Source organism: Halomonas sp. 72 (assembly GCF_052379785.1).
GTDB classification, from domain to species: Bacteria; Pseudomonadota; Gammaproteobacteria; order Pseudomonadales; family Halomonadaceae; genus Vreelandella; species Vreelandella citrativorans.
In genome coordinates this window covers 171,021-227,959 of record NZ_JBQSYY010000005.1, presented here as the reverse complement: position 1 = coordinate 227,959, position 56,939 = coordinate 171,021, and the positions used below count along the sequence as shown (strand labels likewise).

Sequence of the window (56,939 nt, the reverse complement as noted above, 5' to 3'; positions counted from 1 at the left end):
TGGGCCAAAGTGACGGGCGTAAATTGGGGTCGAAGGAAATGCTAGCGCCGTTTTCGCGTGCCTGATGCATCAAGTGGCGGGTTAATTCCAGGGCGCTTTTAGAAAGCGCGGGAGTAATACCGGTAGCATGCAGATGGGCGAGCGACTGAAAATTGATGGAAGCGGCATCTTCAACGCTTAAGTGACTGGCGGCACTGCCGCGCCTAAAGTACTCAACCCGTGGGTCGGCACCGTTTTCTGCGCGCTCCTTGAACATCAGCCCGGTGGGGTGGTGTTCATCAAGCTGAATATACCGGTCGTCAACTCCTTCAGCTTTTAAAGACTGCTGAATAAACCTGCCCTGGCTGTCGGTACCCACTCGGCTCAACCAGCCAACGTGAAAACCCAGGCGCGAAAGGCCAATGGCGACGTTATTGTCGGCGCCTGCTAAACGGCGATGAAAGCTTTCGACTTCTGCTAGATCACCCGGTGTATTCGCCACCAGCATGGCCATGGCTTCGCCAAAAGTCAGTATCCGTGGGGAGGAGAATGTTGTATTTGCCATCAGGATATTCTCTTTTTAAGGGTGTTAAGGATTTGGCTAAAGCGTTGTACTGCCGCGGATCTGTAAACGCGGCGCATGGCGGTAGCGTACGGGTGATGCCTGCGCTGAGCCGTTAAGCTGGTTGAGCAGGCAACTGACGGCAGCATGGCCGATATCATCGGTAGGCTGGGCCAGGGTGGTGATGCCTGGCGTTATCAGCTCACACCAATCCAGTTCGTCAATTCCCATTAAACCGGTAGGGCCCAAGGGGATGCCCAGCTGTTGAAAACTGCGTGTCATAGCGAGCGTGACGTTACCGTTAGCGCATAAAACAGCGCCTGGTGATGAGGCAGTGTGCTGGTTAAAGTTGGCTAACGTTTCAATGTGAGGTGCTGCATTGTCCAGTATTAGCGTCTGACTTTTGATCCCTAAGCTCTCTGCTTGCTGGTTAAAGCGCTGTAGCCGTTCCTGGCGGGTACTGGCATGTGCAGGCGACTCACTGACATAGAGAAGGGAGCGATACCCTTGTTGCACGAGATGATTCAGTGCCATATCAATCGCTAGCGCGTTATCAAGCCCGATCACATCAACGTCAAGTTGGTGAACTTCGCGGTCAAGTAGCACGAGGGGGACACCGCTATGCATGAGTGCCTGTAACTGCGCTTCAGGCTGCCCGGTAGCATTAATCATCAAGCCCTCTACCTGATACGACGTCAACAGGCGCAGGTGCTGCTGTTCTCGTTCTGGGTCGTTATCGGTATTGCAAACGATTAATGAATAACCGTTAGCCCGAGCCGCTTGCTCTATGCCGTGGACAACTGCCACTGAAAACGGATTGCGGATATCGGCCACCAGTACGCCCAGTAGGCGCGAGCCGCCTCCCTTGAGACCGCGTGCCATTAAATTGGGCTGGTAGCCCAGCGTCGCGGCGGCGTTGGCAATGCGGGTTTGAAGGCTGGGGGTTAGCCGTTCGCGCTCCGGGCCGAAAAAGCGCGATACGCTGGTTTTAGACGTGCCCGCCAGTTTAGCGACTTCAATAAGTGTGGCGCGCACAGAGGCAGGGGGCATGTTGGCTATCCATTAAACAGTAAAATGGGAACGTTCCCAATTGACTCCAACATAGTGAGTTTTGGAGTTAAAGGCAATACGCCTTAAGGCTCAGTGGAGGGGGGGAGCGAAAACATATAGTTAAGAAAAATTAAGTGGACGCCCTCTGCTAGGCTGTAGAGAAAAGCATAATAGGCGAACGTAATGCAGTCTCACGAGTACCAACAATATGATGCCACCGGCCTTGCCGAACTGATCCGCCGCCGGGAGGTGAGTCGCGCAGACGTTCTGGAGGCTGCCTTTAAGGCGATTGAAGCGTTAAATCCTGCCCTGAAAGCGGTCGTTAGAACGCGATTCGAGAAAGCCCGGCGTGAGAGTGAGGAGATCGCCGATGACGCGCTCTTTGGTGGAGTGCCCACCTTAAGTAAAGATCTGTTGATGGGGTTGGCCGGTGAACCCTTGGCCTCCGGATGTACTGCGTTAACTCAGTGGCGCTCTAAAGAGGATTCGCCGATTATCCAGCGCTCAAAAGCGGCGGGCTTGATCGTTATTGGGCAAACAGCCACGCCTGAATTGGGATTGATGGGAATTACCGAGCCTAAAGCCTTTCCGCACCCTGTTAATCCGTGGCGGAAGGGGTATTCACCCGGTGGCTCCAGCGGCGGTGCAGCCGTGGCAGTCGCTAGCGGAATTGTGCCGTTGGCGTTGGCCGGGGACGGTGGTGGCTCCATCCGTATTCCTGCCAGCTACTGTGGGCTTTTTGGCTTTAAACCTACGCGTGGGCGGATGCCGCTTGACCCAAGCCATGGGGAAGTGTGGCAGGGGGCGGTCATTGAGCATGCGTTGACGCGCAGTGTACGAGATAGTGCGGCGCTGTTGGAGAAGGTGAACGGTATGGCACCTTCCGGCCCGTACCCGGTGCGCGCTGAAACCGGCTTCGTAACGGCATTAGCGTCCTCGCCTAAGCGATTACGTATTGCGGTATCGCTGGGCGAGCCTTTAAGCCGCGGCTTGGGCACGCAGTTAAACTTGGAAGTAAAGACAGCGGTTAATAAAGCCGCTGCTGCGCTAACGGAAATGGGCCATGAGGTGGAGTGGTGCGATCCGCCGGTGGATGGTGAAGCCCTGGCAGATAGCTACTTAACACTTTACCTTGGCCACTTGGCAGCGGACCTTCGCTGGATTAGCCAGCAAACCGGTGTGCCCACTCATCGCTTGGCGATTGAACCCTCTACACGTGCCATCGGCCGATTAGGAAGCAAACTATTAGCACAGGATTACGAGCTGGCGAAACGCCATTGGCACGTTGCCGCTGAACAGATGAGCCGTTTTCATCAACGCTTTGATGCGCTGGTGATGCCGGTCACCGCAGATACCGCCCCTGAAATTGGCGAGCTCTATCCATCCGCGACACGTGAACGCTTAATGTCTGTGCTGGCCATTCCTGGGGCATCATCGCTGGCGCTAAAGGCAGGCTTGTTAAAGAGGCTGGCGGTGGATGCCCTTGGCCGCACGCCGTTCACCCAATTAGCCAATCTGACCGGCCAGCCCGCCATGTCAGTGCCTTTGCATATGGCCGTCAATGGTCTACCGGTAGGCGTGCAAATAGTCGGGCGGTTTGGTGAAGATAAACAGCTCTTACAGCTAGCTGCGGCATTGGAACGGCACGATGCCTGGCAGCATCAATTACCGCTGCAAGCGTTCCGCTCTTAGGCAGGGTAAACTACGCGGCTTTACTATGCCGCTTGGCCTTATGCATGCATCCAACCTATGAATTAAACGACGCTGGAGACCGCTACTTTGACGGTCTGGTCGACAAGTTTTCACGCTCGCTTTACCAGGCGCCTCGCGGCGAGCTGCGCTTGGCGATGCTGGATTACTTGCTGCCGCAAATGCTTGAACTAACTCAGCAGCCCGTACTGGATGTCGGCGGCGGGTTAGGTCAGCAGGCGGCGTGGTTTGCCGAACGCCAGCACCCGGTCACCATGGCCGAGCCCTCGCTGGATATGCTTACGTATGCCAAGCATTGGCACAGTGAAGCTAAACGGCTGCCTGGCGAGGCGATGGCCTACGTGCATGCCCCGCTTCAGGATTTACGCCAGCAAGCGCCGGGCCCTTGGCCATTGATTACCTGCCATGCGGTGCTTGAGTGGTTGGGTGACCCGCGCTCAGCGATGGCTAGCCTGGCAAGCCTGCTCGCGCCCGGCGGGCAGTTGAGCCTGATGGTGTTTAACCGCGATGCGCTGCGCTTTTCCAACGCGGTGAAAGGCAATCTGGAAAAGGCGCTAAGTGATCGTTTGGAAGGCATGGGCAAGCGGCAGCGCTTAACGCCTATTTCGCCGGTCACCCATGCTGAGGTAGTTGAGTGGGGAGCGGAAAACAGTCTTGAAGTGGCAAGCGTTGCGGGTATCCGTGTGTTTCAGGATTACCTACGCCTGCCACCCGCCAGCGACAAAGAGCGTGAAACGCTGCTGGCGCTCGAAAAGAAGTATTGCCAACAAGACCCGCACTGGCGGCTGGGTCGTTATTTACTCTACACGTTGATTAAACCGGAGACTTCCCAATGAGTGCCCAATCACCTGCCTGCCAGCTGCTGGAACGTCAACAGGATGACTACACGGCACTTATGGTCGTAGCGCCACCGGTTGATGCCTGGTTAATCGCGCAATCCGCAGGCGTTATCAGTGGGGATCTTGGTGTGCTAAGCGAGTGGCAAGCTGCCGATAAGGGAGCGTTTAGCCCCTTCGCGCTGCCTGAAAATGCCGTTACCCACGGCGAGATAGTGTTGTTCTGGCCTAAAGCGCATCAGCTAGGCATTTGGTGGCTTGAGTGGCTATGCAGCGTGCTACCCATGGGCACGGCCATTGAGATTGTCGGTGAGCACAGTGGTGGCGTGAAACGTGTGCCTAACGTACTCGCAGAGCGGGGGATGATTTGTGACAAGCGCGATAACGCGCGGCGCTGTTCACTCTTTGCCACACGCACCATCGCGCTTGAGAATACCCTGGAAGACGCTTGGCAGCGCTTTGATGCTTTGGGCTTAACGCTGGTTAGCCATCCCGGCGTTTTTGGTCATGGCAAGGTAGATGAAGGCACGCTGCTACTATTGGACAGTCTGGAAAAAGAGCTGCCTAAAGCGCCTCAACGTATTCTCGATATGGGCTGTGGCGATGGCATTATTAGCGCCTGGCTTGCCAAGCGGGGTCATGCGGTAACCGCCGTGGATGTCAGCGCTTTTGCTGTAGAGGCAACGCATCGCACGCTAGAGGCTAATCAGGTTAATGGGCACGCTTTGCAAAGCGATGTGTATAGCGCATTGGAAAGCGAAACCTACGATTTTATTATTAGTAACCCGCCGTTTCATCAAGAGCGAGACGTAAGCTACGGGCCCAGCCAACGCTTGATTCGCCAAGCGCCTAAGCATCTTGCTAACCGTGGGCGTCTCATCATCGTCGCCAATGTGTTCTTGCCTTATCCGGACCTTCTCACCGAGGCTTTTGGCAGCTTTGAAACGCTTGCTGATAATCGGCGGTTTCGGGTCTACCGTAGCCAGCGTAGCTGACACTATTTCCTCACACTAACCATATTCAACTACCGACGCATCCCCATTTCACGGCTATGATGCTGATAGGCATTGGGCACTTTAATGAACGTTGTGCGAGGTAGCGACGATGGTTAAAAGCAGTAGAAGCATCGTGATATTGGGAAGTGCAGTTGTGCTAGGTGGATTGCTGGCGCTGGGGTTGGTAGGAGGTGGCAGCTATATCAAGCAGGCGGCCGACGTGTGGCAGCAGTCTTCGCGCAATGTCACCGTGCGTGGTTTGGCCGAGCGCGAGGTGGCGGCCGACTTGGTGCTATGGCCGTTTAACTACAGCGTGAGCGCTAATAGCTTAAGCGACCTGGAGCAGCAGCTTTCCAATAATGACCAGGCGATTCGTCGCTTTTTGGAGTCTCAGGGATTTGAACCCGGGCATATCAGCACAACACCCCCCAGAATTACCGACCAGTTTAGTAATCTCTATGGCGGGCAGCGCCCTGATGAGCGTTACCGCGCTGAGGCCACGTTACTGCTGCGTTCGCCAGATGTAGAGGGCGTGATGCAGGCGATGCCAGGGACCTCGTCGCTGGTACGTCAAGGGGTTTTGCTCTCGCCAAGTTACGAGTACCAAACCGAGTTTCTATTTACCGGCCTGGAGGCGATCAAGCCTGAGATGATTGCCGAGGCGACGGCTGACGCGCGTAATGCCGCCCAGCAGTTTGCTGAAGACTCCGGGAGTCAGGTAGGGCAGATCCGCCAGGCAACCCAAGGCTACTTCTCGATTGATGATTTGGACAGCTACACCCCGCATATCAAGCGTGTCCGAGTGGTGACGACTATCGACTATGCCTTAAAAGATTAGGAAACGTCATGCACTAAAGCGAGGCATAGCGGATCGCAGTAACGGTGTAGAACACCTTCCCATTCGGAGTAAGCACTTCTACATCGTCATCGACCCCTTTGCCGAGAAGTGCCTTGGCCATGGGCGCATCAATACTGATCCAGCGCTTTTGGGTATCGATTTCGTCGTGTCCTACAATCCGTATGCTAAGCGCTTCGCCATCTTCATCCTCCAGCTCGACAAATGCCCCAAAAAATATCTTGTTGGTGTCTGCGGGTAGTCGATCAACCACCTGCAGCTCATCCAGACGTAGGGTCAAATAGCGAATCCGCGCAATCACACGGTTCAGCTCTTTCTTGTTGTAAGTGTAATCAGCGTTTTCACTACGGTCGCCAAGCGCAGCGGCTTCGCCTACTTTTGTTGAGAGTGCGGGGCGTTTGACTCTGGATAAGTGATCCAAAATTCCGCGTAAACGCGCGGCGCCCTCGGCGGTAATCAAATTGCTTTTGGGCGCCTGGCGCGGATCTTTTGCCGGATCGCGCCAGCGGGTCATGTTACGACCTTTCATTAAGGGACTCTCATCTAGTTAAAGATAGCGCTGGTTAAAGACGACTGTAGGGTAAAGAGAAAGTAAACAAAAGCACAGCGACATCACTCGCGGCTAGCGAATCAATCAAACGTTCGTTACATTGTGAGAATAGGCTGATTAGCGCTTAACAACGCAGCGTCTATATGTCGATATAAAAACAACTCAGGAGATAATAATGCGCACACGACCGTTTTCTCGTTTGATAATGACCGCAGCGCTTGGCAGCACGCTAATGCTGTTACCCTTAACGGCTTTGGCCTATGAAAACGAACTGTTCTCCTTGAAGAACCGTTGGGAACATACGGTGAGCGACTTGCCAGCTAACCAGCGTGAAGGCACGTTGGACGTTTTGTCCAATGAAGTCACGACGTTGGCCAGCGAAAACCCGGATCAGCCGGAGCTTCTGATTTGGCAGGGCATTATTCTGGCTTCTTATGCGCGTGAACGTGGTGGTTTAGGCGCGTTGGGTATTGCTGGTGATGCACGTGATGCGCTTGAACAGGCCATTGCGCTTGATCCGCAAGGAGGAAACGGTTCTGCCTACGTCACACTGGGCGCACTTTACGACAACGTACCTGGGCGCCCAATTAGCTTTGGAAGCAGTGAAAAAGCTCAGCAAATGTTTCAGCGTGCCGTTGAGATTCGCCCTGAAGGTATCGACGTCAACTACTATTACGCCGCGTTCCTGCTTGATGAAGGGGACACCGCCGCTGCCCGCGAGCACGCTGAACGCGCGGTGAACGGTACTCCACGAGCGCAGCGTGAACTCTCCGATGAAGCGTTACGCCGCGATGCCCAAGCCATGCTAAACCGTCTGTAACCCCGCCCAGGCCAGGTTGGCATTCCCGGTAGCAAGCATTGATAATGGGGTAATTGTGATTACTGGGAGTGCCGCATGGCATTCAATGCTAAAACTTCATCATTAGAAACACCGCCTTTTGGCCGTGACGATATAGAGCTGATTGAGCGTAAAACGCTTCATCAGGGCTTTTTTCGCTTGGAAGCCATGGAACTACGCCACCGGCTTTTTGAAGGTGGTTGGAGCAAGCCCATGCATCGCGAAGTGCACCACCGTCGCGATGCGGTAGGCGTATTGCTTTACGACCCTGCACGGGATGCGCTTGTGCTGGTGGAGCAGTTTCGTGCTGGCGCTTTCGATGATCCCGTTTCGCCCTGGAAGCTAGAGCTGGTTGCAGGGTTGGTTGAACAAGATGAATCACTCGAAGAGGTTGCCCGGCGCGAAGCGCTGGAAGAGTCGGGCTGCGTGGTAGGCCCGTTAACGCTAATGCATACGTACTACCCAAGCCCTGGCGCGTGCAACGAACGCGTAACGCTTTTTTGTGGGCTGGTTGATACTCAAGGTATGGGCGGTATTCATGGCCTTGATGAGGAGCATGAAGATATTCGTGTTCACGTGGTGTCTTTTCCGACCGCGTGGGAACTCTTGATACAGGGAAGACTCGACAACGCCATGTGTTTGATTGGATTGCACTGGCTAGCTGGTCAGCGTGCTTCGTTGCGCGCGGCATCCCAACGAGCGCTCACGTAAAGTGAAAACCACGAGGAGTGTTCATGGCAAGAACAGCCTATGTCACCGATTTAAAGTCGCTCCAGGGGGAGTGCAGCGCCAACTACCTGCGGTTATTACGCCTGGTGGGCGATATGGAGAGTGGCCAGCGCCGAGAGATCGCCTTAAGCAGTGACGAGCAGTACTTTGGCGATTTGCAGCTTACCGTATTGGAACATGCCCCTTACACCACCATGGTGGCGGTCACTCAAAGCGGTCCGTTGGATTCAGTTATGGACGGCCCGCGCATGCGCGTGCACCTTTACCATGACGTGCGTATGGCGGAGGTGACGGATTTTCAGCGTCAGCGCCACTTTAGTGGCCGCTATCGATATCCTAATGCGCAGATGCATCAGCCTGATGAAAAGCTCCAGTTAAACCGCTTTTTAGGCGAATGGTTAGCGCATGGACTAGCCCATGGTCATACTTGCGATTTACCGGAGATGCGCTAATGCGCCTTGTACAGATTACCGATGCTCACTTGCATGCTGATGTTACTACACGTTCGCGTGCGGGGGTTCCTTGGCTGCATTTTCAACGTGTTCTCGCGGCGGCAGCGGCTGAACGTCCGGACGTTATCGTTGTGACGGGAGACATCAGTCAGGATGAAACAGCGGCTTCCTATGCACTGGCCAAGGAGGCGTTGGCTGACCTTCCTTGCCCGTGGTTTTGGCTCCCGGGCAATCACGACCAGGTAGCATTCATGTGCGCCGAGCATCCGCTGCTTGACGAGGTAGATTTGCAGCAGTGGCGTCTGCTGCTGCTCAATACCCAAGTGCCGGGCCAACCCTTCGGCGAGCTGGGCAGCGAACAGTTGATGGCATTAACGACACGTTTGGAAGAGGATGACCGCCCCACGCTGATTGCCATGCACCATCCACCGGTGGATGTTGGCGCTGACTGGATGGATGCTATCGGCCTACAAGATCGTGAAGCGTTTTGGCAGGTTTTAAGCGCTTATCCTCAGGTGAAAGTCGTGCTGTTTGGTCACGCTCACCAAGCGTATGCGCAGCACATTGAAACAGCGGCAGGTTCAGTGAGTGTTTACGGCTGCCCAGCCATGTCTGATCAGTTTATGCCGGGCGCTGATGAATTTACGATTGATGAAGCCTCACGGCCTGGTTATCGAGTGATAAACCTTAGCGGTGAGCAGTGGGATACCTGGGTCGAGCGCGTTGACGTATAGCGATATCATGTTTTTTATGTTCGTTAGGCGATAAAAGAATAAAAAGATAGTTATTAATTCTTTTGGGTTATTATTGACTCGGCGTTACTCTATCCACAATCGAACGTATAACGTTTTAATTCAGCGTGTACTGCAAGCTTATAAAAATTGGCTTGTTTTGTGAGGTAGCAGACCATGACTCAGTTCTCCCCGCTCTCTTCGACGCCCCGGCGTGAGGTGCCCAGCGCACTTAGCGCCGCGCGTCTCACTCATTTAAAACAGCTTGAAGCCGAGTCCATCCATATCATTCGTGAAGTGGCGGCTGAGTTCAGTAACCCGGTCATGATGTATTCGATCGGCAAAGACTCTTCGGTGATGCTGCACCTGGCGCGGAAGGCATTTTATCCCGGTACCCCGCCGTTTCCACTGATGCACGTGGATACCACTTGGAAATTCCGGGAAATGATCGAGTTTCGTGATCGCATGGCTTCCGAGGCGGGTATGAAACTGATCGTGCATACCAACGAAGAGGGGCGGGAGGCGAATATCAACCCGTTCGAGCATGGCAGCGCCAAATATACCGATATCATGAAGACCCAAGCGCTCAAGCAGGCGCTGGACAAGCATGGTTTTGATGCTGCGTTTGGCGGTGCCCGGCGCGATGAAGAGGCCTCTCGGGCCAAGGAGCGGGTCTACTCCTTCCGTGACAAATACCACCGTTGGGATCCCAAAAACCAGCGTCCTGAGCTCTGGAACATGTATAACGCCAGGGTCAACAAGGGTGAGTCGATTCGCGTGTTCCCGCTTTCCAACTGGACGGAGCTGGATATCTGGCAGTACATCTATCTGGAGTCTATCCCGATTGTGCCACTGTACTTCGCAGCCAAGCGCCCAGTGGTTGAGCGCGACGGCATGCAGGTGATGGTAGACGACGATCGTTTGCCGCTAGCGCCAGGTGAAGTGCCTGAAGAGAAGTCGGTGCGTTTCAGAACGCTTGGGTGCTACCCGCTAACCGGCGCAGTGGAGTCCGAAGCGGCAACGCTGCCGGAAATTATTCAGGAAATGCTGCTGACCCGCACCAGTGAGCGCAGTGGTCGCGCCATTGATCGCGACCAAGTGGGTTCGATGGAGAAGAAAAAGCGCGAGGGGTACTTCTAATGTCTCATCAATCTAACTTAATCGCTGACAACATCGAGCAGTACCTGCACGAGCATGAAAACAAGGACCTGCTGCGTTTTATTACCTGCGGCAGTGTCGACGACGGTAAATCGACCCTGATTGGTCGCTTGCTGCACGACTCCAAAATGATCTTTGAGGATCAACTAGCAGCGATTACTCAAGCGTCCAAAACCAGCGGTACCACGGGTGATACGGTTGACTTGGCGCTATTGGTAGACGGTCTGCAGTCCGAGCGTGAGCAGGGCATTACTATTGATGTCGCCTATCGGTTCTTCTCGACGGATAAGCGCAAATTTATCATTGCCGATACGCCAGGCCATGAGCAGTACACACGTAATATGGCCACCGGCGCTTCTACGGCAAGCCTTGCGATTATCCTTATCGACGCTCGCTATGGCGTGCAAACCCAAACGCGTCGGCATAGCTTTATTGCTGACTTGTTGGGTATTCAGCACTTGGTCATTGCTGTCAACAAAATGGATTTAGTGGGCTTTTCTGAGCAGCGCTTTGAGGAAATCAAGGCAGAGTACCGTGCGTTTGCAACGAATTTGCAGGTGGACGATATCCAGTTTGTGCCCATGTCGGCGCTCAACGGCGATAACGTCGTTAACCGTAGCGAGCACACGCCATGGTATCGCGGCGAGACGCTGATCGAACTACTCGAAAATACTGAAATCAGCCAAGACGACAACCTGACGGATTTGCGTTTGCCCGTACAGTATGTCAATCGGCCGAACCTGGATTTTCGTGGTTACTGCGGGACGCTGGCCGCCGGGATCTTACGCCCCGGTCAAGCGGTAAAAGCGCTGCCTTCGGGTAAAACCTCTACCGTGGCGAGAGTTGTCACTTTTGAGGGTGATTTAAGCGAAGCCTATCCAGGCCAAGCGATTACCGTGACGCTTGAAGACGAGATCGATATTTCTCGTGGCGACTGGCTAGTCAGTGCCGATGCGGATGTGCCGCTTTCCAACCGGTTTACTGCGGATGTGGTCTGGATGCATGAAGACCCACTAACCCTGGGTAAGCTTTACGACTTTAAACTCGCTACCCGTGATCTTTCCGGGCAGGTCAGCGCTATTGACTATCAAATTGATGTTAATACGCTTGAGAAGCACACAGCGCAGGCGTTAAACCTCAATGCGATTGCCCGCTGTGATATCGAGCTTACCGCCACCGTACCCATCGATAATTATCGGGTTAGCCCTAAAACGGGAAGCTTTATTATTGTCGATCGGCTGACCAACGTAACGGTGGGAGCGGGAATGATTCGTGAAGCGGGTTCAGCCGGTGTTGCTGAAGCCCCCACCACGGACTGGTCAGCGTTTGAGAAAGACCTTAATGCGCTGGTACGCAAGCACTTTCCGCACTGGGAAGCCAACGATATTAGTCAATTGCTCAAACGCTAAATCATTTTTTATCAATAGACTTGACCAATAGTCTTTATCAACAGGTTAGCCCGCTTAGATTAAGCGGGCTTTTTTATATCTACTTAAATCAAGCATCTCTAATTTAGCGGTCGGTTCGCTTGACGCTCTCCCAGGATACGCCACACTGATAAAGCGTTTTCCACGCACGCCTCATCACGAAAAGGAGAGCATGATGAACCAAACACTAAAGGGTAAACGCGTCGCTATTGTGGCGGCCGATGGCTTTGAGGAGTCTGAGCTGAGTTCACCGCGTGACGCACTCAAAAATGCCGGTGTTGATGTTGATATCGTGACACCTGAAGGCAACGATATTCGTGCCTGGGCAGAAACTAATTGGGGTGATACATATTCGGCTGATAAAGCGCTAGCAGATGTCAATGAATCTGATTATCACGCCTTGGTACTGCCTGGCGGCTTGTTCAACCCCGATGAGCTGCGCATGAACGAGGACGCGCTTAGCTTCGTAAAAGAATTCTTCCAAGCGGGTAAGCCGGTAGCCGCTATCTGTCATGCGCCATGGATCCTCATTAATGCAGGCGTTGTGGATAGCCGCAAGATGACCTCGGTGGCAAGCGTTGCCCAGGATTTACGTAACGCCGGTGCCAACTGGGTAGATGAAGCGGTGGTATGCGATAACGCCTTGGTCACTAGCCGTACCCCCAAAGACCTAGAGGCGTTCAATGCCAAGCTCCTTGAAGAGCTGCAAGAAGGACGCCACTCAGGTCAACACGCCTAATGTCATGGTTGAGCCCGTGGGCAAGCTTTGTTAAAAGGCTTGTCCACACGGTTGCAAAACCGATGAAGCGAGACCGTGGCCGCGGGGGAATGGTCGTTCATCCTTATCGTGGTTACGGTTCGTCCAGTGAAGTGTTTTTGATGGGGCGGGTGTTCCGCCAAGCCGCTCTTGGCCGCGCAATTCCACGCCGAGGGATGCTGCGCGACACAGCTGATGTAGCGCGCCGCATTTTTCGACGGGGCTTGGCCGGTGCCCAAGTTGATATTCGTATCGGTGAAAACGAACTGTCCCTGACAACTGACCGCGACGGTTATTTTGATGCGCACCTTCCGATTACCCATTCGCTACCTATCGATGTGTCTTGGCATCGAGCGGATATTAGGGTGCATGCGGAAAACCAGTCGCCTGTACGTACTAACGTTGAGGTATACGTACCGCCACCGGAAACCGACTTGCTGATTATTAGCGATATTGATGACACGGTCATGTTTACCGGCGTTGCCGAAAAGCTAAAGATGCTCTATCGCTTGTTTGTGCGTAAACCGCATCGGCGTACGGCGTTTCCAGGCGTTGCCTCGCTTTATCAGGCGCTGCACCGGGGCGAAAGTGAGAAGGCCGAACGGCCCATTTTGTATGTATCCCGCGGGCCATGGGCTATTTACGAAATGCTCGAAACGTTCTTTCAGCTTAACCGGATTCCGGTAGGGCCGATCCTGTTTCTACGCGAGTGGGGAATTTCGCTGCGTCACCCCTGGCCGCGCCGCGCCGAAGCTCACAAGCGCCTGTTAATTGATCGAATGTTGACGCTGTTTGATGAGCTACCGTGCATCCTGATTGGCGATAGCGGACAGCATGACCCGGAAGTGTATGCCGAGATCGTGAAAGCCTATCCTGGGCGCATCAAGGCGATTTATATCCGCCGCGTGGATAAAGACCCTGAGCGCGAAAAGGCCATTCAACGGCTTCGCGATGAGCTGGTCAATTCCGAGTGCGACCTGGTGCTCGCCCCCGACAGTGTATTAATTGCTGAGCACGCCCACGCCAATGGGGATATTTCAGCGCGGGGCCTGGAAGCGGTCGAGCGCGATGTAAAAGCGCATCGCGAAGAAGAGCGCCGTGAAGCGCAAGGGGAAGTCTAGCCTCAACACTGTTGTTGCTAGCCCGACCATGATAAAACGAACCCTTTCCCTGTTTTCTCCTAGTGAGTGCTAAGTCATCATGGTCGTTCTACTCATCGTGCTGTTACTCGCGGTTTTTATACTGCCCAATGTATGGGCAAAGTGGGTGCTAAAGCGCCATATGCGAGGACGTAATGACTACCCTGGCACCGGCGCTGAGCTTGCCGAGCATTTGCTACGGCGTCTGGGGATTAAAGACGTTCCCGTTGAGCGTACCGAATTCGGCGATCATTACGACCCAGAGACGCGCTGTGTGCGCCTTTCGCCTGACCATTATGATGGCTGCTCGTTAACGGCGGTTACCGTTGCCGCTCATGAAGTAGGCCATGCGTTGCAGCACCACCAGGGCTATGCGCCACTGCTGGCACGCAGCCGCTTGGTAGGTGTTGCCCAAAAGGCAGAAAAAATGGGCGCGATTCTAATGATGGCCGCGCCGTTTTTATTCTTGTTGACGCGCGTGCCGGGCGGTTTGGCGTTAGTCATTGGCATGGCGGTGATCAGCTTTGGTACCGCCGCCCTGGTGCATCTGGTCACGCTGCCGGTGGAGTTTGATGCCAGCTTCAACCGCGCACTGCCGCTTTTAAAAGAGTACGTGCCACCCTACGACATGCCGGGCGCTCGGCATGTGCTTACCGCTTGTGCGTTCACCTATGTTGCGGCTTCACTTGCCAGCATGCTCAACCTGGGCCGCTGGCTGGTGATCTTGCGCCGCTAAACGCTAACGACTAGCGCTCGCTTAAAGCACTGTTTTTACAGCCTATTCCGGCTTATTGGCAATAATCACCGCACGACGTGGTGCCGGGTAGCCTTCAAGGGTGCGGGTACGATCATTGGGGTCTAAAAAGTCGGCCAAGGATTGATAGGTCATCCACTCGGTGGAGCGCTGCTCGTCCAGGGTTGTGACTGCCTCGTCGACCACGCGAATATTGGTAAAGCCGCAACGGCTAAGCCAGTGGCAAAGCGCCTTAGAAGAGGGCAGGAAGTAGACGTTGGGCATCGCAGCGTAGCGCTCGCCGGGAACAAACACCGTTTGCTCGTCGCCTTCCACCACCAGCGTTTCCAGTACCAGCTCGCCACCCGGCGCCAGCGCGGCTTTCAGCTGCTGAAGATGTTCAAGTGGCGAAGGACGGTGATAAAGCACGCCCATTGAAAACACCGTATCAAAAAAGCCGAGGTTTTCCGGTACATCCTCGATTCCGACCGGTAGAAACTGAGTGCGCCCACCGTCTGCGTCGCCCACAAAGTGGCGCACTGCTTGGAACTGCCAGTAAAAGCGTGGTGAAGGGTCAATCACCAGCACGAATGCAGCCCCGGCGCCCGTCATCCGCCAGGCGTGATAGCCGCTGCCGCCGCCTACATCCAACACCTTGCGGTATTTCAGGGGCGCTAAATGAGGTGCTACGCGCTGCCATTTCCAATCAGAGCGCCATTCGGTGTCGATATGAATGCCGCCCAGCTGAAAAGGTCCTTTGCGCCACGGAGCCAGCTTACGCAGTAGATTAAAGCATTGGCGTTGCTGGCTATCGCTGAGCGCAAGCTCTACCGTTAGCGTATCGCTGCCCAGTTGAACGTGGCGCTCGGCCGGTAAGGCTGGCAGTTTGGCAACGGCTTTTTCCCAAGCGGGCAGGTCGCCATGGCGTTGGCGGTCAAGCCCTCTGGCCAGCTGCTCGGGTAATTTAGCCAGCCAGGTCGTTAAGCCCTGGTCTAAAAACGCCTGATAAAGTGTGCGGTGGTCATCAGGGAGTTCCACTTAACTCTCCTTAAACGCAATGACAGAGGCAAAGTTCAAGTATTGAAACCACGTTACCGTACGTGGGAAGCCTGCCTGCTGTAAGCGCTGATGCAGCGCATCCAGCGTATCGGGCACCAACACGTTTTCAAGCGCGGTGCGCTTTTGGCTGATTTCCATGTCGCTGTAACCGTTGGCGCGTTTGAAGTCATGATAGCGCTCAACTCGCCAGGCATTATCCCGCTCATCGACGTCAACGGTTTTTTCCGATAAAACCAGCACACCGCCAGGCTCGAGCGCGTCAAACAACCGCCTTAACAGGGCATCCCGGTCAGCCGGTGGCAAAAACTGCAGCGTAAAGTTAAGAATGATCATGCCGGATGGCGCATACTCGAGCGTGCGAATGTCAGCTTCTTCCACGCTCATGGCATGTTCAGGGCACTCTTCGGTGAAGGTCTGGCGAGCACGCGATACCATCGCTGGTGATAAATCGACGCCGGTATAGCGAAACGCGTCAGGGGTGAGTGCGCCTGCAAGCGCCAAGCCTGAGGCGCCGAGCGAGCAGCCCAGGTCATACACGTGCCCGCCATGACGAAGATGACGCTGGGCAATCAGGCTCAGCATGCCCAGGATTTGGCCGTAGCCTGGTATAGAGCGACGGACCATGTCGGGAAAACAAGCCACTACCTGTTCATCGAACGAGAAGCGCGCCACTCGATCAAGGGGTGTCGAAAAGATAGCGTCACGGTAAGATGCATTACTCATTGGCAAGCCGGGAATCATCAAAAGGGGGGAGTAGTTTACGCGCCCTGATTTGACCAGAACAGACCCGAGCTGCATGGTTCGACGCCACAGGAGACGGCAAATGGCCTCAGCATCACGCGCCACCCCCGATAAACTGCCCGCGTGGCAGACATTAAAACAGCATGCCGATGAACTCAAAGGCGTCCATTTAAAAACGCTATTTGGCTCGGAGAGCAGCCGATGGGCGCATTTTACCCGCCATGAGGCAGGTCTGACGCTGGATCTTTCCAAGCAGCGCTGGGACGACGATACGCTTGAGCATCTATTAGCGCTGGCGCACGATGCGGGTGTGCCCAGCGCTATTGATGCTTTATTAAGTGGTAAGCGGGTTAACGTTAGTGAGAACCGCCCAGCCTTGCACACAGCGCTGCGTTTACCGGCCGAGGCAACGCTGAACGTTGAAGGGGAAGATATTGTCGCCGGGGTGCAGGAAAGCCTGGCGCAAATGGAGCGCCTGGTGTGCCGTTTGCACGCCGGGCAGTGGCGAGGAGCCACGGGCAAGCCCATTCGCCATGTGGTGAATTTGGGCGTCGGTGGCTCGGATTTAGGGCCGTTGATGGTGACCCATGCACTGGCCGATTATCGGCCTGAGAATATTCATCCCGTTGAGGTACATTTTGCCTCGACAATGGACGGCTCGCAGCTGGCCGATTATTTAGGGCGTCTAAATCCGGAAACGACCCTCTTTGTGCTCTCCTCCAAGTCGTTTACCACCATTGATACTCTTTCCAACGCCAATACGGCCAGAGACTGGCTGTTGGGCCGTTTAACTCAGCATAGCGATTTTGTCAGTGCTCCACCGGTAAGCGCTGAACTTATTGTGCGCCAGCACTTTATTGGTGTGTCGGCCAGCCCCGAGAAAATGAGCGAGTGGGGCATTGCGCCCGACCACCAGCTTAAATTCTGGGAGTGGGTAGGCGGGCGCTATTCGCTATGGGGCACGATTGGTTTGCCGATTGCTCTGGTCGTAGGCATGACGCATTTTCGCGAGCTGCTGACCGGTGCCCACGCCATGGATAGCCACTTCAGTGAAGCGCCCATGGAAGATAACCTGCCGGTTCTGCTGGCCTTGGCCGGTATCTGGAACGTTAATTTTCTGGATATCCGCGCCCACTCAATCCTGCCTTACGATGGCCGGTTGGAATATTTTGCTGCCTACCTTGAACAGCTGGAAATGGAGTCCAACGGCAAGTCGGTTACCCGCCAAGGCCAGGCGGTCAATTATTCGACCTGCCCGGTACTGTGGGGGCAGCTGGGCCCCAATGCTCAGCACGCGTTTTATCAGCTGCTTCACCAGGGCACTCAGTCGGTGGTGTGTGACTTTATCGCTCCGCTCAAGCGTTATGATGAGGTAGAAGACCCGGATACTCGCCGCCATCTCAAAGCGCAGCACCGGCTAGCGCTTGCCAACTGCTTTGCCCAGTCCCGCGTTCTGATGCTCGGCGATGACGCGCTGGACGATGATGGCCCCCGTCCAGAGCACAAACGCTATCGCGGCAATCAACCATCGACCACGGTGCTGCTGGATAAACTAACGCCCGCTACGCTGGGGGCTTTGATTGCCCTTTATGAGCATAAGGTGTTTGTTCAAGCCGTTATCTGGGATATCAATCCGTTCGATCAGTGGGGGGTGGAGCTTGGCAAAAAAATTGCCACGGATACCCAAGGCATCATCGATGGGCAGGGCGACATTACCCGCATGGATGCCTCTAGCCGCGGCTTGATTGAAGCGTTTTGGGCTGCCGAGCAGGATGGATAACTGCCTCGGGCGTCTATGAAAAAGCGTGCTCCCAGTTTTCCTGCCATGTATTAGATATGGCTGGATATACAGCTTTTTGCTATTCTAGCGATCTTTGTCGGCCGCCTGTACAAGTTACAGGAGGCTGCCAGCTTTACCCTTCAGGAACCGACGTTACATGACCCAGTTTGATGCCTCTCAGTACGGCGCGAGTTCTATCGAAGTCCTGTCAGGGCTCGAGCCGGTACGTAAGCGTCCCGGTATGTACACCGATACCTCACGGCCCAATCACCTGGCCCAGGAAGTGATTGATAACAGCGTCGACGAAGCGCTGGCCGGCCACGCCTCTTTTATTCGTGTCACGTTGCACAGCGATGGGGGCATCGAGGTTCAGGATGACGGCCGAGGTATGCCGATTGATCTTCACCCCGAGCACGGCGTTTCAGGGGTGGAGCTGATTCTTACCAAACTGCACTCAGGCGGTAAGTTCTCCTCTTCAAGCTATCGGTTTTCTGGTGGCCTTCACGGCGTTGGCGTCTCGGTCGTTAACGCGCTTTCACGGCGCCTGGAAGTAGAAGTGACCCGTGACGGTGCGCGCCATGCGATTGCCTTTGAGCACGGCGAAAAAGTCGAAAACCTGCATGAAATCGGCAAGGCGGCTAAACGTGCTACTGGAACCCTGGTGCGTTTTTGGCCTGATGAAAGCTATTTCGACAGCCCCAAACTGGCCGTTTCAAAGCTTAAACATCTACTGCGCGCCAAAGCGGTGCTCTGCCCAGGGCTTGCCGTTACCCTGATTGAGACAGACGGAACGACGACAGAGTGGGCCTACGCTGATGGTCTGCGCGACTATTTGGCCGAAGCCACCGATGGCTATGACGTACTGCCTGGTGAACCGTTTGTCGGCCACTTCAGTGACGACGAGCACGGTGTGGATTGGGCCATTCAATGGCTACCGGAAGGCGGTGAGTCGCTGTTGGAAAGTTACGTTAACCTGATTCCCACGCCGCAAGGCGGCACTCACGTTAACGGTTTTCGATCAGGACTGCTGGATGCACTACGCGAGTTTTGTGAATATCGCAGCCTGCTGCCGCGCGGTATCAAGCTCACCGCTGAGGATCTTTGGGAGCGCGCCTCTTTCGTGCTCTCGGTGAAAATGCTCGACCCCCAGTTTGCCGGGCAAACCAAAGAGCGGCTGTCATCACGCACCATCGCAGGATTTGTCTCCGGCGTGGTGAAGGATGCCTTCTCGTTGTGGCTTAATCATCATATTGATCAAGCCGAGCAGTTGGCGGAGCTGGTGATCAGTGCCGCTCAGCATCGCCAGAAAAAGGCCAAGAAGGTCGCCCGTAAAAAGGTCACATCAGGCCCGGCGCTTCCCGGCAAGCTTGCTGACTGCTCCGGGCAGGACCCGTCACTTAGCGAGCTGTTCCTGGTCGAGGGCGACTCGGCCGGGGGCAGCGCGAAGCAGGCGCGTAACCGCGACACTCAAGCAATCCTGCCCCTGCGCGGCAAGATTCTGAATACCTGGGAAGTTGAGACGCACGATATTTATGGCTCTCAAGAGGTTCATGATATTGCGGTCGCGATTGGTGCCGACCCGGGTAGCGCCGACCTTGAAAAGCTGCGCTACCACAAGATCTGTATTCTTGCCGATGCCGACTCCGACGGCCTGCACATTGCCACGCTGCTGTGCGCGCTGTTTGTACGCCATTTTCCGGCGCTGGTGGATGCCGGCCATGTGTTTGTCGCCATGCCGCCCCTTTACCGCATCGATTTAGGTAAAGAGGTGCACTACGCCCTCGATGAGAGCGAAAAAGCCGCCGTGCTCAAGCAACTGGCGAAAAAACGCGGCATGCCCAATGTTCAGCGATTCAAAGGCCTGGGCGAAATGAGTCCTTTACAGCTGCGCGAAACCACCATGGCGGTCGAAACCCGTCGCCTAGTGCAACTCACCCTGGAAGAGGGCGATGGCACGATGGAAATGATGGATATGCTGCTCGCCAAGAAGCGCGCCAGCGACCGCAAGAAATGGCTGGAAGATTACGGCAACCTCGCAGATATTGAGGTATAACCCCCGATGACCATGGATATTCAGGTAGCGGAAGGCGACGTCGAACGCCTCTCCTTGCGCGACTATACCGAAAAAGCGTACCTCGACTACTCGATGTACGTCATCTTGGACCGTGCGCTGCCCAACATTGGCGACGGCATGAAGCCCGTGCAGCGGCGGATTATTTACGCCATGCGCGAATTGGCGCTGCACGCCAATGCCAAGTACAAAAAATCAGCGCGTACCGTGGGCGACGTGCTGGGTAAATTCCACCCTCACGGCGACAGCGCCTGTTACGAAGCCATGGTGCTGATGGCCCAGCCGTTCAGCTATCGCTACCCGCTGGTGGATGGCCAAGGCAACTGGGGCAGTCCGGATGACCCCAAATCGTTTGCCGCCATGCGCTACACCGAGGCCAAGCTCTCCAAGTTTGCCGAAGTGCTGTTGGGCGAACTGGGCCAGGGCACGGTCGACTGGGCACCCAACTTTGACGGCACCATGCAGGAGCCTCTTGTGCTGCCTGCCAAGTTGCCTCATGTACTGCTCAATGGCGGTACCGGGATTGCCGTGGGCATGGCCACCGATATTCCGCCCCATAATGTTAGCGAAGTGGTCGAGGCTACCTGCCATCTGTTGCGCAACCCTGAGGCGACCACAACTGACGTGATGGCGTTTGTACCTGCGCCTGATTTTCCAACGGATGCGGAAATCATCACGCCCCAAGCCGACCTGCGTAAGCTTTATGAGACAGGCCGAGGTTCGGTAAAACTGCGCGCGCGCTATACCCGCGAAGACGCCAATATCGTGATTACCGCCGTGCCGTACCAGGTCAGCGGTGCCAAGGTACTTGAGCAGATTGCCGCACAGATGCAGGCGAAAAAGCTCCCCATGGTGGCCGATCTTCGTGATGAATCAACTCATGAAGAGCCCACGCGCCTAGTGATTGAACCGCGCTCCAGCCGCGTGGATGTCGAGTCGCTGATGGCCCACCTGTTTGCCACCACGGACCTGGAAAAGAACGTGCGGGTAAATATGAACGTGATCGGCCTGGACGGCCGCCCGCGGGTCATGCCCCTAACGGATATGCTGGGCGAGTGGCTACGCTTTCGCCGCACCACGGTGCGCCGCCGGTTGGAGCACCGCCTGGGCAAGGTTGAAGATCGCCTGCACATTTTGGAAGGCTTGCTGACGGCCTATCTGGATCTTGACGAAGTGATCCGAATTATTCGTGAGGAAGATGACCCGAAAGCCTCGCTAATCGCCACTTTTAGTCTCTCGGAACGCCAGGCGGAAGCGATTCTCGAACTGCGCCTGCGTCACCTTGCCAAGCTCGAAGAGATGAAAATTCGTGGCGAGCAGGACGAGCTGGAAAAAGAGCGTAAGTACCTTACGGGCTTGCTGGGCAGTGAAGCAAAACTAACCACGCTGATCGAAAAAGAGATTCGTGCGGCGGGCAAAGAGCACGGCGACGAGCGCCGCTCACCGTTGATTGAGCGCAGTGAAGCCAAGGCGCTTTCGGAAGTTGAGCTGCTGGGGGCTGATCCGGTCACCGTAGTGCTGTCTGATAAAGGCTGGATTCGCGCTGCCAAAGGGCACGATATTGATCCGGAAGGACTGTCCTATAAAGCCGGTGATAGCTTTCATCTGGCCGCTCGGGGCAAGACTAATCAGCCGCTGGTGCTGCTGGACGACACGGGACGCGCTTATACCCTGGCCGCCCATAACTTGCCCAGTGCGCGGGGCCAGGGTGAACCGGTGACCGGCCGCGCTAATGTCTCGGCAGGGGCACAAATGGCCGGGTTAATGCTTGCCCCACCCGAACGGCGCTTTGTATTGGCAAGCGACGGTGGTTATGGATTTATGGCCCGCTTGGACGCGCTTACCGGTAAAAATAAAGCCGGCAAAGCGGTACTCAGCGTACCCAAAGGCTGTAGCGTGATGGCGCCCATCGAAGTGCCTGACGGTGAAGAGCTGTGGGTGGCGTCGGTGTCTAGCGAAGGCCGATTACTGCTGTTCCCGCTTGAGCAGTTGCCTGAAATGACCAAAGGTAAAGGCAACAAAATGCTCGATATTCCCGGCCCGAGAGCCGCCCGACGTGAGGAGTTTGTACGTGACGTTACCGTTCTCTCGGCAAGCGACGCACTGCTGGTTCACGCCGGTAAGCGCAAGCTGACCTTGAAAGCGGATGATTTAGCGTATTATCGCGGCGAAAGAGGGCGACGAGGCAGCAAGCTGCCACGCGGCTTCCAAAAAGTTGATCGGTTAGAGGCGGGAGAGTAACTCATGACAAAACGTTGTTTAATTCGTGCAACCGGTATGGCGCGCTCCGGTCAGCTAGAGGGATTTGGGAAAGCGTTGGCCCGCACGAATGCCCAGCTTTTGGATATTAATCAAAGCGTGACGTTTGGCATGCTCTCTCTGGAAGCCCTTGTGGGGCTTGAACACGATAATGCCTTGGAGGCGATGCTCAGCGAGGCGGGCGATGCGCTAGGATTGGATGTGCAGGTGATTACGGTTAACGCCGACGATTATCGGCGCTGGAGCAACGAAGCAAGTCAGCCTCGGCTTATTTTGACGCTGCTGGCGCCGCATTTGCCGGCAGGCATATTGGCTGAAGTCGGCATTTTAACGGCAGAGTTTGGGTTAACGGTTGAGCTGATTCATCGGCTTTCTGGGCGTGAATCGCTGGATGGTAGCGCGCCTTCCGGCGGTGCCTGCGTTGAGTGCTGGTTACGTGGCGACGAGGCGAATATCGAAGCGCTGCGCGAAAAGGCGTTGGCACTAGGAGGCGAACATGGCGTGGATATCGCCATTCAGGAAGACTCAATCTGGCGGCGCCATCGCCGCCTTGTGTGCTTCGATATGGATTCCACGCTGATCAAAGCTGAAGTGATTGATGAGCTGGCCCGGCACCACGGGGTGGGTGATGAGGTTGCCGAGGTGACCGAGCGGGCCATGCGTGGCGAGCTGGATTTTCAGGAGAGCTTTCGCGAACGCATGAGCAAGCTGAAAGGCCTGGATGAGTCGGTGTTGATCAAGATTGCCGAAGAGCTGCCGTTAATGGATGGTGTAGAGCGTTTGATGGCTAATTTAAAGCGCTTCGGTTACCGCACTGTGATTCTATCCGGGGGCTTTACCTATTTTGCCCTCCATTTACAGGAAAAACTCGGCTTTGATGAGATTCATGCTAATGAGCTGGTGATCGAGAACGGTAAAGTCACTGGTGAAGTGACGTTGCCGATTGTTGATGCTGAGCGCAAGGCAGAGCTTTTGGAGCAGATTGCGCTGCGCGAAGGCTTTACGTTGGAGCAGACCATTGCGGTAGGCGATGGCGCCAATGACCTGAAAATGCTGGCTAAAGCGGGATTGGGTATCGCGTTTCGAGCCAAGCCGTTAGTGCGCGCTCAAGCGCGTCAGGCGATCTCGACACTGGGTATTGATGCCGTGCTGTATCTGATTGGTTATCGCCAAACGGATCTAATGGATTAAGTGTTTTTCGGCCAGCTATTGAGTCGGTGCGTAATGTACCGACTCAATAGTACGCACTCTATAAACCCGACAACTACTGGGTGGTAGATAGTGCGATGCCCTGATATTCGTGGCTCAGGTGCTCAAGCCTTTCTACCTCGCTCTTGCTAAGTTCAGGCGAATCCCATAACGGGTTGCCTTGGGCATCTTGAAGGCCTTTGACGGTTACCGTGAGCGATACATCGCTGGGTATTTGTGTGTTTCCCCACGCGCTAAAACGATTAGGTGCCAAGCGCCACGTGGCCGTTTCACCTGCTTCAAGACCGCCCGCAATCACATAGTAAAACGTTTCATCAATCCAGGGCGCGGACCGATCAGCGCTGGTCACAACACCTCTTAAAAATACTTGCGAGACGGCCTGCTCCGTATGATTGGTCACCTCAATATCCAGCGCCGGTTCTGGCGTGCCGTATGGGCTTTGGCTTATATAATAGCGTGCGTTATCAATGCTAAAGCGTTCCCGTTGTTCTCGGTCTTTATCTGCCCGCGCTTGCTTTTCAGTCAACCGGGAAAGGGTAGAGAGCGCCTGCTGACGCTCTCTGGCTCGCCTCTCACGTAGAATATCGTCGGCGCGTTTAATTACCTGGTCGCCCGTTAGACCATGCATGCGAACGTTGGCCGATTCAGCGATCTCGGCTGCATTCATTCGTTTAGGGCTAAGTAAGGCCATGCTGCCAAAGTTTGGCATCGCCATGATAGCGAGCGCTTTATCAAACTCATCACGCTTATAAGCAGGCATCGCCTCACGTACATTCTCAATTGAGACAACCGCAGCCGGCATGGAGCTGGTATCTATTTTGGGGTCTGAGCAACCGGCTAACACACAAAGCGATAGCGTAATGGCAGACAGCCGTAGGAGGCTCCACATACATTCACCTCATTATGGTCAAAAACGCTGTGGAGCTTACCGGAAAGCGCTAACGACCACTACTATCTCTGTCATTGTTAAGCACTTTATTTATCGGTTGTGGGCTGTGAAAATTTAGGAAGCCGTGGCCGTGTAGAGACTGTTTTCTCACTACAGGGCCATGGCCGGACGGCTAACCGTGGCCTTTGTCGGGATGGGGGACGGGTTTATCACCGACTTCCTCTGAGCGAAGCTCTATCGGTTTGCCCTGCGTTTTTTGGGCATGCCTCAAACGCAAGTGCAGGCCGGTTTTGGCAAGCAAATGGGCGCTGACAGGGGCGGTAATAAACAGAAATAGCGTGATGAGCAGCTCCTGAATATCAATGTGACCATCGACGCTCCAAAAATAACCCATTGAGGCAATCAGCATGCAGCCAATACCCAGCGTAGTGGCCTTGGTAGGGCCATGCAGGCGCATATAAAAATCGCGCAGGTGAGCCATCCCCAGTGAGCCGATAAATACGAACACGCCGCCGGTGATAAGCATTAAGGAGATAAGTGCTTCTACAAAGAGCGACATGGCGACGCCTCCGGGTGATACGAGACAGAAAGTGCGTTCATTCGATAATGTCTCCGCGCAGAATGTATTTGCACACGGCCACGGTGCTGATAAAGCCCAGCATGGCAATCAGCAGCGCCGACTCGAAATAGGTTTTGCTGTTAAGCCATAGCCCCAGCAGAACAATCAGTGCGATGGAGTTAACGTACATGGTATCCAGCGCCAGTACGCGGTCCGGGAGGTCTGGCCCCACGGTAAGCCTAAAGAGATTCATCAGCAGCGCCATGACGACAAGCGCTAGGGTAATGTACAAAGCAATGCTTAGCATTCGTAAATCTCCTTGAGAGGGCGCTCATACCGCTCGCGGATCTGCCTGATCAGTTCCTCTTCATCATCAACATCCAGAGCATGGATTAATAGCGATTGACCGTCGAGGCGCAGGTTGGCTGATACCGTGCCAGGCGTCAGGCTAATGGTGCTGGCCAGCAGCGTAATGGTGAAGCGCTCCTCCAGCATTAAAGGGTATTCAATAAAATGTGGCGTTAGCCTGCGCCAAGGGTTGGCCACTAGATAAGCCACCTCAAAATTGGCGACGACGATATCCTTTAAAACCCTCAAGATAAACCGCAGCAGCACCCAGGGCTTTTTGATGCGTAGAGTCGTGTCCCAGAACCGATAGGTCACCAGTGGGATGATAATGGCCAGTATGCCGCCCAGTACGATTTGCCCGGGGGCGTAACTGCGTGCAAGCAGCAGCCAGACGCCTAGTAATAATAGCGATAAAACTGGCGTCGGCAGCCAGGAGCGCGGGGTAATCATGGGGCATCTCCTGCATCAAGTAGCAGCGTGTCGATCAAGACTTGTGGCTGTGATAGCTGCTCGGCCGTTGCCTGGGTGTAGCTGCTGATGGGCCCTGCAAACAGGGTCATTAAGGGGGCCGCGCTTAGCAGCCAGATGACGGCAAACCATTGGCGGCGTGGCAACGCATTGCCGCCTAAACTACCGCGATAGCTACGCCAGAAGATCGTGGAGCCTGCGCGTGACAGAGCGATCAAGGCTGCCAAACTCACCAGCAGTAGAGTAGGCCATAGCCATAATCGCTGAGCACCTTCAGCGGCGTTGAGCACCAGTGCTTTCCCCAAGGCGCCGGAAAGTGGCGGAACGCCCACAACGGCGACAGCACCTACAAGAAACAGTAGCGCTAACGCCTTGCCTTGGGTCATGGGGCGGCTTTTCACCAGCCGAGTCCCTGCCTTGCCGCGCTGTAATCCGATCATTTCAGCCAGCAGGAATAAACCACCCGTAATCAAGGAGGTATGAACCAAATAGTAAAGAAGCGCTGAAGTCGCTTGCTCTGTTCGCATGCCCACACCGACCAAAAGCGTGCCCACCGACAGCAGCACCAGGTAAGCGACCAGTAGTTTCAGATCTCGGGCAGCCATAATGCCTACCCCAGCGGCAACGAGCGTTGCCAAGCCGAGCCACCATACCCATGGCTGCTCCAGTGCGGTCAGTGCGCCCGCGCTTTCGCCAAAAATCAGCAGATAAACGCGCAGGATGGCGTAGATACCGACCTTGGTCATAATGGCAAAGAGAGCCGCCACCGGGGCGGGCGCCGCGGAATAAGCGCGCGGTAGCCAGAAATAGAGCGGCAAAATGGCGGCTTTCAAGCCAAATACCACCAATAACATTAACGCGCCGGCAGTCACCAAGCCTTGGCGTTCAGCAGGCAGTTCGGCTACGCGCAGCGCCATATCCGCCATGTTAAGCGTTCCCGTAGCGCCATAAAGCGTACCTACCGCTATCAGGAACAGTGAAGAGCCTGCCAGGTTGAGTACCACGTAATGCACGCTCGCCTGGATGCGTGCTTTGCCGCCACCGTGTAGCAGCAGCGCGTAAGAGGCGAGAAGCAGCACTTCAAAAAAGACGAACAGATTGAACAAGTCGCCGGTTAGAAACGCGCCATTGATGCCCAGGAGTTGCCACTGAAAAAGGCCGTGAAAATTGCTGCCTTTTTCATCATCCCCTGCACAGGCAAATATCACGGCACCCACTGCAAGCAGGGCTGTGATCAACAGCATCAAGGCTGATAGGCGATCGAGCACCAGTACGATGCCGAAAGGCGCTTGCCAGTTGCCCAATGCGTAGTAAAGAATCTCGCCACGCATGGCTTGGCTAATCAGGCCTATCGCCACAGCCAGTAATAGAACGGTGGCCACAACGCTCACGATACGTTTGTAGCGAACCAATCCCTGGCGCTGGTAGAGCAGTATAATGCCGGCGACCAGCGGCAGGACGATAGGAAAAACAATCAGGTGTTGCATCATTCGCGGTCTTCCTTCTTACCGTCTACATGATCGTTGCCCACTTCACTGCGGGCGCGCATGGCGAGAATCACGACGAAAGCGGTCATTGCGAAGCCAATAACGATGGCGGTAAGCACTAACGCTTGAGGCAGCGGGTCGGCATAAACGCCTTCGCCATGAACAATGGCCGCACCGTCAGTGGTTAGCCCACCCATCGAAAATAAAAACAGGTTCACGGCGTAAGAAAGCAGCGTTAGACCTACCACTACGGGAAAAGTACGCCCCCGAAGCGTTAAATAGAGGCCACAGGTGCTAAGTACGCCGGTGGTGATTGCGTAAAGTAATTCCATCAGCTTTGCTCCTTGGCGGGTGGCGGCGTGACCTCATCGCCTTTGGGCTCATTAACCACTGGCCGGTGAGTCGTGGTGACTTTGCCCAGGTTGGCCAGGATCATCAGCGTGGCGCCGACGACGGCGAGATAAACGCCGAGATCAAACAGCAGAGCAGTGGCTAGCTCAAACTTACCGACTACCGGCAGGCTAAAGTAGCTGAAGGCAGAGGTCAGGAAGGGGTAGCCGAACAACCAGCTACCCAAGCCGGTTAGCGTTGCCACCGCAACCCCCGCAATGGCAACGGGTTGGAAGGGGAAGTCCAAACGCTGTTGCGTCCACTCCACACCACGTGCCATATACAGAAGAATCAGCGCAACCGCGGTGATCAAGCCAGCGATAAAGCCACCGCCGGGCTCATTGTGGCCGCGCAAGAAAATAAACGCCGATACCAGCAGCGCCAACGGCAATAGAGCTAGTGAAATAGAGGTCAGAATGGCCGGATAACGATCAGGGGACCAAACGCGGCCTTCTCCGTCGCTGTGCGGGATAAACAGGCGTAAACGGTTGAGCAATTTGAAAATCGCCAAGCCCGCCAAGGCCAGCACCGTAATCTCGCCCAAGGTATCGAAGCCACGGAAATCGACCAGAATGACGTTGACCACATTATGGCCGCCGCCGCCAGGAACGCTATTGGTCATAAAGAAGTTAGAGATCGACAGCGTATCTCGCGTCATCACCGCATAGTTAATGCTGGCGATGACAAGTCCCAATGAACCCGCTAACAGCATGTCGCGCAGATTGCGCTTGGGGCTGGATTCGGGGGGCGTCTTTTGAGGCAGGAAAAAAAGCGCCAGCATCAGCAAAATCATCGTTACCACTTCCACCGAAAGCTGCGTCAGCGCTAGATCCGGTGCAGAGAAGCGTGCAAACGTAAGGGCTACAAAAAGTCCCACCACCGACAGCATGAGTAGTGAAATTAGCCGGTAGCGGTGAGTGGCGGCCGTGGCAATACCGCCAAAAATCAACATGCCAGCGCCTAGCAGCAGCACGCCATCAATGGGTTGATTGCCTTTGGGGCCGGTAAGCTCGGTAATTTGTGATAAGCCGATAACGCCCATGATCAGCGTGGACAGCAAAAGCCAGCCCACAAAGCGCTGCAGCGAATGACCGTCCCAGGCGGCCACGAGGGCTTCTGCACGTTGCTCAAGGCTGATCATTGCGCGCTCAAACACACGGCTTGCATCGACGCTGGCAAACGATTGGGCGAATCGACGTAGATCAGCATGGCGCCAGTAAAGGACAACACCCACAACAAATGCCACCATACTCATGATGAGTGGCAGGTTCACGCCGTGCCAAATAGCCAAGTGGAAGTCCAGCGGTTCACCGAGCACCGCTTGCGTCGCCAGCTCAAGCAGGTTATTAACCATCAGCGTGGGGAATAAACCTACCAGCATGCAGAGCACTACCAGCAGTTCGACCGGAAAACGCATCAGGTGTGGTGGCTCATGAGGCGCCTTGGGTGACGCTTCCTTCGCAGGCGCATAGAACACCGCATACACCAAGCGTACCGAGTAGGCAACGGAAAGAATACCACCTATGGCGGCCAGCGCAGGGATTAACCAACTTAACCCGCCCAGTACGGGCGTGGCTAATGTTTCAGTAAAGAACATCTCCTTGGAGAGAAACCCATTAAAGAAGGGCACACCTGCCATCGCCGCAGCGGCCAGTGTCGTCAGCAGGGCAGTAATGGGCATGGTTTTGCGCAGCGCGCCCAGTTGCTTAAGCTCACGCGTGCCGGTTTCATGGTCGATGATGCCTGCGCTCATGAAAAGCGCTGCTTTGAAAGTGGCGTGGTTAACGATATGAAACAGCGCCGCCAAAACGGCCATAGGCGTGCCGATGCCCAATAGCACTGTAATCAGGCCCAGGTGACTAATGGTAGAAAACGCCAAAATACCTTTTAGGTCCGTCTTGAACAGAGCAAACCAGGCGCCATATAGCAGCGTGATTGAACCGATAAGCGGTACCACCACGCTCCAAAGCTCGCTACCGGCAATCGCTGGGTGGAGCCGGGCCATTAAAAAGATGCCCGCCTTAACCATGGTGGCCGAATGCAGATAAGCGGAAACCGGGGTAGGCGCCGCCATGGCATGCGGCAACCAGAAATGAAACGGAAACTGCGCTGATTTGGTGAAAGCACCCAATAAAATTAGTGCCAGCATGATGGGGTAGCGTGGGTCCGCCACAATGGTGGCACCACTGGCCAGCACATCACTCATATTGAAGCTGCCGGCCATATCGCCGAGCAGTAATAGCCCCGCTAATAGGGCAAGGCCACCTGCACCTGTCACGGTTAGCGCCATACGTGCGCCTTTACGCGCATCGTTACGATAAGACCAAAAACCGATCAATAGAAACGAGGAGAGACTTGTAAGCTCCCAGAACAACCATAAAAGAATCAGGTTGTCAGACATTGAGATACCGACCATAGAGGCCATGAACAGCATCAGAAAAGCGTAGAAACGCCCTACAGGTTCATCTTTGCCCAAATAGAAGTGGGCATACAGCAATACGAGCAGGCCAATCCCCAGAATCAGGAGGTTGAAAAGCAAGGACAGGCCATCCAGACGAAAGGCAAGTTCCAAGCCAAGCTCAGGCATCCATTCAGCATGGAAGCGCAACGTTTCACCATCCAGCAAGGCAGGTATCTGAAGTAAGGTGAGTAGCAGGGCGGCAGCCGGTACCACGCTCGTCGTAAGCGAACACACAGAGCGGTCGCGTTGAGCGGTGATCAGTGGCACCAGTACCCCAAGCAACGGTAATAAGGCTATCCAAAGCAGTGTCATGAGCTCATCCAGCGCAATAAAATCTCAAAAAAAGCCGCAAAGTGAGGAGAATACACCTAGGGCCAAGGGTAAATTAAGCGAAACTGTAGAATATCACTTGTTTTGAAGATGTGCGGCTTTCGTATAATCGGTCCGCGTATTCAATGAACAAGAGAAAGTGATTGGGTGCTTGCCGTTGATGCACGCCCCAAACGGATGGCGGTTATTGCAGGTAGCATTTGCGTTGCCGCATGGGGAGGATGAATAATGCTTCTCATTTTTTAAACTATTTTTTGAATTTTCTATGCTTGCGAGAACTTTACAGCAATGAGCACTTCTTTTAGTACCTGGCAGGCACGCTTTGAAAAGCTGCGTAGCAATAAGTTTTTTGAGACGTTTGTGATTGCCATCATTGTGATATCGGCGCTGGTAATTGGCGCACGCACCTACGATGAGGTGAGCCGGTTTGAGCAGTGGCTCGGCGTGCTGGATATGGCGGTGACAGTGTTTTTTCTGGTCGAGATCCTTATTCGTATGGCGGCAGAGCCCAGATTGCGGGATTTCTTCAAGAAAGGCTGGAACATCTTTGATTTCTTGATTGTTACCGCCAGTCTAATCCCCATGGATGAGTCAGAAATGGTGCTGCTGGCGCGCTTGCTGCGCATCTTCCGCGTGCTGCGTCTGGTATCAATGATACCTGAGCTTCAAATGCTGCTGTCGGCGCTGATCAAATCCATACCACGTATGGGATACGTGGCGCTTTTGATGTTTATTATTTTCTACATTTATGCCGCAATCGGCAGCTTTTTGTTCCACACCGTCGATGAGCAGCTATGGGGTAATATCGCGCTGGCCATGCTCACGCTTTTCCAGGTGGCGACATTCGAAAGCTGGGCCACCGCCGTCCTGTACCCGACGATGGAACACTTTCCCTATGCCTGGATCTACTTCTTAACGTTCATATTCCTCAACGCCTTTATCTTTCTCAATATGATGATCGGCATTGTGCTGGACGTCATGCAAAAAGAGAGCGCCCAGATGGCGCTGGACAGTGGCGAAGGAGAGGAGGCTGAGATACAGGGGTTACGTAGTGATGTTCGAGAACTGCGTGCTCAATTGGACCGTATGGAAGCAGCGCTGACAAAGCGCGACCCAAGCTCGCCTCAATAGAAGCCAGGCACGCACCATGCGGTAGCGGATACGGCTTCTTCGAACATGGTAGGAATAGATAAAGGGGCGGTCCATGTTGCAAAACACGGGCCGCCCCTTTGGGTTATGGTGTTTAGGTATGGTTACTCCGGCAGGGCATAGACCACCAGTTGGTCGCCTACCTGATCTTTGACAATCGTATTGCCCCCGGCTACGAACGCCACATATTGTCGGCCCTCGTACTCGTAAACGGCAGGATTGGCGACTGCGGGCGCTTCCGCCTGGTCAGACCAAAGCTGTTCGCCGGTTTCAAGCGAGTAAGCGCGAAGCTTGGCGTCTATGGATGCGCCGATAAATACAAGCCCCCCAGCCGTGATAGCCGGGCCGCCAATGGTTGGTGAGCCCCAACGCTCAGGCATGAAAAAACCGTACTGCTGTGAAGCGCCTACCGGGCGGCGCCACTTCACATCGCCGGTGGTCATATCCAGCGCCACCAACTCGCCAAAGGGCGGCTCCCAACAGGGCATGCCAAGCCAGTTAAGCGCTACTTCCAAGCGCATGCCGTAGGGCGCGCCCTCTTGAGGAGAGTATCCGCTTTCATTACCTGAACCTCTGTCGGCTTCTTCAAAGTCGTCGCGATTAAATAGCTTCACGTATTGCACAATATGTGACGTATTGACGACGGCCGTTTGATTAACCGGGTCAAAGGCCACGCCGCCCCACTGCACGCCACCGGCACTGTCCGGGTAGGCAAGTGTTCCTTCGCCTTGGGTGGTAGGTGGGGTGTACATGCCTTCGTACCAAAGATCATCCCAAAGGGCGGAGCACTGGCCAAAGCTCACTGCATCGGCCAGCGCCCAGATGCTGGGTTTCTCAGACTGATCAAGCAGCGGGGCGGGTTTGGTGGGAAATGGCTGTGTGGGTGAGTAGACTTCGCCCTCTACTGTGCCATCACCGCTAGGTACCTCGCGCTCTTCAATCGGCCACACGTCTTCGCCGGTTTCACGGTTAACCACGAAGAGAAAACCCATTTTGGTGGCCTGCATTAACGCCGGTATCTCTTCACCATCGACGGTAATATCCATCAGGGTAGGTGCGGCGTTAATGTCGTAGTCCCATAGGTCGTGATGTACCCACTGGCGTGACCATACGACCTCTCCGGTTTCAATATCCAGTGCGGTCGTGGACGTGGCCAGCGGCACTTCCTCGGTACGATTACCGCCCCAAAAGTTGGGCGAGGGCGAAGAGATGGGTAAGTATACAAGCCCAAGTTCTTCATCGGCTGCCATGTGAGTCCAAACATTGGCGGTACCGCTGCGTTCACGCATCTCTTCGGATAGCGCTTCAAAGGCCCACTCAAGCTCGCCTGTGCGCGCATTGACCGAGAAAACGGTACCCGAAGGGGCTTCACTGGTTGCCCAGTCTTTACCCGCCCAGCCCAGGATAAGCCGGTCACCCACGACAGTGGGGGGTTGCAAGAGCGATAACGGCCAATCTTCGGGAATATTATTCCACTGGTTAACGTTCAAAACGCCATTATCAGCAAAGTCTTCACAGGGTTCACCGCTATCGGCATCGAGTGCGAAAAGCTGAGCATCCATGGTGCCGAAGTAGATGATTTTATCGCAGGCATTGTCAGAAGGCTCGTCCGCTTCCCAGTAGGCTACCCCGCGGCTTTTAAGCGCTGGCTGGGTCAAGGCTTCAAGAGAGGATTCGGTGTCAAACATCCAGCGCTGTTCGCCAGTGGCGGGGTCCAGGGCAAATACCCGGTAAAACGGCGTGCCTATATAGAGCGTATCGTTGGCAAATACTGGGGTTGCTGACCAAACCGTGGGAGGAAGATCGCCAGAGCCATCGGAGACATCGCCGGTATGAAACTCCCACGCTTTTTCTAAATGACCTACGTTGTCTACGTTGATCTGATCCAGTGGGCTATATTTTTGCGCATTAAGCTGCCCGTGAAAGCTATCCCAAATGGCGCCTTCGGGGACTAGCGGAATTGCCTGGCGGCTATTTGTCTCGTTTAAAGGTTCGCTTTGCTCGGAAGGCAGCGCTTGCGCCAATAGCGGTAACGGTGTGAACAGTAGCGCTAAAAGTAGGTTGCCAGTGAAACGAGAGGATGAACGCCCACATTGGCGTTGGGTGTTTACATAATGAGCAGGCATAGAGCGCCTCAGGTCCGAGTGGGTTTAGAGGGGGAGCTTGCTATATCAACCATCAGTCCGATCAGGCCTATGACCATGGCGACGCCCAGCCACCACTGGTGTAAAAGCATAGCGGCGAAAAATGTCCCAGCCAGCCCAATAATAATAAGCGTACGAAGCGCGATGAGCCCGCCACTGGCGTTAAGTTTGAAGAGCACCAGTGCCGCGGCAATGAGCACAACGCAGGCCAGAGTAGCCACCAATGCGCCAAGCGTGCCGGTTACGCCGGTCAACGGTGTTATATAAGCGTAAGTAGAAATCACAACACCCGCTAGAGCGGCTAAAAGCAGCACCCCTGCGCCCGTACGGCGTCTTTGTAATCGCGACATTGCGTTATCACTCCTGTGATGAATAGATGGCCCCAATGTTTACCTAATTGTTCGTTTAAGCGTAGCAGACGCCGGTAATTGAGGTGGCGCTGACAGAGGTTTATGTACGAGGCGGCTGCGAGGAGACGAGAGAGGGCGCATCTGGTTAACGATGCTGGTAGGGGCTAGGCGTTGAGCTTTAGCCCCGGTTTATGACTGAAAATACCGCTTTAGCGGTTTTGGCATGCACAACCTCTTGGGCTGTCCAAAGCGCCGAGGCGGCAAGCATTTCCTGAATGGTGTAACGTTTATATGCCAAGCCCCGTATCGGGCTGCTCGCTTGGCTATTGATACCCCTCACAGCGGCGTTTTACTCGCCTCCCCAGGTACTTCGCGCACTAGTCGGGGCATCAGAAAGCCGGGGAGGTGCTCACGTAGTTGGGTGATGAGTACACGTGCTTCATCATCCGGTACATCAAAATGAGCGGCGCCCTGCACCGGGTCTAATACATGCAGGTAGTAGGGCAGGATGCCTGCCTCAAAAAGCCGCTCTGAAAGGACGGTGAGTGTGCCTACCTCGTCGTTAACGCCGCGCAGCAGTACGCTTTGATTAAGCAGTGTGGCACCGGCTTCTTTTAATCGGGTGCAGGCCTCAACGACAGCTTGATCTATCTCGTTGGCATGATTGATATGCAGTACCACGACTTTTTGCAGCCGGGTATTGCCCAGCCAGGCAAGTAGCGCATTATCGATACGATCAGGAATCACAACGGGTAAGCGTGTGTGAATGCGCAGCCGCTTAAGATGAGGGATTTTTTCCAGCTCGCCGACTAGCCAGGCTAGCTGACGGTCGTTGGCGGCCAGCGGGTCGCCGCCGGAAAGAATGGCTTCATGAATGGTGGGGCTGCTACGTAGATAATCCAGAGCATCTTGCCACTGGGCGCGGGAAGGTGAATTATCGCTGTAGGGAAAGTGGCGACGAAAACAGTAGCGGCAGTTAATTGCGCAGTTTGGGCTTGCGATTAATAGCACCCGACCGGCGTATTTGTGAATCAACCCTTTGGCAGGGCGATGATCGGCCTCTTCAAGAGGGTCAAGCACGTAACCACTAGGCGTGAGCGCTTCATCGCTGACGGGCAGCACTTGGCACAGCAGCGGGTCGGACGTATCGCCGTAAGTAATGCGTGACAAATAGGCCTCGGGTACGCAGGTTTCAAACAGCCTATGCCCGGTATGTGCGCCAGAGAGCCATTCACTCTTTAGTCCAAGCCGCTTGCAAAGCTCTTGTGGGTCACGAATGGCGCTGGAAAGCTGCTGTTGCCACGTAGGGCTTGAGGCTTCGTTGAATCGCTCGTGATTATCCGAGGCAACGATCATAATGTTCTCCTGCAAAAAGCCCTCCTTCGGGTTATCATGCGCGCACTTATTTGACGATGCTATCCACGCTGCGGCGACGTAGGCTATCTTGCATCGCTCACTGTAATAGCTAACTGAAATAGATCACAGAGAGGCAACATGGCTAACTATTCTACCAATGAATTCAAAGGCGGTTTAAAAGTAATGCTCGACGGTGATCCTTGCTCAATCGTTGAGAACGAATTGGTCAAGCCCGGCAAGGGCCAGGCGTTTAACCGCGTTAAGCTGCGTAACCTGATGACCGGCCGTGTAGGTGAGCGTACCTTTAAGTCGGGCGATTCACTGGAAGGTGCCGATGTCATGGACCTGGAGATGGAGTACCTCTACACCGACGGTGACATGTGGCACTTTATGAAAACGGACGGCTCTTTTGAGCAGTACGCCGTAGAGAAAAAAGCGCTGGGCGATACTGTCAAATGGCTCAAAGAGCAGGTGCCTTATACGCTGACACTGTGGAACGACAAGGCAATTTCGGTGACGCCGCCCAACTTCATTGAGCTTGAAGTGGTCGAGACTGACCCAGGCCTGAAGGGCGATACGGCGCAGGGCGGCTCTAAACCCGCAACGCTCTCTTCAGGTGCTGTTGTTCGTGTACCTCTGTTTATCAACCAGGGCGAAGTGCTCAAAATCGATACGCGCTCCGGCGAGTACGTTTCTCGCGCTTGATAAGTACGTTTTTAAGCTAAGTATTAAGTGAGTAGTTAAGTGAGTAGTTAAGTGAGTAGTTAAGTGCTTAGCCAAGTGGATAAAGCGGTAGGCTTTATTACGCACTTGGCGGCATTTGTACTACCTTAGAGCCACGCATTTGCGTGGCTTTATTTTATTCAAGGAGCGGTGATGGCCATTGAGTGGCGACCAAATGCGCAAATTGAAACGCTGCGCGAGCGAGCACGTCTGCTTTCAAAAGTACGAGCATTTTTTTCCCAACGTGACGTGCTGGAAGTTGAAACGCCTGTGCTTGGGCAGGGTGGAAGTACCGATGTGCACCTGGTGTCACTTGCGACTCAAGCGCGCACTGATAAAGGTCAGCGACGGTTATGGCTGCAAACCTCACCTGAATTTCATATGAAGCGTTTAGTGGCCGCAGGCAGTGGGCCCATTTTTCAGCTGGCGCGAAGTTTTCGTGATGGTGAAGTGGGTTCGCGCCACAACATCGAATTCACGATGCTTGAATGGTACCGGCCAGGGTTGTCGCTTGGCGAACTGATCGACGAGACCGCCACGCTGGTGGCCACGCTGTTACCTGCTTTTGCCGGGCCGGTAGTGCACTATCGTTATCGCGAGCTTTTCCATACTTGCTTGGCTGTTGACCCCTTCACAACGTCACTTGATAAGCTACGCGCGCTGGCCGCTGAACGAGGCCGGATGCCTACCGGGGCGTTGGTGAACGAAGGCCGCGATACCTGCCTCGACCTTTTGATGAGCATGGTGATTGAGCCCACGTTGGGCCAGAACGAATTAAGCGTGGTCACGGACTATCCCGCCAGCCAGGCGGCGCTTGCTCGCCGGCACCAGGATGTGGATGGAGAGTGGGTCGCATCACGTTTTGAGCTTTACCTGAACGGTATTGAGCTGGCCAATGGGTATCACGAGCTAACCGATGCCGCTGAGCAGCGCACTCGCTTTAGTGACGATAACGCTGAACGGCGACGTCTGGGGCTACCCGAGGTCGATGTTGATGAGCGTTTGCTGGCAGCGCTTGAGCATGGCATGCCCGAATGTGCGGGCGTAGCGCTGGGAATTGATCGTTTAATTCAATTGGCATTGGGTAAAGCACGCCTTGAAGACGTGCTCACCTTTTCGACGCCTAATTGCTAACGCTAAGCGATAGGCGGGGCTGGCGGAAAATCACCGAGGGTTTGGCCCATTTGCACCATGGTTTCTGGCCGATAATCCTCACGCGTTGCTGGATTGCTAAACGTAACCGGCTTGGCAAAACACATCACAACGGTAGAGCCGAGTTTGAATAGCCCCATTTCCTCGCCGCGCTCAAGGGTGATGGTGTTGTCAAAACGTGTGCGTTGAGGCACGCCCGCCAGCGGTGTAACTTGCCCAGACCACACGGTTTCAATGGCGGCAACCACCATCGCGCCGACCAATACCATGGCAAATGGGCCGTGCTCTGAATCAAAAATGCATACCAGGCGTTCGTTGCGTGCAAACAGGTTCGGCACGTAGCTCGCGGTGGCTTTATTCACCGAGAAAATTCGCCCAGGCACATAAATCATTTCCCGCAGCGTGCCGGTCATGGGCATATGTACACGGTGATAGTCGCGTGGCGAGAGATAAACGGTCGCGAAACTGCCGCCCATAAACTCTTCTGCAAGCGCGGCATCCCCGCCCAGTAACGACTGCGCCGAATAGGTGTGGCCCTTGGCTTGAACCAGCTGGCCCGCCTGCAAGCGGCCATGGCGCGAAAGCGAGCCATCGGCCGGGCTTAAAATGCCTTGCCCCAATGGACGAGCATCCGCTTTTAGAGCGCGGGTAAAGAACGCGTTAAAATTGGTGTATGCCGTAGGGTCCGGCTCAAGTGCCTGGCTCATGTCGACGTTAAACCGCTTGATAAAGGCCTTGATCAGCATGTTTTTCAGCCAAGGCGCCTCGCTCTGCGCAAACGTGCCGGTCAGACGCGAGATAGCATGATGAGGAAGCGGGTACTGGAGTAACGAGAAAGCTTTTTGAGGTAGCGTCACATTAATTACTTTTAGCAGTGGTTAAACGTCGTGCCAGCCAAGCCGGTTACGTTACTTTTCGATCGGCGTATCGTCGCGGTTGCCCCATTCGCCCCAGGAGCCCGCATAGCCGCGTATATTAAACCCTAGCGCTTTACCCACCAGCCAGGTAAAGCTGCTGCGGTGGTGGCTCTGGCAGTGGGTGGCTACTTCCATATCGGGCGTTAGGCCCATGGCCCCAAGCTCGGTTATAAGCTCGGCGTAGTCGCGAATACGCAGGGCGCGGGTCCGGTCCATGGCGTTTAGCCAATCCATATTGACCGCACCTGGAATGTGGCCAAGATGCTTATTATTGCCTTGCTCGCCGTCATATTCGCCCTTGGAGCGCGCATCCCAAACTGCAAACTGCTTGTCACCCAGCTTGGCTTTAATCTCATCACAGGTGATGAGCGCCTGCGGGTTTAAAATTTGTGCATGGTATTCGCTAGGCGAGGGACGGGTTTGCTCCGTGCTTTCGGGCATACCGGCATCACGCCAGGCATGAATGCCGCCATTTAAATAGGAGTAGCGGGTGTGGCCAATCAGCTCCAGCGTCCATAAAAGGCGTGCTGCCCAGCCGCCGCCTTCGTCATCATAGGCTACAACGTGGGTGTCGCGAGTAAGCCCCAATGCGCTGAATAGTTGCGATAAGAAGCCTACATCGGGAACGTCATTGGGCACCGGGCCTTCGCCGCGCATCAGATAGCGAAAATCCAGATATACCGCGCCCGGCACATGCCCCTGGCGGTAGTTATCCGGATTCACCGGCACATCAATGATCAAAAGCGCTGGTTGACCCAGGTGGCTCTGTAACTGTTCTGGCTCAACGATCAGCGGTAGAAGATTTGACTCTGACGATGGGTGCTCGGTGCTCATGGTTAGCTCCTTTAAAATCAAGCGTCTAAACTATCGAGAATCCGGCGATAGCTGGCAAAACGTTCCGGGTGAATCTTGCCTTCCTCAACCGCTTCAAGTAAAGCGCAGCCAGGCTCCTCCCGATGACGGCAATCACGAAAACGGCAGTAGCCCAGGAAAGGGCGGAACTCGATAAAGCCGTCGGTCACGTCCTGTTCGGTCAAATGAATCAAGCCAAATTCCCGAATGCCGGGAGAGTCGATCAGCTCGCCATCGGTGACTTCATCGCGGTTCATGGTATAGAGCCGTGCGGTAGTCGTGGTGTGCGTGCCCTTACGCGAGTCTTCGGAAAGCGCGCCGATACGCAATGACTCATCGGGCAACAGCAGGTCAATTAGCGATGATTTACCCACGCCGCTTTGGCCCACAAACACCGAGGTGCGACCCTCAAGTTGCTGGCGTAAAGGGGCAAGCCCTTCTTCATTGGCCGTCGTGGTGCGCACCACCGGGTAGCCTAGCGCACGGTAGCGCTCTAGTAGCTTGCCAAGCTCGCCGCCATCGTCTGGCAGCAGGTCGATTTTGTTGAGTACCAGAACAGGCGCGATAGCGGTGGCTTCAGCGGCGACCAGATAACGGTCAATCAAATTAGGGTGCGGCGCCGGCTCAACGGCAAAAACGATTAAAATCTGGTCGATGTTGGCGGCGACCGGCTTGAGCTGGCCACGCGCGTCAGGGCGCTTGAGCACGCTGTCGCGCTCTTCGCGGGCCACAACAACGCCGGAGCCCTCCTGGCCTGCCCGCCAGATTACTCGGTCACCGGTCACCATGCCGTCCAGATTAGCACGTAGATGGCAGCGTACCGGTGTGCCCTCGGCATTACGTACTTCCAGCGTTCGCCCGAAATGCGCCATCACCCGGCCGGGCTGTTCGGCGCCGTATTCGCCTGCCGCCAACTTTTCTGCGTCGCGTACATCACGCTTTTCAGCGCGGCTAGCACGCTCTGCCTGGACTTTGTCGACTCGCCACTGCTGCTGGCGGCTTAATTTACGTTTGCTCATGACCACCCGATGCTCGGTACAATGGAGGATAGTGTACCTGTTAACTGGCGCCGGGTAACTCGACCCGTTGGCTATCCTGGAGAAAAGCATGAGCAATAGTAATGAACCTCGCAGTGATCTGCTGGTCTGGATCGACCTGGAAATGACCGGCCTTGATCCTGATAAAGAGCGCATTATCGAAGTGGCAACGCTCGTTACCGATGCGGATTTAAACGTCGTGGCGGAAGGCCCGGTAATTGCTGTTAAGCAGCCTGATAGTCTGTTGGCACAAATGGATGACTGGAACCAGAAGACCCACGGCGAGTCCGGCTTGGTCGCGCGCGTAAAAGCCAGCCAGAACGATACGGCCAGTGCCGAACAGCAGACACTGGAATTTTTGCGCCAGTACGTGGTGGCAGGCTCGTCGCCCATGTGTGGTAATAGCATCCATCAGGACCGACGCTTTTTGGAGCGTGAGATGCCAGCGCTGTGGCGTTTTTTCCACTACCGTAACCTGGATGTCTCAAGCGTTAAGGAGCTTGCCAAGCGCTGGAACCCGGGCGCGCTGGCAGGCTTTAGCAAGCGCAACGTGCACTTGGCAATGGACGATATCAAAGAGTCGATTGCTGAGCTTGCCCACTACCGCAATACCTTTTTGCGCGTGGCAGGCGGGCAGGACGAAGAAGAGTAAGCCTCGGTTGAACGTTAGCTTGTCGCAATGCGTGCATCGCGCTTGAGGCGCTGTTCATCAAGCGCCCAGGCAACGTGTTCACGTACCAGAGCGCTGGGGTAAGCGCGCCGTGCCCACAGCGCGGCTTCAACCGCCTCGCTCCACGGTGCGTTGCCCAGGCCAATGGCAATATTGCGTAGCCAGCGTTCGTAGCCGATACGTCGAATGGGGCTGCCGGCGGTTTTGTCCAAAAATGCCTCTTCGCTCCAGCCAAACAGGCTGAGCAGGGAGGCGCGGTCCAGGTCGTGGCGGGGGGCAAAATCTTGCTCGTTACTCACGCGGGTGAAGCGTGTGAACGGACATACCAGTTGGCAGTCGTCGCAGCCATATACGCGGTTGCCCATGGCGCGGCGAAACTCAACCGGGATCGCTCCGTGTAGCTCAATCGTTAAATAGGAGATGCACTTGCGCGAATCCACCACTTTGTCGTCAACAATCGCCCCTGTTGGGCAGGCGGTCTGACAAGCATCGCAGCTGCCGCAATGCTCACGCTCGTAGGGCGGGTCAACGGGGAGGGGCAGGTCGGTATAAAGCTCACCCAAAAAGAACAGTGAGCCTGCTTTTGGGTTGAGCAGCATGGCGTTTTTACCGAACCAGCCAAGGCCTGCCTTTTGCGCCAGGGCGCGCTCCATTACCGGGGCAGAATCGACAAAGGCACGGTAGCCAAAAGGACCTACTTCCTGTTCGATTTTTTTACCCAGCTGAGCCAAGCGCTTACGTATTAGCTTGTGGTAGTCACGGCCCAATGCATAGCGTGATACATAGGCTTTTTGCGGCTGCCCCAGCAGCCGAGTCGTTTCAACTTCGGGAGGTAAATAATCCATACGCACGCTGATGATCCGCAGCGTGCCCGGTTCAAGCTCGGCCGGGCGTGTACGTTTGGTGCCGTGCTTGTCCATAAAGCTCATCTCACCGTGATAACCTTTCTCAAGCCATGCGTTGAGATGCTGCTCATGCGTATCGAGCTGCGTATCGGTAATACCTACCTGCTGAAAGCCCAGCTCGCGGCCCCAGATTTTGATGAGGTCAGCAAGATGGGCCAGTTGTTCAGTGGTCATGGTATGGCTTGAAAGTGAAGAAGCAGTGGAACAGGGCATTATCAGTCTACGGTCGAGCATTAGTCGCGCTATGCTAACGCAATTGGTCGCCATCACAACATGCGAAAGGAGATATCGTGTCCACCTTAAGTACTTCCTCGCTGCGCCCGCTATTCAAAGCGGAGCAGGTACGTGAGCTGGACCGCCGTACCATTGCCGGTGGTATCGAAGGGTTTGCCCTAATGCAGCGAGCAGCGTCCAGTGCCTGGCATAGCTTTCGCGCGCGCTGGCCCCATGCGCGTAGCGTAACGGTGTTGTGTGGTGGGGGAAATAACGCTGGCGATGGTCATGTGCTGGCAGCGCTTGCCATTCAGTCAGGGCTTAAAGTGCAGCGTATTACGCTAAAGCCGTTGGATGCTCTGAAAGGTGATGTCGCCAGGGCTGCCGAGCTTGCAACCTCTGCCGGTGTTGCCTGCGAAGCGTGGCACGCCGATTGTGTGTTCTCGGGCGAAGTGATTGTTGATGCTCTGGTCGGTATTGGCCTTACCGGCAAGGTGACAGGGGCAACGCAACAGGCGATTAAGGCAATCAACGCCGCTAAATGTCCCGTGCTGGCGATCGATATACCCTCTGGGTTAGCCGCGGATACGGGCGCGGTCCTTGGTGATGCTGTTCACGCCAATACTACCGTCACGTTCATTGGCGACAAGATAGGGCTACATACCGGCGAAGCGCCTGCCTATACGGGGGAGATTGATTTTCGCCCCCTGGGCGTTAAAGCGCAGGCCTTTTTTGATATTCCTCCTTGTGCGTGGCGGCTGGACGAAGGCTGGTTAACAGACGCCTTTGCGCCGCGCTCCCGTACCAGCCATAAAGGCGATATGGGGCATGTGCTGGTCTTGGGCGGTGCTCCGGGGTTTGGTGGTGCAGCGCTGCTGGCTTCCCAAGCGGCGGTACGCTTAGGCGCTGGCAAAGTAAGCCTGGCTACCGCGCCAGAGCACATCAGCGCTAGTTTGATGCGTTGCCCGGAAGTAATGGCGCACGGTGTACGCGGCGGCGCCGATTTAAACGAACTGCCGCAAAAAGCCGATGTAATGGTGGTGGGGCCGGGGATGGGACAGGCCGCTTGGGGGCAGGCTGTGTTGCAGCACGCGCTGGCATCGGGCTCTCCGCTGGTCGTCGATGCCGATGGGCTTAATTTACTCGCCAGCCACTGGCCGAGCGAGCGCCGTGATAACTGGATATTAACGCCGCACCCTGGCGAAGCTGCCCGGCTGCTTGAGTGTAGCGTCACCGATGTGCAGGCTGACCGGCCTGCCGCTGCGCGTGAGCTACAGCGTAGACGAGGAGGCGTTGTTGTTCTAAAAGGCTCGGGGAGCTTGATTGCCGGGCCCGGTGGCTTGGTCGTATGTCCTTACGGAAACCCCGGTATGGCCAGTGGTGGAATGGGTGACGTGCTCAGCGGTATGCTCGGCGCCTTGGTCGCCCAGCGAGCAGAGATAGAGAGTAGCGCCTGGTTAGGCGTTATGGTGCATGCGCTAGCCGCCGACAGCGCCGCACAGGCACAAGGAGAACGTGGCTTGCTGGCAAGTGATCTGGCATCCTATGCGCGAGTATTGATCAACCCGTGAAGGCAGCCCACATGCAGGTGCAATTGGAAAATGAAGAAGCGCAGGTCGCTTTTGGTGAAGCGCTGGGAAGTGCATTGCAGGGGCGTGGGCGTGTTTACCTGGAAGGTGACCTGGGCGCCGGTAAAACGACATTAACACGTGGAGTTTTAAGGGCCTATGGGCATCTGGGGGCAGTCAAAAGCCCTACCTATACCCTCGTGGAGCCTTATGAGCTGGGCACACAGCGCATTTATCATTTAGATCTCTATCGTTTATCTGACCCTGAGGAGCTTGAGTTTATCGGCGGTCGTGATGTGCTGGCGGACGACGCTCTATGTATTGTTGAGTGGCCAAGTCGCGGCGAGGGATGGCTGCCAGCTCCCGATATTTTCTTATCACTTACGGTAGCGGGTGCAGGGCGCGAGGCGACGTTGAACGCACTCAGTGAGTACGGTGAGTGCGTCCTTAATGGGCTGCAGTCAAGACAATCGTTTAAGCAGTCAGAAGACGGTGCCACTTCATGGTAACTAGCAACGAATTCACCGGCCTGGCCCGGTATCTCATGCCTGGGCTGATGGCGCTAATGGCGAGCGTTTCTTCTGTACAGGCCGCTGATGTTGAAAGCATGCGGTTATGGGCCGCCCCCGACCACGCGCGGCTGGTATTTGATCTTTCCGGCGTCACTCAGGCGAATGTTTTTTCCCTGTCGGACCCCGAGCGCCTGGTGATTGATTTGGAGGAGAGCCAGCTAAAAACGGATGCCTCCACATTGCCGCTAGATGGCAGCGCGATTGAGGTTGTGCGGACCGGGCCGCGGGATGGGGGCGGTTTGCGCGTGGTGCTGGAACTCAATCGCTTAGTGGAACCGCGCCACTTTGTGTTGCCGCCTAATGACCAATATGGTCACCGCTTGGTGGTAGACCTTGAGTATCCCGGCGAGAGTGCCGTTGAAAACCCGATTGATCCGATAGAAGCGATGATTCGTGATCAGGAAATGCTGGCGCAGCGAAACGATGTTCAGGCTCAATTGCCGGATAGCCAAGCGTCGCCTGGAACGCAAAGCCCTGAGCCGGCCGAAGTTCAGCCCGCCCAGCCGCACCCCCAACGCGATGTTATTATTGCCGTTGATGCTGGTCACGGTGGTGAAGATCCGGGTGCTATTGGCCCTGGCGGTACGCGAGAAAAAGACGTCGTGCTGGATATCGGGCGTCGGTTGGCTGCCAAAATCAATGCCACGCCGGGCTATAAAGCGGTGCTTATTCGTGATGGTGATTATTACATAGGCTTGCGGCAACGTACCCAGCTTGCCCGTGAGCAAAAGGCCGATTTCTTTGTGTCGGTTCACGCCGATGCATTTAACAGTCCGCGCCCCGAGGGCAGCTCGGTATACGCGCTTTCGCAGCGTGGCGCTACGTCAGAAACAGCCCAGTGGCTTGCCGACAGCGAAAACCGCGCTGACCTGATTGGAGGGGTGGATGGCAACCTTTCGCTGCGTGATAAGGATCAAGTGCTCCGCGGCGTTTTGCTTGATTTAACCATGACCGCCACGCTGAACGATTCGCTGTCTATTGGCGGGCAGGTACTTGAGCAGTTGGGGCGGATTAATCGGTTGCACAAATCCCGCGTTGAGCAGGCCGGCTTTATGGTACTTAAATCGCCTGATATTCCTTCGCTATTGGTTGAGGTTGGCTTTATTTCCAACCCCAGTGAAGAGCGTCGACTGCGTGATCCCGTTCATCAGCAGGGGCTTGCGGATGCGATTTTTTCCGGGTTAAACGCGCATTTTGAACGTAACCCGCCACCGGCGAGCCTGCTTGCCTGGCAGCGCGATAATCATCGCCAGCCTACGGGGAATGAGTACCGTATTCAGTCAGGCGATACGCTCTCTTCGATTGCGCTGCGCCACGGTGTGCCAGTGGGCCAGCTGCGCCAAGCTAATGATTTGAATGGCGACGTTATTCGCGTGGGCCAAGTATTACGTATTCCCAACTCTTGAGGTGTCTGGTGTCCGAGTCGAGTTCTTTGCCATCACGTATTCATGTAATCGACCCCCGCTTGGCCAACCAAATCGCCGCGGGGGAGGTTGTCGAACGTCCATCGTCGGTAACCAAGGAGTTGGTGGAAAATGCCATTGATGCGGGAAGTCAGCGCATTGAGGTTGAGATCGAACAGGGCGGTGCGCGATTAATTAAAGTACGCGATGACGGCATCGGTATTAGTGAGCAGGACTTGCCGCTGGCGCTTGCACGTCATGCCACCAGTAAAATCGGAAGCCTTGAGGACCTGGAGGGCGTCGGTTCTCTGGGGTTTCGTGGCGAGGCGCTGGCCTCAATAAGCTCTGTCTCTCGGTTGGAGCTTGTGTCCAATGCGGAAGAAGACCCGCGAACCGGCTGGCGAGTGGTGGCCGAAGGGCGAGGGATGGAGGCGCGAGTAACGCCTGCACCACACCCGCGAGGCACCAGCGTTGCGGTGCGTGATTTGTTCTTTAATACGCCTGCGCGGCGCAAGTTCTTACGTACTGAAAAGACCGAGTTTGCCCACGTGGAAGAGGCCTTTCGGCGTCAGGCACTGTCGCGTTACGACATCACCTGGGTGCTCCGTCATAACCAGAAGGTAGTCCACCAGCTACCTGCTGGGCATACGGCGGTGGCTCAGGAGCGGCGTATCGCCTCGCTGCTGGGTAAGAATTTTATTGAGCATGCACGCTATATTGAGCGCGAAGCTGGTGGTCTGCGCCTAAGCGGTTGGGTGGGCTTGCCCACACACTCACGCTCTCAGGCCGATCAGCAGTACTTTTTTGTTAACGGGCGTGTGGTGCGTGACCGCCTGGTGGCCCATGCCGTGCGCCAGGCCTACCGGGACGTGCTCTATAACGGCCGCCATCCTGTGTTTGTACTCTACCTGACACTGGACCCTGATGTGGTCGACGTGAATGTTCATCCCACCAAGCATGAAGTGCGCTTTCGTGATGGGCGCATGGTGCATGATTTTCTCTACTCAAGTCTGCACCACTGCCTGGCGACGTCTAAGCCAGCGCAAGAAAGTGATGGCGATGCCAGTGATGCCTCGGAGCATTCAGCAGAAGGCGTGAATGGTGCCACTGCCGAACCTGAGCAGACCGATTCTACCCGGTGGCAGCAGCAAGGCATGGCGCTTTCTCAAGCGCCTGACCGTCACCCGGGGGCTGAAAAAGTACGCCGCTTTATGCAGGGCTATCAGGCCTTGCACCCTAATCATGAGGATACGCTGCTTACGCCGCAGCCGCCGGGTGCATGGGCTGGCGGTCACGAGTCTGTTAGCGAGGTGCGCGAAGCACCTGCGGTAATGCCTGAAAGTGACCCGACCAGTGCGCCGCCGCTAGGCTTTGCCTTGGGGCAACTGCATGGGATTTATATTCTTGCGCAAAATGCCCAAGGGCTCGTGCTGGTGGATATGCACGCCGCCCATGAGCGCATTGTCTACGAGCGGATGAAAAATCAGCTGGCAGCCGCTAGTGGCATTGATACACAGCCGCTGTTGGTGCCCGTGTCGCTTGCTGCCAGCCGCACGGAAGTGGCAACGGCAGAAAGCGAACAGAAAGCCATTTCTCAATTGGGGATTGAGCTGGATGTTGCAGGGCCAGAAACGCTGCTGGTGCGCCAGTTGCCTGCGCTTTTGGCCCAGGCTGACCCGGAAGCACTGGTGCGCGAAATGCTTGAAGAGCTTGCCCGTTTTGGGCGCACCCATCAGGTAGAAACACGTATTCATGAGCTGCTTTCCACCATGGCATGCCACGGTAGCGTGCGTGCGAATCGACGGCTAACTATTGAAGAGATGAATGGACTGCTGCGCGATATGGAACGCACCGAGCGTAGCGATCAGTGTAATCATGGTCGGCCTACCTGGACACAAATGAACCTAAAAGCGCTTGATCGGTTGTTTTTGCGCGGACAGTAGTGGTGCTGCCAGATGTTGCCAAGTGGCGGCTGGCTGAATTAATCCCTGTTATTTTTTGGCGGAGTTTGCCACGGTATGGCTGATACACGCCCTTGGGCGATTTTTTTAATGGGTCCCACAGCGGCCGGAAAAACCGATACGGCAATCGCGCTGCACGAGCGGCTAGGGCATGAGCTAATCAGCGTTGATTCCGCAATGGTCTACCGCGGTATGAATATTGGTAGTGCTAAGCCCAGTGCTGCTGAGCTTGCCCGTGCACCCCATCGGTTAATAGATCTGCGTGATCCGGCAGAGCCCTATTCAGCCGCTGATTTTCGAGAAGATGCGCTTAGTGAGATGCGGCAAATCAGCGCAGCGGGAAAGGTGCCACTGCTCGTGGGCGGCACCATGCTGTACTACAAGCGCCTGGTTGAAGGGGTCGCAAATATGCCTGCGGCGGACCCCGCTATTCGCGAGCAGCTAGCCAAACAGCGTGAAAGAGAAGGCCTGGAGTCGCTGCATAAAAAACTGATGGATGTGGATCCTGTGTCGGCGCAGCGCATCCATCCCAATGATCCTCAACGCTTAATGCGCGCACTCGAAGTTTATTACGCCAGTGGGCGCTCAATGAGTGAACTGTGGGGTGAGCAGCAGCCAGCGCCTTTCCCTTGGCGCGTGCTATCCATTGCGTTGGCGCCAGACGACAGACGTGTTTTACACGCACGTATTGAAAAACGTTTTGCCGCTATGCTTGAGGAGGGCTTGATAGATGAGGTGGCCGCCCTCAAAAAGCGTAGTGACCTGCATCTGGAGCTGCCCGCCATGAAAAGCGTGGGTTATCGTCAGGTGTGGGAGTATCTGAACGGTGAGTACGACTATGCTGTCTTAAAGGAGCGCGGCGTAATTGCTACTCGCCAGCTCGCCAAGCGTCAGCTAACCTGGTTAAGAAGCTGGTCTAATCTTACCTGGATTGATTCGCAGCAGTTGGACGTGGTGGATAAGACGCTGAAATTCGTGCGTGAAAGCGGTGCTTAGCGTAAGATAGTGGTTTCGTGAGCGTGTGTTTTTGAGTAGCCGAAGGGCGCTTTTCAACCACACGGGCCTTTCGGGCAAATAGATTGCGGCGTAGCACCAGTAGGGCACGCCATTTAACAACCAACCCCAACGACAGTTTAGGGAGAGCAACATGTCCAAAGGGCAGTCCCTTCAAGATCCTTACTTGAATATTTTGCGCAAAGAGCGCATTCCGGTCTCCATCTTTTTGGTAAATGGCATTAAGCTTCAAGGCCAGATCGAATCGTTTGACCAGTTTGTTATTCTGCTGCGTAACACCGTTAGTCAGATGGTTTATAAACATGCTATTTCCACGGTGGTGCCTTCGCGTAATGTGCGTTTGCCGGCACAAGACCCGGCCGCGCCTGATGCGGATATTTAACACCGCTGGATGAGCAATAGAGTCCTCGAGGTATTGATTGTTTTTTGAACGCCCAGAAGCCGGTGAAACGGCAGTTCTTGTCCACGTTGATTTTCATGACGAACAAGCACGTGAAGACCCGGGTGAGTTCTTAGAGCTCGTGCGCTCTGCAGGTGCAGAGCCCGCGACGCTGCTCACCGCTAGTCGTCAGCGCCCTGATTCACGAACCTTTGTGGGTTCGGGAAAGCTGGAAGAGTTGCGAGCGATGCTCGCGGCTCATGAGGCGGAGCTGGTGATCTTCAATCATAGTTTAAGTCCTTCCCAGCAGCGCAACCTTGAGAAAGAACTCAAGTGCCGAGTCCTTGACCGTACGGGTCTGATTCTCGATATTTTTGCGCAACGGGCACGAACCCATGAGGGTAAGCTGCAGGTCGAGCTTGCTCAGCTAGAGTATATGTCTACTCGCCTTGTGCGTGGGTGGACGCACCTTGAGCGCCAAAAAGGCGGGATTGGCTTGCGTGGGCCCGGCGAAACGCAGCTGGAAACCGACCGCCGTTTATTAAGAGGGCGTATTAAGTCCATCAATAAGCGATTGGATAAAGTGCGTAGCCAGCGTGAGCAGAACCGCCGCGCCCGTGCACGTGCGGAAATCCACAGTGTGTCGCTGGTCGGGTATACCAACGCAGGCAAATCGACGCTGTTTAATACGTTAACCAATGCCGATGTGTATGCCGCTGACCAATTGTTTGCAACACTGGACCCGACACTGAGGCGCCTTGAGATCGAAGACGTGGGCCCGGTGGTGATGGCGGATACAGTAGGGTTTATCCGGCATTTGCCCCATAAGCTTGTTGAGGCGTTCCAGGCGACGCTTCAGGAGGCAGCGGAAGCCACCTTGCTTGTGCATGTGATTGATGCAGCCGATCCTGATCGCGAGCTAAACGTTGACCAGGTAGAGCACGTATTGAAAGAGATTGGCGCCGATAGTGTGCCGGTTCTCAAGGTAATGAATAAAATCGACAAGCTTGATAGCGCGCCGCGTATTGAGCGTGATGGGCATGGCGTGCCTGAAGTGGTGTGGTTGTCTGCTCAACAAGGCCAAGGTCTTGAGCTACTTCATGAAGCGCTTACTGAGCGCTTGGCTGGCGATGTCATCGGATTTTCGCTGACACTGACGCCAGAACAGGGCAAGCTGCGGGCAGGACTTCATGAGCTAAACGCCGTGCGTCAGGAAGCATTTGATGAGCAGGGGCGCTCTGTATTGGATGTTCGACTACCGCGTCGCGACTTTAACCAATTAATGGCGCAGCTGGGTGAGCGTGCTAACACCTATTTGCCTGTAGCATTGCGTGAAGTTGACGAGTGGTAGGTCCTTGCTTTTCTACTCGTGTAAGGGATGGTAATAACAGTTTGATATAGCAATAATTTCAATAAAGCGCATGGAGCTTGCCGAAGGCATGCCATGCGCAGATGAGCACCTTAGTGGAGACGAAGTATGGCCTGGAATGAGCCTGGTGGTGGCAACCAGCACGACCCATGGAGTGGTGGTGGTCGACGGGGTGGCAACGACGGTGATAACCGTGGTGGCAACGACGGCGGTAATCGGGGCGGGAATAATGGGGGTAATAACCAAGGCCCTCCTGACCTTGATGAAGCGCTCAAGAAGTTTCAAGACAAGCTGAACGGCATGCTGGGCGGCGGCAGTAAAAAAGGCAACGGAAACAAGCGGAACAGTGGAAGCGGTGGTGGTAAGCCACGTAATACGCTTGCATTGCCGGGCCTTTTAGTTGTGGTTGCGCTAGCGATTTGGGCAGCCTCCGGCTTCTATCTGGTGGATCAGTCTGAGCGTGGCGTTGTGTTACGTTTTGGTGAGTACCAGAGCGTTGTTGGGCCGGGTCTTCACTGGAATCCGCCATTGATTGACGATGTCCGCATGGTAAATGTCACGCGCGTTCGCTCTGTGTCACAAACCCAGGCGATGCTGACGCGCGATGAAAACATCGTGGAAGTGGAAATATCGGCGCAGTACCAGGTCGCAAATCCGCAAGATTTTGTTCTCAATGTGCGTGATCCTGCACTGTCCATGGAAAATGCGCTTGATTCTGCTTTGCGTCACGTTGTAGGTGGCACAGACATGATCGATATCCTGACCTCAGGACGTGAAATCCTGGGCAGCTCGGTCGCTAGCCGCTTGCAGTCCTATCTTGATGCGTATGGAGCGGGTATCCGTTTACAAACCATTAACATTGAGTCGACTTCCGCACCTGCGCCGGTTATCGGCGCATTCGATGATGTAATTCGTGCTCGCGAAGACCGCCAGCGTACCATTAACGAAGGCATGGCTTACGCTAACGCCATTATCCCGGCCGCTCAGGGTCAAGCCCAACGCGTGGTTGAGCAAGGCCAAGGGTATCGTGAGTCGGTAGTGGCTGAAGCTCAGGGTCAAGCGAATCGCTTCAATGCCTTGTTAACAGAGTACCAAAATGCGCCAGAGGTAATGCGTGAGCGGATGTACCTGGATACGCTTGAAAGCGTCTATGGCGGTACACCCAAGGTACTCATGGATGTAAGCGAAAATGCACCGCTAATGTATCTGCCGCTTGATCAAATGCGTGGCAATAGTGGGCGCAGCAATAGCGCATCAAGCGCTAATGACAGTGGCTCAGGCAGTGAGGAGTTGGATCCGCGTGTTGTAGAAAGTTTACGTGGAAGCCAAACGACGAATTCTTCATCTTCAAGTAGTAGCTCTATTCGCAGGGAGGGCCGGTAAATGATTAATAATCGATCCCTGCTGATCGTTGGTGGCTTGGCTGTTGTCGCGTGGTTGGCAAGTAATTCGCTGTATGTTGTTGATGAGACACAGCGTGCCGTAAAACTGCGCTTTGGTGAGGTTATTGAAGAGAATATTCAGCCTGGCCTGCATGTCAAAATACCGGTTGCTCAAACGATCCGTAAGTTTGATACGCGCCTGCTGACGCTGGATACCGATACCAGTCGTTATCTGACGCTTGAGCAAAAAGCAGTTATCGTCGACTCCTACGTTAAATGGCAGGTGGTTAATCCTACCCGCTACTACGAGGCAACGGCAGGCGATGAAATGATGGCGATCCGCCTTATTCAGCCACGTGTTGACGAGAGCTTACGTAACGAGTTTGGCCGTCTTAATCTGCAGGAAATCATTGCCGAGCGCCGTGATGACCTGATGATTGGCCCTACCGAAGAGCTGGATAGCCTGATGCGTGATGAGCTGGGTGTCGCTATCCGCGATATTCGCATCAAGCGTATTGATTTACCTGAAGACGTGTCAGCGGCAGTCTTTGAGCGGATGCGCTCTGAGCGTGAGCGCGAAGCCCGCGAATGGCGTGCCCAGGGACAGGAAGAAGCGGAGCGTATTCGCGCTAATGCTGACCGTCGTCGCCACGTACTTATCGCTCAGGCAAATGAGCGTGCAGAGACGCTGCGCGGTGAAGGTGATGCTCAGGCAGCCAGTATCTTTTCTGAAGCGTATGGCCAGGATCAGGAGTTTTTCTCCTTTTGGCGTAGCTTGAATGCTTACCGCGATAGCTTCTCGGGCGACGGTGATATGCTGGTATTAGACCCCAGCAGCGACTTTTTCCGTTACCTGCGCAGTGCTAATCCTAACGGGCAAGCAGGCGGAGAAGAGTAAGTTGGTATAGGGGTGAATTTTGCCATGAAGCAGAACGCATGGCGGGGTTCATCCCTTGAGCAAACGTGGTAGACTTAATTGAACCGGGCGTCGCCCGGTTTTTTTGTGGCCCTCATTTAACGTTAATGCGTCAAGCGCGTATTCATCGACTCCAGGGCCTTCATCGTCTTGCAGGATTGTTTACATGACCATCGCTGACCGCTGGCTGTTGCCCGACGGCATGGATGAGGTGCTACCGCCTCAGGCAAGCCGCATGGAAGAGCTGCGCCGCGCGCTGCTTGATCTTTATCATTGCTGGGGCTATGACCAGGTCATGCCACCACCGGTGGAGTTTCTAGACTCCTTGTTGACCGGTACCGGTACCGACCTTGATCTGCAAACCTTTAAGCTAACAGACCAATTAACCGGCCGTATGATGGGCGCCTCGGCAGATGTTACGCCGCAGGTGGCGCGTATGGATGCCCACTCGCTCAAACGCCAAGGGCCCGTTCGGCTGTGCTACTGCACGAACGTACTGCGCGCTAAAGCTGATCAGCATCAGGGTGGACGCAGCCCTGTTCAGGTCGGCGTCGAACTGTTTGGCCATGCTGGGTTAGAGGCCGATAGTGAAATCATTCATTTGGCGCTCGCCAGTTTAAAAGCCGCAGGCGCAGGTGAAATACATCTGGCTCTTGGGCATATCGGCATTTACCGTAGTTTGGTAGACGCTGCCGCGCTTAATAATGAGCAGGAGAGCACGCTGTTTGAGGCACTGGCACTCAAGTCGCCGGGACAATTGGCGGAGCAAGTTAACGCAAGCGTCAGCGACCCGGTACTGGCTGATATGTTTATGGCGCTAGGTGAGTTGCACGGCGACGCCAGTATACTTGAGCAAGCACGCGAGCGCTTTGCAGGTGCTCCGGCCTCTGTAACCGCCGCGCTTGATCAGTTAAGTGCGCTGTATCAGGGCGTGTTGGCTCGCTTTGACGTGTCGCTCTATTTTGATCTTGCCGAGTTGCGTGGGTATCAATACCACACAGGCATGATGTTTGCCGCTTATGTGCCAGGTTACGGCCATGCGCTTGCAAAGGGTGGCCGCTATGATGATACGGGGCGCGCCTTTGGGCGTGCACGTCCGGCTACTGGCTTTTCGATGGATTTAAAGCAGCTGGCATCATTGGCCTTGGCATCGCCAGGCAACGGCGCCATTTGGGCGCCTGCCCAAGAGGAAGAGTCTCTCAACGCTGCCATAGTTGCACTGCGAGAGCAGGGAGAACGCGTTATTCAAGCGCTGCCTGGGCAGCGTACTGGGCCGGCGGAGCACAAGTGTGACCGCCGTCTTGAGTTTATCGATGGCTGTTGGCAGACAACGGCCCTGACACAAGAGACGAGTGCATAATGGGTAAGAATGTCGTAGTCCTGGGCACCCAATGGGGTGATGAAGGCAAAGGCAAGATTGTTGACCTGCTCACCGAGTCAGCGGCGGCGGTAGTGCGTTTCCAGGGTGGCCATAATGCGGGCCACACGCTGGTAATCGACGGTGAAAAAACGGTGCTTCATCTCATTCCGTCGGGTGTCCTGCGTCCGGGTAAAACCTGCGTAATCGGCAACGGTGTGGTGCTTTCGCCTGAAGCGCTGATCAAAGAGATCCGCGAGCTTGAAGATAAAGGTGTACCGGTGCGTGAGCGCCTGCGCCTTTCACCTGCCTGCCCGCTGATTTTGCCTTACCACGTGCGCCTTGATCAGGCCCGCGAAAAAGCCCGTGGCGTTGCCAAGATTGGCACAACGGGTCGAGGCATTGGTCCGGCTTACGAAGATAAAGTGGCACGCCGTGGCTTGCGCTTGGGCGATATGCTTCATCGGGAGCGGTTTGCCTCCAAGCTGGGCGAAGTGCTGGATTACCACAACTTCGTATTGGTTAACTACCACGGTGAACCCGCCGTCGACTTCCAGGAAGTGCTGGATAGCGCCATGCAAATGGCCGATGAGCTTCGTCCGATGGTATGCGATACCGTGAGCATGGTTCACGACCTGCGCAAGGCGGGTGAGAATATTCTGTTTGAGGGCGCCCAAGGCTCGCTACTGGATATCGACCACGGCACGTACCCGTTTGTTACCAGCTCCAACACCACGGCTGGCGGCACGGCCACGGGTTCTGGTGTCGGCCCGCTTTACCTGGATTATGTGCTGGGTATTACCAAAGCGTATACCACGCGCGTGGGTTCAGGGCCGTTCCCCACTGAGCTGTTCGACGACCATGGCCGTCACCTGGCTGAGCGTGGCCACGAGTTTGGCGCCACCACGGGTCGTCCACGCCGTTGCGGTTGGTTTGATGCTGTGGCCCTGCGTCATGCGGTACAAATTAACTCCATATCCGGCATCTGCCTGACCAAGCTTGACGTGCTCGATGGTCTGGAAAATATTCGGGTGTGCGTGGGCTATCGCAGTAAAGATGGTGACGTGCTGGACAACCCGGTTGATTCTGAAGGCTACGAAGCCATAGAGCCGCTTTATCAGGATTTACCAGGCTGGAAAGAGTCGACGCTGGGTGCTAAAAACGTCGACGACTTACCGGCTAACGCCCGCGCTTACATCAGTTTCCTGGAAGAGCAGGTGGGCACCAGTATTGATATTATTTCAACGGGGCCAGACCGTGTTGAAACCATCGTACTGCGCAATCCGTTTGACGGCGAATAATCCGCTGTCGTCGAATAACACTCGCTGAGAATATCGCCGGGTGTATGAGAAGGGGTGCCTTGGCGCCCCTTTTTGGTAAATATTGATTAAAAATCAATGCCGCGACGTGCCTGTAGGCCATTATTAAAGGCGTGGCGAACTTCCTGCATTTCGGTGACGGTATCCGCCATGGCTATCAGTTCACGGTGCGCATTACGCCCCGTAATAATTACCGTCTGCTCGCTGGGGCGATTTTCAAGCGCCGCTTTAACGGTGGCGATATCCAGGTAGCCAAACTTGAGCATGTAGGTAATTTCATCCAGCACGATCAGGTAAGTGTTTGGGTCAGCCAGCATGCGCTCAGCCTCTTTCCAAACGGCCAGGCAGGCTTGAGTGTCGGCCTCACGGTTTTGGGTGTCCCAGGTAAAGCCCGTCGCCATAATTGCTATGTCAAGATTAGGGTCATCTTCCAAACGGTTGCGTTCGCCACACTCCCATAAGCCTTTAATAAACTGAATAACCCCCACGTGATAGCCATAGCCCAACGCACGGGTGACGGTGCCCCAGGCGGCCGTGGTCTTGCCTTTACCATTCCCGGTATTCACCAGCAGCAGTCCGCGTTGTTCTGTGGCGCTGGCTACTTTTTCATCCACGCGGGCTTTGAGTTTTTCCATCGACGCTTTATGGCGTGTATCGCGGTCTTTCACCGTCACTTTCCTCTTAAAAGGCTGCATGAAGATTTCTAGCCTACGCCATATAGAGCTTGCAATGCCGTGATGATGGCTTAAATGTGAATAAAATTTATACAGTTGTTAAGCTTTTCCGAAGGAATCGAGGTTTTTGTGGCTAATCAATAACAGAATTGGCCGATAGGCAGCTTACTGCTCTAAAATAACCCTTCATAACTTGCCAGGAAAAATGCCATGCCCTCTTTTGATATTGTGTCGGAATTTGATCAGCACGAAGCGTCTAACGCCGTTGACCAGGCGAATCGTGAAGTGCAGTCGCGTTTTGATTTTAAAGGCGTTGACGCAAGCTTCGCCCTTGAAGGCGAAAAAGTGCAGTTAGAGGCCCAGGTCGATTTTCAACTCAAACAGATGCTGGATGTACTGCGCGGTCGGTTAATTGCCAGAGGCATTGATGCGCGCTGCATGGATGTTCAAGACCCCGAGCTTTCCGGGGTGAAGGCGCGTCAGGAAGTCGTTTTGAAGCAGGGGCTTGATGCGGCAGAAGCCAAGGATGTGGTAAAGCGTATCAAGGCGAGTAAGCTTAAAGTCCAAGCGCAAATTCAAGGTGAAAAAGTTCGCGTGACCGGGAAAAAACGTGACGACTTACAAGGCGTCATGGCGCTTTTACGGGGTGAAGAGGGGCCTGAACTACCTCTGCAGTTTGATAATTTCCGCGATTAAGCCTTATCACGTGTAGGGCGGTGTCTATGCGCTGCCCCATTTTTTGCCACTCTTTTGTCTACTCGCAACCATCGTTTATTACAGGAGCTAACGCACTATGTCTGATCCGCAGCCGGTTTATTTAAGCGACTATCAGCCGCCCGCCTACCAGGTCACCCATACCGAGCTGACGTTTGATCTTGACCCTGCTGCCACCCGTGTAAAAGCACGATTGTTGATTGAACGTAACGAAAACGTAGACGCCCAAACGCCCTTGGTGCTGAATGGCGAGCAGTTGTCGCTGATCTCGTTGGCCATTGATGGCACAC

Annotated in this window: 54 protein-coding genes (2 of these 54 cut by a window edge); 34 read left to right on the top strand and 20 right to left on the bottom strand. The window is 55.0% G+C overall.

Going from position 1 to position 56,939, the window contains the following annotated elements; genetic code table 11:
- Positions 1-544, bottom strand: the 5' portion of a protein-coding gene (locus tag ACT3T6_RS07905) for a sugar kinase (protein WP_193053854.1). Its footprint begins 425 nt before the window's first position; only the first 544 of its 969 coding nucleotides appear in the window; the start codon lies at positions 542-544; the stop codon falls past the left edge of the window.
- Between the two features lie 36 nt (positions 545-580).
- A complete protein-coding gene (locus ACT3T6_RS07900) occupies positions 581-1,591 on the bottom strand; it encodes a LacI family DNA-binding transcriptional regulator (RefSeq protein ID WP_193053853.1) in 1,011 nt (336 codons plus the stop codon).
- Between the two features lie 183 nt (positions 1,592-1,774).
- On the opposite strand from ACT3T6_RS07900, the gene ACT3T6_RS07895 reads away from it, so the two are divergent.
- The 4 genes from ACT3T6_RS07895 (at position 1,775) to ACT3T6_RS07880 (ending at position 5,970) form a co-directional block, all read left to right on the top strand.
- Entirely contained in the window at positions 1,775-3,283 is a 1,509-nt protein-coding gene (locus tag ACT3T6_RS07895; RefSeq protein WP_193053852.1) for an amidase, read from the top strand.
- Positions 3,284-3,327: 44 nt separating this feature from the next.
- Positions 3,328-4,137: a methyltransferase domain-containing protein gene (locus ACT3T6_RS07890; RefSeq protein ID WP_193053851.1), complete on the top strand. Its 810-nt coding sequence runs from the start codon at positions 3,328-3,330 to the stop codon at positions 4,135-4,137.
- Positions 4,134-5,132 (top strand): methyltransferase, encoded by a 999-nt coding sequence (locus ACT3T6_RS07885; RefSeq protein ID WP_193053850.1) that lies wholly within the window; start codon positions 4,134-4,136, stop codon positions 5,130-5,132. The genes ACT3T6_RS07890 and ACT3T6_RS07885 overlap by 4 nt, the downstream gene beginning before the upstream one ends.
- A 109-nt stretch (positions 5,133-5,241) precedes the next feature.
- On the top strand, positions 5,242-5,970 hold the full coding sequence (locus tag ACT3T6_RS07880; RefSeq protein ID WP_192526282.1) for an SIMPL domain-containing protein: 729 nt from the start codon (positions 5,242-5,244) through the stop codon (positions 5,968-5,970).
- Between the two features lie 13 nt (positions 5,971-5,983).
- Here ACT3T6_RS07880 and greB read toward each other — a convergent pair whose 3' ends face one another.
- The gene (greB, locus tag ACT3T6_RS07875; protein ID WP_172116247.1) at positions 5,984-6,517 is read right to left on the bottom strand and encodes a transcription elongation factor GreB; all 534 of its coding nucleotides are present in this window, start codon (positions 6,515-6,517) and stop codon (positions 5,984-5,986) included.
- 196 nt (positions 6,518-6,713) lie between these two features.
- Here greB and ACT3T6_RS07870 point away from each other — a divergent pair, with 196 nt between their 5' ends.
- The 9 genes from ACT3T6_RS07870 to ACT3T6_RS07830 all read left to right on the top strand — a co-directional run bounded on the left by ACT3T6_RS07870 (position 6,714) and on the right by ACT3T6_RS07830 (position 14,505).
- Positions 6,714-7,358 carry a hypothetical protein gene (locus ACT3T6_RS07870; protein ID WP_193053849.1) on the top strand — a complete coding sequence of 215 codons (645 nt, stop codon included), beginning with the start codon at positions 6,714-6,716 and terminating at the stop codon, positions 7,356-7,358.
- Between the two features lie 75 nt (positions 7,359-7,433).
- Entirely contained in the window at positions 7,434-8,087 is a 654-nt protein-coding gene (locus tag ACT3T6_RS07865) for an NUDIX domain-containing protein (RefSeq protein WP_193053848.1), read from the top strand.
- A gap of 23 nt (positions 8,088-8,110) precedes the next feature.
- Complete coding sequence (locus ACT3T6_RS07860) at positions 8,111-8,557, top strand: DUF1249 domain-containing protein (protein WP_172116250.1); 447 nt, start codon at positions 8,111-8,113, stop codon at positions 8,555-8,557.
- Positions 8,557-9,291 carry a metallophosphoesterase gene (locus ACT3T6_RS07855; protein ID WP_192526285.1) on the top strand — a complete coding sequence of 245 codons (735 nt, stop codon included), beginning with the start codon at positions 8,557-8,559 and terminating at the stop codon, positions 9,289-9,291. Before ACT3T6_RS07860 ends, ACT3T6_RS07855 begins: the two co-directional genes overlap by 1 nt.
- 174 nt (positions 9,292-9,465) lie before the next feature.
- Positions 9,466-10,428, top strand: a complete 963-nt coding sequence (gene cysD, locus ACT3T6_RS07850; protein WP_172116252.1) for a sulfate adenylyltransferase subunit CysD — start codon at positions 9,466-9,468, stop codon at positions 10,426-10,428.
- Entirely contained in the window at positions 10,428-11,855 is a 1,428-nt protein-coding gene (cysN, locus tag ACT3T6_RS07845; protein WP_193053847.1) for a sulfate adenylyltransferase subunit CysN, read from the top strand. Before cysD ends, cysN begins: the two co-directional genes overlap by 1 nt.
- A gap of 193 nt (positions 11,856-12,048) precedes the next feature.
- Entirely contained in the window at positions 12,049-12,612 is a 564-nt protein-coding gene (locus ACT3T6_RS07840; protein ID WP_193053846.1) for a type 1 glutamine amidotransferase domain-containing protein, read from the top strand.
- On the top strand, positions 12,612-13,751 hold the full coding sequence (locus tag ACT3T6_RS07835; RefSeq protein ID WP_193053845.1) for an App1 family protein: 1,140 nt from the start codon (positions 12,612-12,614) through the stop codon (positions 13,749-13,751). The genes ACT3T6_RS07840 and ACT3T6_RS07835 overlap by 1 nt, the downstream gene beginning before the upstream one ends.
- 79 nt (positions 13,752-13,830) lie before the next feature.
- Positions 13,831-14,505 (top strand): zinc metallopeptidase, encoded by a 675-nt coding sequence (locus ACT3T6_RS07830; RefSeq protein ID WP_193053844.1) that lies wholly within the window; start codon positions 13,831-13,833, stop codon positions 14,503-14,505.
- 42 nt (positions 14,506-14,547) lie between these two features.
- Here ACT3T6_RS07830 and cmoB read toward each other — a convergent pair whose 3' ends face one another.
- Positions 14,548-15,540 (bottom strand): tRNA 5-methoxyuridine(34)/uridine 5-oxyacetic acid(34) synthase CmoB, encoded by a 993-nt coding sequence (cmoB, locus tag ACT3T6_RS07825; RefSeq protein ID WP_193053843.1) that lies wholly within the window; start codon positions 15,538-15,540, stop codon positions 14,548-14,550.
- Positions 15,541-16,284 (bottom strand): carboxy-S-adenosyl-L-methionine synthase CmoA, encoded by a 744-nt coding sequence (cmoA, locus tag ACT3T6_RS07820; RefSeq protein WP_193053842.1) that lies wholly within the window; start codon positions 16,282-16,284, stop codon positions 15,541-15,543.
- Between the two features lie 100 nt (positions 16,285-16,384).
- Between cmoA and pgi the strand changes: the two genes are divergently transcribed.
- The 4 genes from pgi (at position 16,385) to serB (ending at position 23,603) form a co-directional block, all read left to right on the top strand.
- Complete coding sequence (gene pgi / locus ACT3T6_RS07815) at positions 16,385-18,082, top strand: glucose-6-phosphate isomerase (RefSeq protein WP_193053841.1); 1,698 nt, start codon at positions 16,385-16,387, stop codon at positions 18,080-18,082.
- A gap of 157 nt (positions 18,083-18,239) precedes the next feature.
- Positions 18,240-20,135 (top strand): DNA topoisomerase IV subunit B, encoded by a 1,896-nt coding sequence (parE, locus tag ACT3T6_RS07810; protein ID WP_193053840.1) that lies wholly within the window; start codon positions 18,240-18,242, stop codon positions 20,133-20,135.
- Between the two features lie 6 nt (positions 20,136-20,141).
- Positions 20,142-22,394, top strand: coding sequence for a DNA topoisomerase IV subunit A (gene parC, locus ACT3T6_RS07805; protein WP_172116259.1), 2,253 nt, complete (start codon positions 20,142-20,144; stop codon positions 22,392-22,394).
- A gap of 3 nt (positions 22,395-22,397) precedes the next feature.
- Positions 22,398-23,603, top strand: a complete 1,206-nt coding sequence (gene serB / locus ACT3T6_RS07800; RefSeq protein WP_193053839.1) for a phosphoserine phosphatase SerB — start codon at positions 22,398-22,400, stop codon at positions 23,601-23,603.
- 73 nt (positions 23,604-23,676) lie between these two features.
- Here the strand turns inward: serB and ACT3T6_RS07795 are convergent, their stop codons facing one another.
- The 7 genes from ACT3T6_RS07795 to ACT3T6_RS07765 form a co-directional block, all read right to left on the bottom strand.
- Entirely contained in the window at positions 23,677-24,510 is an 834-nt protein-coding gene (locus ACT3T6_RS07795) for a DUF6694 family lipoprotein (RefSeq protein WP_319022134.1), read from the bottom strand.
- A 172-nt stretch (positions 24,511-24,682) separates the two neighbouring features.
- On the bottom strand, positions 24,683-25,069 hold the full coding sequence (locus tag ACT3T6_RS07790) for a Na+/H+ antiporter subunit G (protein WP_192526295.1): 387 nt from the start codon (positions 25,067-25,069) through the stop codon (positions 24,683-24,685).
- 37 nt (positions 25,070-25,106) lie between these two features.
- The gene (locus ACT3T6_RS07785) at positions 25,107-25,376 is read right to left on the bottom strand and encodes a K+/H+ antiporter subunit F (protein WP_087109537.1); all 270 of its coding nucleotides are present in this window, start codon (positions 25,374-25,376) and stop codon (positions 25,107-25,109) included.
- Positions 25,370-25,867: a Na+/H+ antiporter subunit E gene (locus ACT3T6_RS07780; protein ID WP_172116262.1), complete on the bottom strand. Its 498-nt coding sequence runs from the start codon at positions 25,865-25,867 to the stop codon at positions 25,370-25,372. The genes ACT3T6_RS07785 and ACT3T6_RS07780 overlap by 7 nt, the downstream gene beginning before the upstream one ends.
- Positions 25,864-27,375 carry a monovalent cation/H+ antiporter subunit D gene (locus tag ACT3T6_RS07775; protein ID WP_193053838.1) on the bottom strand — a complete coding sequence of 504 codons (1,512 nt, stop codon included), beginning with the start codon at positions 27,373-27,375 and terminating at the stop codon, positions 25,864-25,866. Before ACT3T6_RS07775 ends, ACT3T6_RS07780 begins: the two co-directional genes overlap by 4 nt.
- Positions 27,372-27,704, bottom strand: a complete 333-nt coding sequence (locus ACT3T6_RS07770; protein ID WP_087109531.1) for a Na+/H+ antiporter subunit C — start codon at positions 27,702-27,704, stop codon at positions 27,372-27,374. The genes ACT3T6_RS07775 and ACT3T6_RS07770 overlap by 4 nt, the downstream gene beginning before the upstream one ends.
- Positions 27,704-30,535, bottom strand: coding sequence for a monovalent cation/H+ antiporter subunit A (locus ACT3T6_RS07765; protein ID WP_193053837.1), 2,832 nt, complete (start codon positions 30,533-30,535; stop codon positions 27,704-27,706). The genes ACT3T6_RS07770 and ACT3T6_RS07765 overlap by 1 nt, the downstream gene beginning before the upstream one ends.
- Positions 30,536-30,841: 306 nt before the next feature.
- Between ACT3T6_RS07765 and ACT3T6_RS07760 the strand changes: the two genes are divergently transcribed.
- Entirely contained in the window at positions 30,842-31,684 is an 843-nt protein-coding gene (locus ACT3T6_RS07760) for an ion transporter (RefSeq protein WP_193053836.1), read from the top strand.
- Between the two features lie 122 nt (positions 31,685-31,806).
- Here ACT3T6_RS07760 and ACT3T6_RS07755 read toward each other — a convergent pair whose 3' ends face one another.
- The 3 genes from ACT3T6_RS07755 to epmB all read right to left on the bottom strand — a co-directional run bounded on the left by ACT3T6_RS07755 (position 31,807) and on the right by epmB (position 35,552).
- Complete coding sequence (locus ACT3T6_RS07755; protein ID WP_172116266.1) at positions 31,807-33,828, bottom strand: pyrroloquinoline quinone-dependent dehydrogenase; 2,022 nt, start codon at positions 33,826-33,828, stop codon at positions 31,807-31,809.
- 8 nt (positions 33,829-33,836) lie between these two features.
- A complete protein-coding gene (locus ACT3T6_RS07750) occupies positions 33,837-34,196 on the bottom strand; it encodes a hypothetical protein (protein WP_172116267.1) in 360 nt (119 codons plus the stop codon).
- 336 nt (positions 34,197-34,532) lie between these two features.
- A complete protein-coding gene (gene epmB, locus ACT3T6_RS07745) occupies positions 34,533-35,552 on the bottom strand; it encodes an EF-P beta-lysylation protein EpmB (RefSeq protein ID WP_193053835.1) in 1,020 nt (339 codons plus the stop codon).
- A 138-nt stretch (positions 35,553-35,690) separates the two neighbouring features.
- Here epmB and efp point away from each other — a divergent pair, with 138 nt between their 5' ends.
- Complete coding sequence (efp, locus tag ACT3T6_RS07740; protein ID WP_172116269.1) at positions 35,691-36,257, top strand: elongation factor P; 567 nt, start codon at positions 35,691-35,693, stop codon at positions 36,255-36,257.
- Positions 36,258-36,428: 171 nt separating this feature from the next.
- Complete coding sequence (gene epmA / locus ACT3T6_RS07735) at positions 36,429-37,409, top strand: EF-P lysine aminoacylase EpmA (RefSeq protein ID WP_193053834.1); 981 nt, start codon at positions 36,429-36,431, stop codon at positions 37,407-37,409.
- 2 nt (positions 37,410-37,411) lie between these two features.
- Here the strand turns inward: epmA and asd are convergent, their stop codons facing one another.
- Genes asd through rsgA form a run of 3 tightly spaced genes read right to left on the bottom strand, consistent with a single transcriptional unit; the run spans position 37,412 to position 40,215 of the window.
- A complete protein-coding gene (gene asd, locus ACT3T6_RS07730; RefSeq protein WP_193053833.1) occupies positions 37,412-38,284 on the bottom strand; it encodes an archaetidylserine decarboxylase in 873 nt (290 codons plus the stop codon).
- A gap of 51 nt (positions 38,285-38,335) precedes the next feature.
- Positions 38,336-39,178: a sulfurtransferase gene (locus ACT3T6_RS07725; RefSeq protein WP_193053832.1), complete on the bottom strand. Its 843-nt coding sequence runs from the start codon at positions 39,176-39,178 to the stop codon at positions 38,336-38,338.
- A 17-nt stretch (positions 39,179-39,195) separates the two neighbouring features.
- The gene (rsgA, locus tag ACT3T6_RS07720; RefSeq protein ID WP_172116273.1) at positions 39,196-40,215 is read right to left on the bottom strand and encodes a small ribosomal subunit biogenesis GTPase RsgA; all 1,020 of its coding nucleotides are present in this window, start codon (positions 40,213-40,215) and stop codon (positions 39,196-39,198) included.
- Between the two features lie 88 nt (positions 40,216-40,303).
- On the opposite strand from rsgA, the gene orn reads away from it, so the two are divergent.
- Complete coding sequence (gene orn / locus ACT3T6_RS07715; RefSeq protein WP_172116274.1) at positions 40,304-40,885, top strand: oligoribonuclease; 582 nt, start codon at positions 40,304-40,306, stop codon at positions 40,883-40,885.
- A 14-nt stretch (positions 40,886-40,899) separates the two neighbouring features.
- On the opposite strand, the gene queG is transcribed toward orn, so the two are convergent.
- Positions 40,900-41,982: a tRNA epoxyqueuosine(34) reductase QueG gene (gene queG, locus ACT3T6_RS07710; protein ID WP_172116275.1), complete on the bottom strand. Its 1,083-nt coding sequence runs from the start codon at positions 41,980-41,982 to the stop codon at positions 40,900-40,902.
- 116 nt (positions 41,983-42,098) lie between these two features.
- On the opposite strand from queG, the gene ACT3T6_RS07705 reads away from it, so the two are divergent.
- From ACT3T6_RS07705 to ACT3T6_RS07655, 11 genes are all read left to right on the top strand, one after another.
- Entirely contained in the window at positions 42,099-43,592 is a 1,494-nt protein-coding gene (locus ACT3T6_RS07705) for an NAD(P)H-hydrate dehydratase (protein ID WP_172116276.1), read from the top strand.
- Positions 43,593-43,603: 11 nt separating this feature from the next.
- Positions 43,604-44,098, top strand: coding sequence for a tRNA (adenosine(37)-N6)-threonylcarbamoyltransferase complex ATPase subunit type 1 TsaE (gene tsaE, locus ACT3T6_RS07700; protein WP_172116277.1), 495 nt, complete (start codon positions 43,604-43,606; stop codon positions 44,096-44,098).
- Positions 44,092-45,567 (top strand): N-acetylmuramoyl-L-alanine amidase, encoded by a 1,476-nt coding sequence (locus ACT3T6_RS07695; RefSeq protein ID WP_172116278.1) that lies wholly within the window; start codon positions 44,092-44,094, stop codon positions 45,565-45,567. The genes tsaE and ACT3T6_RS07695 overlap by 7 nt, the downstream gene beginning before the upstream one ends.
- 8 nt (positions 45,568-45,575) lie before the next feature.
- Entirely contained in the window at positions 45,576-47,507 is a 1,932-nt protein-coding gene (gene mutL / locus ACT3T6_RS07690) for a DNA mismatch repair endonuclease MutL (RefSeq protein WP_193053831.1), read from the top strand.
- A gap of 75 nt (positions 47,508-47,582) precedes the next feature.
- Positions 47,583-48,521, top strand: coding sequence for a tRNA (adenosine(37)-N6)-dimethylallyltransferase MiaA (gene miaA / locus ACT3T6_RS07685; protein WP_192526308.1), 939 nt, complete (start codon positions 47,583-47,585; stop codon positions 48,519-48,521).
- 151 nt (positions 48,522-48,672) lie between these two features.
- On the top strand, positions 48,673-48,921 hold the full coding sequence (hfq, locus tag ACT3T6_RS07680; RefSeq protein ID WP_009099947.1) for an RNA chaperone Hfq: 249 nt from the start codon (positions 48,673-48,675) through the stop codon (positions 48,919-48,921).
- A gap of 37 nt (positions 48,922-48,958) precedes the next feature.
- Positions 48,959-50,269, top strand: a complete 1,311-nt coding sequence (gene hflX / locus ACT3T6_RS07675) for a ribosome rescue GTPase HflX (RefSeq protein WP_172116281.1) — start codon at positions 48,959-48,961, stop codon at positions 50,267-50,269.
- A gap of 126 nt (positions 50,270-50,395) precedes the next feature.
- Positions 50,396-51,670 carry an FtsH protease activity modulator HflK gene (hflK, locus tag ACT3T6_RS07670; RefSeq protein WP_193053830.1) on the top strand — a complete coding sequence of 425 codons (1,275 nt, stop codon included), beginning with the start codon at positions 50,396-50,398 and terminating at the stop codon, positions 51,668-51,670.
- Positions 51,671-52,567 carry a protease modulator HflC gene (gene hflC / locus ACT3T6_RS07665; protein ID WP_172116283.1) on the top strand — a complete coding sequence of 299 codons (897 nt, stop codon included), beginning with the start codon at positions 51,671-51,673 and terminating at the stop codon, positions 52,565-52,567.
- 184 nt (positions 52,568-52,751) lie between these two features.
- Complete coding sequence (locus tag ACT3T6_RS07660) at positions 52,752-53,945, top strand: ATP phosphoribosyltransferase regulatory subunit (protein WP_172116284.1); 1,194 nt, start codon at positions 52,752-52,754, stop codon at positions 53,943-53,945.
- On the top strand, positions 53,945-55,243 hold the full coding sequence (locus ACT3T6_RS07655; RefSeq protein WP_193053829.1) for an adenylosuccinate synthase: 1,299 nt from the start codon (positions 53,945-53,947) through the stop codon (positions 55,241-55,243). The genes ACT3T6_RS07660 and ACT3T6_RS07655 overlap by 1 nt, the downstream gene beginning before the upstream one ends.
- Positions 55,244-55,329: 86 nt before the next feature.
- On the opposite strand, the gene cobO is transcribed toward ACT3T6_RS07655, so the two are convergent.
- Positions 55,330-55,929, bottom strand: a complete 600-nt coding sequence (gene cobO / locus ACT3T6_RS07650) for a cob(I)yrinic acid a,c-diamide adenosyltransferase (RefSeq protein ID WP_193053828.1) — start codon at positions 55,927-55,929, stop codon at positions 55,330-55,332.
- A 216-nt stretch (positions 55,930-56,145) separates the two neighbouring features.
- Between cobO and ACT3T6_RS07645 the strand changes: the two genes are divergently transcribed.
- Positions 56,146-56,631, top strand: a complete 486-nt coding sequence (locus tag ACT3T6_RS07645) for a YajQ family cyclic di-GMP-binding protein (RefSeq protein ID WP_172116287.1) — start codon at positions 56,146-56,148, stop codon at positions 56,629-56,631.
- A 97-nt stretch (positions 56,632-56,728) separates the two neighbouring features.
- Positions 56,729-56,939 carry the beginning of an aminopeptidase N gene (gene pepN, locus ACT3T6_RS07640; protein WP_193053827.1) on the top strand. Its footprint extends 2,420 nt past the window's final position, so 211 of the gene's 2,631 nt are visible here — the first part of the coding sequence; the start codon lies at positions 56,729-56,731; its stop codon lies off the right edge, out of view.

What these genes read in the sequence shown, in the direction of transcription:
- ACT3T6_RS07870 (WP_193053849.1), top strand. Translation starts at nt 6,714, where the DNA reads ATGCGCACACGACCGTTTTCTCGTTTGATAATGACCGCAGCGCTTGGC.
- hflC (WP_172116283.1), top strand. Translation starts at nt 51,671, where the DNA reads ATGATTAATAATCGATCCCTGCTGATCGTTGGTGGCTTGGCTGTTGTC.
- queG (WP_172116275.1), bottom strand. Translation starts at nt 41,982, where the DNA reads ATGACCACTGAACAACTGGCCCATCTTGCTGACCTCATCAAAATCTGG.
- efp (WP_172116269.1), top strand. Translation starts at nt 35,691, where the DNA reads ATGGCTAACTATTCTACCAATGAATTCAAAGGCGGTTTAAAAGTAATG.
- ACT3T6_RS07755 (WP_172116266.1), bottom strand. Translation starts at nt 33,828, where the DNA reads ATGCCTGCTCATTATGTAAACACCCAACGCCAATGTGGGCGTTCATCC.
- ACT3T6_RS07840 (WP_193053846.1), top strand. Translation starts at nt 12,049, where the DNA reads ATGAACCAAACACTAAAGGGTAAACGCGTCGCTATTGTGGCGGCCGAT.
- hflK (WP_193053830.1), top strand. Translation starts at nt 50,396, where the DNA reads ATGGCCTGGAATGAGCCTGGTGGTGGCAACCAGCACGACCCATGGAGT.
- cysN (WP_193053847.1), top strand. Translation starts at nt 10,428, where the DNA reads ATGTCTCATCAATCTAACTTAATCGCTGACAACATCGAGCAGTACCTG.
- miaA (WP_192526308.1), top strand. Translation starts at nt 47,583, where the DNA reads ATGGCTGATACACGCCCTTGGGCGATTTTTTTAATGGGTCCCACAGCG.
- ACT3T6_RS07775 (WP_193053838.1), bottom strand. Translation starts at nt 27,375, where the DNA reads ATGATGCAACACCTGATTGTTTTTCCTATCGTCCTGCCGCTGGTCGCC.
- ACT3T6_RS07895 (WP_193053852.1), top strand. Translation starts at nt 1,775, where the DNA reads ATGCAGTCTCACGAGTACCAACAATATGATGCCACCGGCCTTGCCGAA.
- serB (WP_193053839.1), top strand. Translation starts at nt 22,398, where the DNA reads ATGACAAAACGTTGTTTAATTCGTGCAACCGGTATGGCGCGCTCCGGT.
- ACT3T6_RS07860 (WP_172116250.1), top strand. Translation starts at nt 8,111, where the DNA reads ATGGCAAGAACAGCCTATGTCACCGATTTAAAGTCGCTCCAGGGGGAG.
- epmA (WP_193053834.1), top strand. Translation starts at nt 36,429, where the DNA reads ATGGCCATTGAGTGGCGACCAAATGCGCAAATTGAAACGCTGCGCGAG.
- ACT3T6_RS07880 (WP_192526282.1), top strand. Translation starts at nt 5,242, where the DNA reads ATGGTTAAAAGCAGTAGAAGCATCGTGATATTGGGAAGTGCAGTTGTG.
- ACT3T6_RS07750 (WP_172116267.1), bottom strand. Translation starts at nt 34,196, where the DNA reads ATGTCGCGATTACAAAGACGCCGTACGGGCGCAGGGGTGCTGCTTTTA.
- ACT3T6_RS07885 (WP_193053850.1), top strand. Translation starts at nt 4,134, where the DNA reads ATGAGTGCCCAATCACCTGCCTGCCAGCTGCTGGAACGTCAACAGGAT.
- parE (WP_193053840.1), top strand. Translation starts at nt 18,240, where the DNA reads ATGACCCAGTTTGATGCCTCTCAGTACGGCGCGAGTTCTATCGAAGTC.
- ACT3T6_RS07725 (WP_193053832.1), bottom strand. Translation starts at nt 39,178, where the DNA reads ATGAGCACCGAGCACCCATCGTCAGAGTCAAATCTTCTACCGCTGATC.
- parC (WP_172116259.1), top strand. Translation starts at nt 20,142, where the DNA reads ATGACCATGGATATTCAGGTAGCGGAAGGCGACGTCGAACGCCTCTCC.
- ACT3T6_RS07790 (WP_192526295.1), bottom strand. Translation starts at nt 25,069, where the DNA reads ATGTCGCTCTTTGTAGAAGCACTTATCTCCTTAATGCTTATCACCGGC.
- tsaE (WP_172116277.1), top strand. Translation starts at nt 43,604, where the DNA reads ATGCAGGTGCAATTGGAAAATGAAGAAGCGCAGGTCGCTTTTGGTGAA.
- epmB (WP_193053835.1), bottom strand. Translation starts at nt 35,552, where the DNA reads ATGATCGTTGCCTCGGATAATCACGAGCGATTCAACGAAGCCTCAAGC.
- ACT3T6_RS07760 (WP_193053836.1), top strand. Translation starts at nt 30,842, where the DNA reads ATGAGCACTTCTTTTAGTACCTGGCAGGCACGCTTTGAAAAGCTGCGT.
- ACT3T6_RS07770 (WP_087109531.1), bottom strand. Translation starts at nt 27,704, where the DNA reads ATGGAATTACTTTACGCAATCACCACCGGCGTACTTAGCACCTGTGGC.
- hfq (WP_009099947.1), top strand. Translation starts at nt 48,673, where the DNA reads ATGTCCAAAGGGCAGTCCCTTCAAGATCCTTACTTGAATATTTTGCGC.
- ACT3T6_RS07855 (WP_192526285.1), top strand. Translation starts at nt 8,557, where the DNA reads ATGCGCCTTGTACAGATTACCGATGCTCACTTGCATGCTGATGTTACT.
- ACT3T6_RS07890 (WP_193053851.1), top strand. Translation starts at nt 3,328, where the DNA reads ATGCATCCAACCTATGAATTAAACGACGCTGGAGACCGCTACTTTGAC.
- greB (WP_172116247.1), bottom strand. Translation starts at nt 6,517, where the DNA reads ATGAAAGGTCGTAACATGACCCGCTGGCGCGATCCGGCAAAAGATCCG.
- rsgA (WP_172116273.1), bottom strand. Translation starts at nt 40,215, where the DNA reads ATGAGCAAACGTAAATTAAGCCGCCAGCAGCAGTGGCGAGTCGACAAA.
- ACT3T6_RS07655 (WP_193053829.1), top strand. Translation starts at nt 53,945, where the DNA reads ATGGGTAAGAATGTCGTAGTCCTGGGCACCCAATGGGGTGATGAAGGC.
- cmoA (WP_193053842.1), bottom strand. Translation starts at nt 16,284, where the DNA reads ATGAGTAATGCATCTTACCGTGACGCTATCTTTTCGACACCCCTTGAT.
- ACT3T6_RS07695 (WP_172116278.1), top strand. Translation starts at nt 44,092, where the DNA reads ATGGTAACTAGCAACGAATTCACCGGCCTGGCCCGGTATCTCATGCCT.
- ACT3T6_RS07780 (WP_172116262.1), bottom strand. Translation starts at nt 25,867, where the DNA reads ATGATTACCCCGCGCTCCTGGCTGCCGACGCCAGTTTTATCGCTATTA.
- ACT3T6_RS07835 (WP_193053845.1), top strand. Translation starts at nt 12,612, where the DNA reads ATGTCATGGTTGAGCCCGTGGGCAAGCTTTGTTAAAAGGCTTGTCCAC.
- ACT3T6_RS07645 (WP_172116287.1), top strand. Translation starts at nt 56,146, where the DNA reads ATGCCCTCTTTTGATATTGTGTCGGAATTTGATCAGCACGAAGCGTCT.
- orn (WP_172116274.1), top strand. Translation starts at nt 40,304, where the DNA reads ATGAGCAATAGTAATGAACCTCGCAGTGATCTGCTGGTCTGGATCGAC.
- ACT3T6_RS07785 (WP_087109537.1), bottom strand. Translation starts at nt 25,376, where the DNA reads ATGCTAAGCATTGCTTTGTACATTACCCTAGCGCTTGTCGTCATGGCG.
- ACT3T6_RS07660 (WP_172116284.1), top strand. Translation starts at nt 52,752, where the DNA reads ATGACCATCGCTGACCGCTGGCTGTTGCCCGACGGCATGGATGAGGTG.
- ACT3T6_RS07765 (WP_193053837.1), bottom strand. Translation starts at nt 30,535, where the DNA reads ATGACACTGCTTTGGATAGCCTTATTACCGTTGCTTGGGGTACTGGTG.
- ACT3T6_RS07865 (WP_193053848.1), top strand. Translation starts at nt 7,434, where the DNA reads ATGGCATTCAATGCTAAAACTTCATCATTAGAAACACCGCCTTTTGGC.
- cysD (WP_172116252.1), top strand. Translation starts at nt 9,466, where the DNA reads ATGACTCAGTTCTCCCCGCTCTCTTCGACGCCCCGGCGTGAGGTGCCC.
- pgi (WP_193053841.1), top strand. Translation starts at nt 16,385, where the DNA reads ATGGCCTCAGCATCACGCGCCACCCCCGATAAACTGCCCGCGTGGCAG.
- ACT3T6_RS07900 (WP_193053853.1), bottom strand. Translation starts at nt 1,591, where the DNA reads ATGCCCCCTGCCTCTGTGCGCGCCACACTTATTGAAGTCGCTAAACTG.
- ACT3T6_RS07830 (WP_193053844.1), top strand. Translation starts at nt 13,831, where the DNA reads ATGGTCGTTCTACTCATCGTGCTGTTACTCGCGGTTTTTATACTGCCC.
- ACT3T6_RS07795 (WP_319022134.1), bottom strand. Translation starts at nt 24,510, where the DNA reads ATGTGGAGCCTCCTACGGCTGTCTGCCATTACGCTATCGCTTTGTGTG.